We start from the raw sequence: 57,542 nt of genomic DNA, 5'->3' as shown, positions 1-57,542 counted from the left end.
GGTAGTCGACAGGGATGCCCTCGGTGAAGAGCAGGTTCGTCATCGACCCTCGATTCACGACATGACCTTGCGTGTTGGTGTCAGTAAGCGCACGCCGCAACCCATCGGTCAGGCGTTGCCCCTGAACGGCAAGCATTTCGAACATCTCTGGAACCATAAGAGACATTGCAGTGAAGCCTGCTGCCATGGACATCGGATTTCCCGTGAAGGTGCCCGAATGCTTGACCTTCGGCTCGCCTTCGTCGACCGAGAAGACCGACATCACGTCGCGCTTACCGCCGACCGCGCCGATGGGCAATCCACCACCAATCATCTTGCCCATCGTGGTGATGTCAGGTGTGATGCCGACCGCGCCTTGTGTACCTCGATATCCGCTGCGAAGGGACCACACTTCGTCAAAAATCAGAACCATGCCGAGCCTCTCGGTCGTCTCGCGCAGCGCCGCCAGGAATTCGCGGTCTGCATAAACGCCTGTTCCCAGTGATAGGCCGCTCGGGTCGATGATGACGGTGCCGACTTCGGAGGCGTTGCGCCTCAGGATTTCCCGCATGGTGGCGATGTCGTTCAATGGGAACAACACGAGCTCGTCGAGCAGCGACTTGGGCGTACCCGAATTATGTGCAAGGACAGCCGGGCAGTCGCGCGCGCCCCATCTATCGGCTGACGGCACATAGCTAGCCTCGAGCAGGTCGTACTGACCGTGATATCCGCCTTCCAGCTTTGCAACTTTGGACTTGCCGGAGAATGCACGCGCTGCCTTGATAGCGATGAGATTGGCTTCTGTGCCGGAATTCATGAACCGGACCTGCTCGACCGATGGAATCCGCTCGACCAGCAACTCCGCGAGGCGAACTTCCCACTCGGCGGGCATCGTGGCCGAAAGTAGGCGCGCAGCCTGTTGCGAGATTATTTCGACAACCTCGCGCTTGTTGTGCCCGTGAATCAGCGAAGCGAAGTTGTTGACCCAGTCAATGCGAGTCCAACCATCTGCATCGGTTATGTACGAGCCTTCAGCGCTTACGGCGTAGAACGGATGAGGCTTGGTTACCAACATGTTTCGGGTGTAACCCGAAGGCATCACGGCACGAGCACGCTCAAAAAGTTGAGCCGAACTGTCTCTGTCAATTGCGTTAGTCCTAACTTTCATTTTGTTCCGTTGAATTCTTTAATAGTTGCCGTCGCGGCAGTAGGGGTAAGCGTTGACCATTGTGGGCTCTCAGCTGTCAACACCTTGGACAACAAACATGCTCACATCAGCTGCGCCTTCTCGGGCCGCACGAGCCCTCGAATATTCGACTGAGCAGTGGAACTGCCTGGCTTTATCGAGGTCATCAAACTCCACGATAACCGTGCGCTCAGGAGCCAATCCTTCCATCACTTCGTTGCGCCCACCTCGCACGAGAACCCTGCCACGGTGAGCCCAGATTGCCTCGGTGGCCAAGGCTCGATAGTGGTCATAGCGGCGTGCATCGATGACCCGAATCAAAGCGATAACATAACCTTTTGGCAATTCTGTCCTCCTGTCGTTGTTCGGAACTCGAGAGGTTTCAAACGACGAAACTGGCGGAAACCCGCTCCAGTACCACTAGCGTAGGTGACTATGAACGTTGTTGACAAATCACTTTTGGCGTCGCTACATTACCTCTGAGTAATATAAAAGAGGCGAACAATGCTGACACCAATAGAGAGATTTTTCTCAAGTGGCTTGCGGCTGACGCATTTGCGGCTGCTCGTTGCACTGGCCGACCTAAAACAGGTTACGAAGGTGGCTGCCGCCTTTCATGTCACCCAGCCCGCAGTGTCGAAGCAGATAGGAGAGATTGAACAGGCATTGGGCACTGCTATTACAGAGCGGGTTGGGAAGGCGGTCTTACTGACGGACGTTGGTGCCGTCCTCGCGCGTCGCGGTCAGGAAATCCTCCGGCAGGTGGGACTGGCGCAGCGGGACGTCGCCTCACTCGTGACCGGCACCGCGGGCCATGTGAACCTCGGTTCGGTGACGGCAGTCCCACCTACGTTCATCTCGCAGTCCATGGTGAGTTTTCTCACTCGAGCGCCCGCAGCTTCGGTCCGATTTATCGAAGCGCCATTGGACAAGCTTCTCGAGATGCTGCGAACAGGGGAAGCGGACCTCGTACTAGCGCGCGCAAGGGCGAAGGACGACCCAGACCTGATGTCGGAGTCACTTTACAGTGAGCCGTTCGTCTTCGTTGCTGGGCCCTCGCATGCACTTTCTAAGGAGCGATGGGTCACCCTGAAAGACCTCAAGGACTTCACTTGGCTAGTACCTCAACAAGGAAGTCCATCCTACATCGCGCTTGCTCAGTTGATGGAAGAAGAAGGCCTGGATATTAAAGACGCGGCTGTGGAGTCCAGTTCCATCGCGTTGAATATTGAATTGATGGCACGCGCGCCGTTCGTGGCAATACTTCCCCTGTCTTACGCAACTGAGTATGTCGCAAGAGGTCGCATCTCCTTAATGAATACTCCCTCGCTGACACGACTTGGGGAGGTTGTGTTGTACCGACGAGCGGACCTGGATAGCCCAGCGCCACTTTTACTGGCTGAATGCATGCGCGAAGAAGCTGCTGAGGCTGCTTCTGACAATGCACCGCCGGATGGCATCAGCAAAAGATAAAAAGCGCATCGCTCGTCACGATGAGGTTGGCATTACCACCGCGTAATATCAGCGACCGAAAGAGTAAATTGTCATCGTCTTTTTGCCCCAATAGCCTTTGTTCGCCGCCTCTCGACTGTATCCCACGGGCGCGCTAACTGTTGCTGCAGCGATTGGCGTCGAGCCGACCTATAGAGTGTCGCGCTCCTCACAGCCGTGGCAACTCATTTTGTCGTCAATCGTAGGCGCTGCGCCAGAAAGAACGACGCATCAACTGGCTACAAGGATATTGGGAGCAGGAGACATGAACAGTCACTTCAAAACTGGACTTGCCGTAACGACGTTGTTCGGGTGCTGTATATCGTACGCAGCAGACGACCTTAGGGTCGTGAAGATTGGCAGCGCTGCACCCACCACCGGCGCAATTGCGAACCTGGGAAAGGAAAACGAGAATGGTGCTCGGTTGGCAGTGGAGGAGGTCAACCGGCAGGGGCTCGTAGTTGATGGACAGAAGGTGAAGCTGGAACTCGTCGCGATGGATGACCAGGCGGACCCTCGCCAGGGGACGCAGGTTGCACAACGGCTGGTCGATGACGGTGTGGTTGCCGTTGTCGGGCACCTGAATTCCGGTGTTTCAATCGCGGCATCGCGCATCTACCACGATGCTCAGATTTTGCAGATTTCCCCGGATTCAACCAATCCGACGTTCACGCAGCAGGGCTTCAACACGACTTACCGCCTGGTTGCCACCGATGCACAGCAATCGCCTGTGCTGGCGCACTACGCCTTGGATACCCTTAAAGTGAAGAAGGTCGCCGTTGTTGACGACAGCACTGCATATGGACAAGGGCTTGCCGACCAGTTCGTAGCTGCTGTCAAAGCCGGCGGCGCACAGGTCGTGGCGCGGGAAGCGACCAACGATAAGGCCATTGATTTCAAGGGGCTCATCACGAAAATCAAGGGCCAATCGCCTGACGTAATCTTCTATGGTGGCATGGACGCAACCGCGGGGCCATTCATCAGGCAGGCCGCGCAACTGGGACTGAAAGCCAAGGTGCTCGGCGGCGATGGAACATGCTCGGATGAAGTCGCGTCACTGGCGGGGCCTGCCGTTGACAACCTCGTTTGCAGCATCGCGGGGCTTCCTCTCTCCCGGATGAAATCTGGTCCGACTTTCCAGAAGAACTATGAAAAGCGATTCGGCACCTCTGTACAGATATACGCCCCGTACGCCTACGATGCCGTCATGGTCATAGTTGATGCAATGAAGCGCAGCGGCAGTACTGACCGCGCGGAGGTGCTGGCGGCTGCCCGCTCGACCGACTATGAAGGCCTGATCGGTGGTATCCGGTTCGACGATAAGGGCGATGTGAAAAGCCCCAAGCTCTCGCTTTACGGTTACAAGGACGGTAAGAAGACGCTACTCACGACGATGACACCTTGAGCGTCAGGCGTCCGGCTAACCATTCATCATCGACCATATCAACAGAAAGACCTCGCCGGTTCGAGGTTTTTCTCTGACACCAGGGCGAATGCTCAGTTCCCTGGCCAAGGCAGCTGTAGACGCCGGCCTTGAAGTCAATTCCAAGGCCAGCATAGCGGAACTATCCTCAATCAGTGGTTGTCCCTCGGAACACCGTGCGTTTCAGCGATACGTTGGTACTTGACGGCGAAATCGAGGCAAGCACCATCCTCCAGCTGTCCGATATATCGCCGCTGCAGTTCCTGCCAGGGAGTTTGATGGATGAGTTCTGGTGCTCTCCACTCCCGACGGCGCCTGGCGATTTCTTCTGCGGGAACAAGCATGTCGGCAGTACGGCGGCCGATGTCGAAGCGAACGCGGTCGCCTGTCTGTAGAATCGCCAGTCCGCCTCCGACCACCGACTCGGGCGATGCATTGAGAATCGAGGGGCTCGCGGACGTCCCGGATTGGCGTCCATCGCCAACGCACGGGAGCAGCGATACACCTCGTTTGATGAGTTCCGCGGGCGGAATCATGTTCACGACTTCAGCGGCGCCTGGATATCCAACGGGGCCAGTACCTCTGATGAAGAGGACGCATTGTGCATCGATTTCGAGTGACGGGTCGTCAATGCGTACGTGATAGTCTTCCGGCCCTTCAAACACAATAGCCCGGCCTTCAAAGGCGTTGGGGTCTTCGGGGTTCTGAAGGTACATACGATGAAAGTCCTCGGAGATCACGGAAGTCTTCATCACTGCGGAGTCGAAGAGGTTGCCGCCAAGTACCACGAAACCGGCCTGTTTCTTAAGTGGTGACTCATAAGGTCGGATAACGTCCGCATCAGTCGTCGAATTTTCACCGTAGCATTGTGAAAGAGTCTTGCCTGAGACGGTCATGACGTCCGGATGAAGCTTTCCAGCTTTGAGCAGTTCAAACACTACCGCTGCAACACCGCCGGCTCGATGGAACTCCTCTCCGAGGTATTTGCCTGCGGGTTGGCAGTTCACGAGAAGCGGAATTTCGTAGCCGAGTCGGTCCCATTCTCGCAGGTCGAGCTCAACACCGATGTGTCGGGCGATGGCGTTGATGTGTGGCGGGCAGTTGGTCGACGCGCCGATGGCGCTTGCCACCACGATAGCGTTTTCGAACGCTTCACGCGTCATCAAGGAAGAGGGGCGGACGTCATCGTGGACGAGTTGCACAATTTGCCGCCCTGTCTGATATGCAATCTGTCCGCGTTCGCGATACGGCGCGGGAATTGTCCCACACCCAGGCAAGGACATTCCCATGACCTCAGCAAGACTGTTCATTGACAACGCAGTACCCATCGAATTGCAGTGTCCAATTGAGGGCGCCGAGCTTGCAACGCAACTTAGAAACTCGTCGTAATCCATGCGACCGGCGGCAAGTTCGCTACGAGCGTGCCAGATGATTGTTCCCGAACCTGCCCGTTGTCCCTTGTACCAGGCATTAAGCATAGGCCCCCCAGAGAGGACGATTGCCGGAATGTCCACGGTCGCTGCACCCATTAGCATGGCAGGTGTAGTCTTGTCGCAACCGCTTGTTAGCACCACACCGTCGAAAGGGTAGCCATACAATGTCTCGACCAGTCCGAGGTACGTAAGATTCCGGTCCAGAGAGGCCGTCGGGCGTTTGACCGTCTCTTGAATAGGATGTACCGGAAACTCAATCGGAATTCCACCAGCGTCTCTGATGCCGTCTCGAACTCGTTGTGCAAGCTCGATGTGGTGACGATTGCAGGGCGACAGATCACTGCCTGTCTGCGCAATCCCGATAATCGGGCGCTCGCTCTTCATTTCGTCAAGCGTCAACCCATAGTTCATGAAGCGCTCGAGATACAGGGCAGTCATGGTCGGATTTTCGCTGTTGTTGAACCAGGCGCGTGAACGAAGGGGTGTTTTGTCTCGGCTGTTTTTCATCAGGAATCTCAAATCGGCGTGGGCTATGTTCATTGCCGCAAGCTGGTTCGACCGTCAGACAGGCACCACCACGTAACGCCTCAGGCGCGGCCGCCCAGCAAATCGACGAGGCCGGAGCAGGTTTCATCGGGCGTACCCTTAAGGCCTGGAGAGATTGCAAGTCTTGCCTATGGCGTATGGAAAATCCAATGCGATGTGACCGATGCGGCGTTCGAACCTGCGGCATCAGGAAAGGATAACGACGCAGGCTTGCGATTCGGAATGACTTTTCTCTCTCTCCGCATTACCCGAAACTCATAAATCTACCAATGCGTACCGCATGTTCGGTCCGAGCATACTCATAACCGCTGCGTAATGAACGTCTTCGAAAGATTGATTTGTGAAGATCTACGCAGTGGATTTAATCTTCTCAGTAACGAAATATGCGAGGTACTCGCCCGCTATTCGCTTCTGTAGGAGCCCTTTGCGGGAATGAATCGGGACTGTGGAAATGAAAGAAATGAATGAGCAGCGCGTAGGCTTATGTGGCTTGGGGAAGATGGGCTCGCCGATTGCGCGACGTCTTATCGGTGCGGGTAGGCGGATGGTTGTCTGGAATCGCTCAATTGAGAAAGCACGGGCATTGGAGCTGGGCTTCGCCGAGCATTGCGTTGCCTCCAGAACACCGGCTGAAGTCGCTGAAAGTGTAGACATTGTGCTGTTGTCCCTCGCCGACGGGCGAGCCGTCGAAGACGTAGTGTTCGGTCCGAATAGCCTTGCTGCAGGTGCGGGCTCAAGGCCTCTCACAGTCGTTGACCATTCCACCACTACGCCTACGCAAGCGCGCTCGCTTTCTGCGCGTTGGCGCGAATCCACGGGTGGTGCCTGGATTGACGCGCCGGTATCCGGGGGCACCACGGGAGCCGCGGCAGGCTCATTAGCCATTTTCGCCGGCGGTGACGTGTCGACTTTTAACGAAATATCGCCGGTGCTCGTGGCGTACGCTGCTAATGCCACGCTTATGGGGGAGTCCGGTGCCGGACAGGCCGCAAAGCTTGTGAATCAGACCATAGTCATGACTTCGGTCGCTGCGATTGCCGAGGCGACACTTCTTGCGCAGCACGCAGGCGTAGATGCCACCCGCATGCCCGCAGCGCTCGCAGGCGGATGGGCTGATTCGGTTCTTTTACAGACTCTTCAACCTCGCATGGTCGTCGCTCCCAGGCAGCCCACGGGTTCGATTCGAACGATGTTGAAGGACCTTGATGCCGTGGAGCAACTGGCGTGCGAAAGTGGCGTGAGACTGCCCATTGCAGGGCGCGTGCGTGACTGGCTTCGGCGTGCGGTCGAAGAGGGGCTTGGAGATAACGATATTTCGCAAGTTATAAGAGTGGCACTGACCTGAATATCACATCGAGCCGACTATCGTGCTTTTCCACGACTATCTTTCTGAGTTGCAATCGGGCCTGAAGAAACAGGAGTCTCCATCCATGAACCCGGTCTTCGGCAAGCCGATTATTCCTACGCTCGATGCGTCTTCTCTGGATGAATGGAACTTGGACACGCCTCTCTGGTTGGCCTATCGGGGCGCTTCAGCACCACCGCAAGACATCTAATGTCACATGCTGGTCGGGACTGTTGCGGTATCCACTTTAGGAATGTCCTCCGAGAGCATTGCGTGCCAGCAAACCATTCTGGCGTCTCAAGTCCACAAGCTATTGGGCTATGTGGGGCAACAGAGGTCAGCGTGCCGCCGGTTTGGGTCAACATAGCGGCCGTAAGAGGCAGAGCTAATTGGGGGGGCTATTGTTGTGCGTGCTTTGAAGTTTGCGAATCAACACGCCGCTCGCTTGGAGTCACGAAGTGACTTTCAAAAGAGGAACTTGAATTATTGGATGGCGAACTTGAAAGGTGAGCCTTCCATGACGATAGGTCAACTGATGCAAACTGCACGAACGAATACTCGTGTGCTTACGATATTTCAACGTAGAGCGATAGAACGTTGGCTATGTGAGCGTTGGGGTTGAACGCCTCCGCGAAACCTATTCGCGCTGCGTCGCAGCATGACTGCATGATGTATCCCGCGCTTAGACTCGACGCGCGCGTTGCCTGGCGGCATTGCTGCAGACTTTGTGTTTGTTAGGAAGGACGTTGCAACTGCTCGATAGGCTACTGCTGCAGACTGTGCTGCCTTGAAAATGCCTACTGGCTATCGGTTTTTCAGTGCCTTCGTGGATGTTTCGCTGCAGACCTAGTTGTTACCCCATATGTGCTTTCGTTTTGTGCTTTCCACCCGTAACCGGGTCCGCTTTATCGGGACCGACGGAGAGCCATAGCAAGTTTTCGTCGGATCGATTTCCGACGACTCACTGCGCGTTTGCGACTGGAAGGGAAGGCGGAGGGGGAAATATGCCGTGAAGCGGGGACGTGCTGGGGGCGAAACGGTCGATGCGCTCGCGTCAACCGCGCCGGTGACTACTCCACGGACATTCCCGAATCCCGGTTTTCGGACTGCGGCCGGATGGGGGCGCTCGGCTCATTTCGCCAGATATCGACCAGCGGTATCGTGGTCACCGTGACCGCGACATTTTCTGATTCGGGCAGAAGCCCGAAAAGTGCGGCAATCCCAGTCCCGCAAACGGCGATAAGGGCTAGCGCGGCGATGGCGACGATGGTCGTGGTGCGAATCGACCTCGGTTCGGCTGCATCCGGAAAATGGCTCATCATGTCCTGCTCCTGTTTGACATAGCCAACAAGTGCAATGACCGTGCCGACGGTGATGACTGCCGCGCTTCAATGAGCCCCGGCGGGGCTGCGGCCGGTTGTGCGTCTCGATCTGAGTGGACGGCGGGACGCTTCGATGTTGGATGCGGACGAACACTCCGCATGCGCTGGTGTTGGAGTGCCGCTTTCGATCCAACGTTGCGCATCCATGAAAGTACGCGGCGGCCGTCCAGCAGGACGGCCGCCGCGACTGCAGTTGAAAGAAGAATCAGCGATTCGCTCGACGGTTACATGACGGGCGAACGCTGGGCCGAAGCCAAAAGTGAAAGCCGGATCAAAGCCCCCGATCCCGCACCGCAACAGGATCCACGGACGTCGTCGTCCAGTACGGATCGCGGTTGTAATACTGGTGCATCTGCGTGCCCCAGGTTTCGTCGGCCATCGACGGCCAATGATCCTTGTCGAAGCCCGGTTCGTCCTTGATCCGCTGCGCGGTGATATCGACGCGGAACACCTTCTCGTCGGTATCGAGCGTCAGCGCGCCCCATGGGATTGCGTGCAGATTGCTGCCCATGCCGAGGAAACCGCCCTCCGAGAGCACCGCATAAGCGACGCGTCCGCTCCGCACGTCGAGCATGATGTCCGAAATCTTGCCGACGTGTTCGCCGTCCGACGAGACGACCTTGTTGCCATCGAGCGTTGCCGCAGCCATTACTTCAGGCCCCGGACCTTCGCCCACGCCACCGCCGACGATGCCTGCGCCCCCATGTACCGGGTTCATTTTCGGGTCAAGTATGGTCATCATTTCCTCCTTTGGAAGTCCACGGGATGCATAGCGCATCCGGCGTGCCTGTCCGTTCGGGCGGCGCGCGAGGGGGCGTGGCGTTCATGTGCATATGGGTCTGCGAGCGGGGCGCCGGACACGTGGCGTGGTTTTAGCTGTGCTGGGTGATCACCGTGCGTCGATTGACCCGGCGCGCGGCAATGCGAACCCCCGACGCGGGAATGAACATGGACGCCCTGAATATCAGCCAGCCCGAACTTGCACCACTTCAACAGCCAGCGCCGACGACGCGCAAGACAGTCGAATATCTGTACGCGACGATGGCGCTCGGCGGGCGTGTCGTGAGCGCCGACGCGGCCTTGCGCGATCCGTCGTTGCGCTGGTGCCTGCTCGAATACCGGATCGATGACGACGACGTGGGCCGCGAGCCGTCGCGGTACATCTCGCTGAGTGCGCCGAAGGCGATCGTCGCGGCGCGGCGCGCGCTCGCGGATGCGAAGGCCGTGCATCCAGGCGACCTCAGCACGCTCGAACCCGATGTCGACGATGCCGAACACCGTTGGACGAATGCGTGCAGGCAAAAAATTCAAGCACTACGCGTCAAGCTGACAGAGATGCGCGCGCACGCGGCGCCCGATGCGCACGAGTTCGTGCTGCCCGAGCGTCGCGTCGAAGGTGGCGCGCTGGATATCGTCGCCAGCACGCGGATACTCGCGCCGCACTATTTCATCTATCTCGCTCCCGGCGAGAGCATGGCGAGCGGTAGCGGGCATGTCGATGTTGCGAACGTTCCGCAGATGACGCCGTTGCCGCAGTTGCAGCTACGTGCGCGCAACTATATCGGCGGCTGGCTGCAGGAGGAAAACGTGGAAGTGGCGGCGGCAGACGTCGCATTGTGCGGATGGCCGTTACCCGCATTCCAGCACTGGATTCAGGGCGTCGTTGCATTGCGACGCAAGCCGCCCCGCGACGAGGGTGGGCGGTTCCCGTCGACTGCGTGCTCGCGGCAGGCCAGGGCTTCTGTCTCGTGCTGGATCTGCCGACGTTCGTCACGCGCAACCTGCCGCAGGACAGATAGACGCAGCATCAGAAGTCGCGATTTTGGCACAATCGGGAAAGCGTATGATGTCAGCTGCATCGGTCGATGCATCACAAGGCATCTTGTTGTCGCTCCCGATACGAGGCCCCATGAAACACGACGATCGCGCGCATGACGTCGCCGATTCCGGCGGCGAAGCGCAAGCGGAGTCGACGTTCGCCGCGCTCGCAGCGCCGCTCGTCGACGAAGCGCTTTCGCACAACGCATCCATTCACGCCGACGCTTCGCCGGAATCCCTGCATCAGCTGCGTGTTGCGCTGCGGCGCTTGCGCTCGTTGTGGTGGGCGTATGGTCCGCTGCTCGACAGGCAGGAAAACACGCGGCAGCGCGCGCTGTACCGCTTTCTCGCCGATGCCGCCGGTAAGACGCGCGACTGGGACATCCTGCTGGAACTGCTGGCGGGCGAGAAGAGCGAAACGAACGAGAATGGCGAAGAGGGCGCGACGTGCGCCGCGCCCGCCTGTCTGCGCGAAGCGCGCGAGCGCGCGCTGGCCGCGAGCCGCGAGACGCTCGTCAACGCGGACATACGCAACGTGCTGCATGGCGCGCTCGCAAGCACATCGAAGGAATTGAACACGGCGCCCGAAAGGCACGCATTGCAGAAGTTCGCGGCGAAGCGCGTGCGTGCCGCCGAAAAGTCGTTGCGAAAGCGGATGCGCACGGCGTCCCGCGCGAAACGCGCCGACTACGATCTGCTCCACGACGTGCGCAAGGCGGGCAAGAAGGTTCGTTATCTGATCGAGCTTTTCGGCCCCGTGCTCGATGACGTCGGTCAGGACCAATCGTTGAAGCGTCTCAAGAAACTGCAGCAGTGCTTCGGCGAACTCAACGACGTGACGGCAAGCATTGCGTTGTTGCGCGAAAACACCAGCCTGTTCGCCGACGAGACCGAGGCGCACGCGGCGCTGGTGTTTCTGAAAGAGCGTCGCAAGGCATGCCGGTGCGAGGCGGTGCGGCTGTTGCGCGAAGCGTAGCGGGCGCTGTCTTCTAAACATCACTTTATGGCGAGCAGCACTGTCCGATAAACCGTATATACTGTTTATACCGTTAACGAGGAAACACGATGAGCACGCCACGAACCAAGGAACCCACCAAGAAGGCCTTCCACTTCCCGAAGAGCGCGAAGGAACCGGCTACCGAAACGAAAAAGCCTGCAGCGAAGGCTTCGCAGACTTCGGAAGCGAAGAAAGCATCGACGGTCGAGCAGGCGCCCGTGAGCGCGCCGGAAGCAGCCAGCGCAAGCCCGAAGACCGCCAAAGCCACGAAGACCGCGAGCGCCGCGGGTACTGTGAAAGCGGCGAAGAGCGCAAAGACGGAAAAGGCAGTCAAGCCCGCCGGCAGCGCGAGCCCTGCCTCGAACGCGAAGCCTGCCGCGAACGCGAAGCCTGCGAAGGCGCCTAAGGAAGCCAAGGCCGTCAAGACCGCGAAGAACGCATCGGCACCCGCCACCGCCGCCGAGAAAAAGGCGCGCGTGAAGAAAGAGAAGGAAAAAGTCGTCCGTGACAGCTTCACGATGCCGAAATCCGACTACGCGAAGATCGCTGAACTCAAGCAGCGTTGCCTCGACGCGGGCCTTTCCGTGAAGAAGAGCGAACTGCTGCGCGCGGGTCTGAATCTGCTTGCCGTGTCGCCCGCCAAGCGGCTGATCGCGGCCGTGCAGGAACTCGAAGCGGTAAAGACGGGGCGTCCCGCGAAGTCGTAAGCTGGCGCGGCGGCCGCGCGTGCCGCCGCGTTGCCAGAGAGCCATCCGCGCTCAGCCGTTCAGCGCGGATAGCGCTCCACGAACGCCGTATGCATGCGCTTGAGCAGCGCGATATACGGAAGCCCTTGCGCCGTCATCATCGACGATGCGGCGAGGGTGTTTGTCTCATCCCACAGGCGCTCGAACTTGTCGTGCGCGACGTCGGGCGGAATGCCCGACATCAGCAGATCCAGAAAGTCCTTTTCGATTTCGTCGGCGCAGCGGGGTGGCCGCGCGGCCGCTTTGGTCTGTTCGTTATCGGACTGATCGGAGGACACGGTCATTTGCCCGCTAGTTCATCGATCTCAGGAACCGCCAGCGCTGGTCCATGCTGTGCAGCAACGCGATGTAGGTGAAGGCGGCGTCGCTGTCGTCGCATGACTGCGCGGCGTTGTTGACTTCGTTCCACAGGGTTTCGAAACGTGCGGCCGCTTCGGGCCGGCTGAGCGGCTGAGCGAGCAGCTCCGAAAACGCAAACGACAACTCCTCTGCGCTGCGCCGAAGCGGAAGCAACGAACGACGCGAAAGATATCTGTACTTCAAGAGGTCCCCGGCTGGCTTGCATGGGATGCGCGCGAAGCGGGCGCAACGCGCGCCGTCCGGCTCAAGCCCTTTTTTGGCGACGATGCGACGATGCGAGGCTCGTCGCGCGTTCGGCGGCGGTGCGCGCGTGATGGATCGTCACGATGCCCGCCACATATGACGTCGATGATACAGCTACGCGACGCGCACGCGGCAGCGTTCAGCGATGATCTTTTGATGAACGGCGGGTGTCAGTCATCATCGTGGCGATCGCGTCGCGCGGCGCGCGCGCCATTCAGCGCGTGCAGTTCAGCGCGAGACGATGGCGACCGTTGCGATGCCGAGCACGGTCATAATGACCGACGCCACCACGTGAATCGCAATCTCCCCTGCGGCCCAGTTGAGGCGGCCTTGCTGCAGATGCTGGACGATTTCGGCGGAGAACGTGGAGAACGTCGACAGGCCGCCCATCAGGCCTGTGATGATGAAGAGGCGCCATTCGGGCGCGATCTGCGGGTTGCGCCCGAAGTATGCGACGGCCACGCCGATGATGTAACCCGCGATCACATTCGACGCGAGCGTGCCGAGCGGCAGCGCCGGAAAGAGTGCGTTGAGGCGCAGACCGAGAAACCAGCGAAACAGCGAACCGAGTGCGCCACCGATACCGACGGCAAGAATGGACAGATACATGAGCAAGCCTGGAAAGCCGAACATCGACGAACCGGGCTGCGGCGAGGCGTGACGCTGCAACGTCCGCAGGTCCGGGCGAAGCAGGCATCATCAGCCACGAGGGCGGTTTAGGAGAATGCCATCTCCGGCGCGCGCAAGTCTAACATCGGCGCGCGCGTTTGTATGAAGGATCGGCGGCGCGCCCAACGGCATGTCCCGATCCTGGAAACGCGAGGTTACACCAGACGCGGCGGGCTTGCATTGGTGCGCCAGATGCCGTCAGCCGACCGTTTCGCGCTCTGGCGTCGACGTGATCTTGTGGATCGACAGGTCGGCGCCGTTGAACTCGTTTTCCTGGTCGATGCGCAGCCCAACCGTCATCCGGATCGCGCCGTAGACGATCGTGCCACCGAGCGTCGCGAACACGACGCCGCCGAGCGTGCCGATCACCTGCGCCGCGAACGAGACGCCGCCCAGCCCGCCCAGCGCGTGCAAGCCGAAAATCCCCGCCGCGATGCCGCCCCACGCGCCGCACAGGCCGTGCAGCGGCCACACGCCGAGCACGTCGTCGATGCGCCAGCGGTTCTGCACGATCGTGAACATATAGACGAACAGTACGCCCGCGACGGCGCCCGTCATCAGCGCGCCGAGCGGATGCATCACGTCCGAGCCGGCGCATACGGCCACCAGTCCCGCGAGCGGGCCGTTATACGTGAAGCCCGGGTCGTTGCGGCCCGCGAGCCACGCGGTCAGCGTGCCGCCGACCATCGCCATCAGCGAGTTGACGGCGACGAGGCCGCTTATCTTGTCGATCGTCTGCGCGCTCATCACGTTGAAGCCGAACCAGCCGACGGCCAGCACCCACGCGCCGAGCGCGAGAAACGGAATGTTCGACGGCGGATGCGCGGCGATGCGGCCGTCGCGCGTATAGCGGCCGTGGCGCGCGCCGAGCAGCATCACGGCGGGCAGCGCGACCCAGCCGCCGAACGCGTGCACGACCACGGAGCCCGCAAAATCATGGAAGGGCGCGCCGAGCGTCTGCGTGAGCCACGTCTGGATGCCGAAGTGGCCGTTCCAGACGATCCCCTCGAAGAACGGGTAGATGAAGCCGACCAGCACGAAGGTCGCGAACAGCTGCGGGTTGAACTTCGAGCGCTCGGCGATGCCGCCCGACACGATCGCGGGAATCGCGGCGGCGAACGTCAGCAGGAAGAAGAAGCGCACGAGTGCATAGCCGTTGTGCGCGGCGAGCGTTTCGGCGCTGCCGTAGAACTGGACGCCGTAAGCGATCGTGTAGCCGATGAAGAAATACGCGATCGTCGATACCGAAAAGTCGACCAGAATCTTCACCAGCGCGTTGACCTGATTTTTCTTGCGGACCGTGCCCAGCTCGAGGAACGCGAAGCCCGCGTGCATCGCGAGCACCATCGCCGCGCCGAGTAGAAGAAAGAGGGTATCGGTGCCGGTTTTCAGACTGTCCATCCGTTTAATTCCTGCGATGCGCAAAAAGCGGGCATCGAATGCAAGAAGTGGGCCAAATAGATGCGCGAACGCGTGTTGTCGGTGCGGAACTGCACTGGAATGGGCTGGCGTGGGCTGATGGTGTTTCGGTTCGTCAGTTCACGCAACGCGCGTCCGCCGAATTGGCACCGATAGTGTGCACTAGTGCGGAATTGGGGCATCCGCGTATCCCAAAAACGGGCATATTCCTGTGATTTGCTTAATATTTCCCTTCGATTTCATAACGCGATGATCGGCACACGAGCGCAACGGAAAGCGGCTCGGAAAAGCGCTGCGCCACGCGTCCGCGACTGGCTCCCGCCTGCACCAGATTGGCGACGCGCCCGCCGAGCCGCGCTTTGTCACGGACTGCAATCGCCGACATAATGTGCCGTCCCCGGCGCGACCCGCCGGCTTCCGACTCTCCCGGCGCGCGCATGAGACTGACGACCAAAGGCCTGCTTCTGATTGCGATCCCCGCCGTCTTCGAACTGGCATTGCTGTCGGGCCTCATGAAGGCGCAGTCGGATGCCGAACAGGCCGAGCACTGGAGCATGCACAGCGAAGATGTGCTGCGTCAGACAGCCAGCATTCTCGGGCCCGTGTTGCTGGAATCGGTGCGGTTGCGCGGCGCCGTCGTCAGCGGCACACGCGATACCTCTACGCCCGTGGCGTTCTGGATGGATGTCGACCGGCGCATCGACCGGCTCGCCGAGCTGGTCGCCGACAATCCCGTGCAAGTCGAGCGCGCCGCGCAGATCCGCCAGGCCGTGCAGATGTACCGGCAATGGTCGGACCGCGTGCAGGACCTGATCCGCTCGGGACGCCGGCGCGACGTGCTGCAGCGTTTTCGCGACCTCGCCGGAACCGATGTGCTCGACGGCTTTCGCGCGCAGATCGCGGCGTTCCAGGCGCAAGAGCGGCAGCTCGATTCGGTGCGCTCGGCCGAGGCCGCGGCGGCGCGGGAGCGGCAGCAGTCGCTGATCGTCGCGGCCGTGCTCGGCTCGCTGGTGTTCGTCGCGATTGCGTTCTGGGTGTTCGCGCGCGGCGTGCGCGGCCGGCTCGCGCTGTTGTCGGACAACGCCAGCCGGCTCGCCAGCAACGAGCCGCTGGCGCCGCTCACGCCCGGCAACGATGAAATCGCGCGGCTCGATCTGACGCTGCATATGACGAGCCGCAAGCTGCTCGAAGCGGAGCGCCAGCAGGCGCGCTTCCAGTCCGATCTGGGCCGCCACGCCGCCGAACTCGCGCAGACCAACGAAACGCTGCGCCAGCAAACCCAGGAAAACGAGACGTTCATCTATAGCGTGTCGCACGATCTGCGCGCGCCGCTCGTCAATCTGCAGGGTTTCTCGAAGGAGCTGAACCATGCGTGCGACGATCTGCGCGAAGCCCTGCGTCAGTCGTCGCTGTCGACGCACCAGCGTGAGCATGTCGAGCGGCTGATCGACGAGGACATCGGCGAGGCGCTGCATTTCCTGCAGACGGCCGTATTGCGCGCGTCGCACATCATCGACGCGCTGCTGCGGCTATCGCGCGTCGGACGCGTCGAATACCGGCGTCAGCAGGTCGAGGTGCGCGACATCGTGCAACGCGTGGTTGACGCGATGCAGGCCACGATTCGCGATCATCGCGCGCGCGTCATCGTGCAGGCGCTGCCGCCCGTGTGGGGCGATCCGACAGCGCTCGAGCAGATCTTCGCGAACCTGATCGGCAACGCGATCAACTATCTGAGCCCGGAGCGCTCGGGTGTCGTCGAGATCGGCACGGCGCCTGCGCCGCCCGGCGTGCAGACGCTGCGCATCTTCTATGTGAAGGACAACGGCCTGGGTATTCCGGAAATCGCGATGCCGCGCCTGTTCAGCGCGTTCCAACGGCTGCACGGCAACGTGGCGGCGGGCGAGGGGATCGGTCTGGCGCTGGTGCGGCGCATGGTCGAGCGGCACGGCGGACGCGTGTGGGCTGAATCGACGGAGGGTGTGGGAACGACGTTTTATGTGTCGCTGCCGGATGCCGCTGCGCCGTCGCGCGACGACGAGCACGAGGCGGTGACAGGGGGCGATGGACAGGCGTTGCGGGCGGATGCGCGATAGCGCGTCGCATGCCCGCGAAGCGCTCAGGAGGCGGAGAACAGGCGGCGCGGCTTAAGCATTCTGCGGCCGCGGACCGACCAGTAGCCGCTTGCGACGATCAGAAGCAGCGCGCCCGTCAGGATGACCGTGGGCGCGACGTGAATGGCGGGTGAACCCAGCGCGAACAGCCCGCGCGTGAGGATGAGAAGCGCGGTCCAGAACGACAGCACGGCCTGGGCCAGCAGACGCGTACCGGTGAAGCGCCGCGCGCGGTTTTCGATCGACCAGTGTGCCGGCGCGCGCGAGCAGAAGAAGGTTAGCGAGATCAGCGCGACAGCGAGAATAATCACCCAGTTTGTGAGATCCATGATGGTGCCTTCCAAAGTTAACCTGCAACTCTAGGTGGCGGTACCGGTCACGGAAATCGGAGAACTCTCAAACAGGATAGACAACGCGCATGCGCGCCTGATCGACAGGCCGGACGCATGCCCGGCCTTGACGCGGATCAAAGTTCGATACGCGTGCCGAGCACCACGAGGAACTGCCGCAGCCATTCGGGATGCGCGGGCCACGCGGGCGCCGTGACGAAGTTCCCGTCGGTGACGGCCGCGTCGACGGGAATGTCCGCGTAGTCGCCGCCCGCCAGCTTCACCTCGGGCGCGCACGCGGGATAAGCCGAAATGCGCTTGCCGCGGATCACATCGGCGGCGGCGAGCAGTTGCGCGGCGTGGCAGATCGCGGCGATCGGCTTATTGCTTTCGGCGAACTGGCGCACGACCTCGATCACTTTCGCGTTGAGCCGCAGATACTCCGGCGCACGGCCGCCGGCGATCGCGAGCGCGTCATACTGCGACGGATCGATCTCATCGAAGCTTGCGTTGAGCGTGAAGTAGTGGCCAGGCTTCTCGGTGTACGTCTGGTCGCCCTCGAAATCGTGAATCGCCGTTTTCACGCGCTCGCCCGCGCGCTTGCCGGGACAGACGGCATCGACGATATGGCCGACTGCCTGTAGCGCCTGGAACGGCACCATTGTTTCGTAATCCTCGGCGAAGTCGCCCGTCAGGAACAGAATCTTCTTTGCTGCCATCGCATGCCTCCAGTGGTTGAGGGAACACGTCGAACGTCGGCCAGTCTACTCCAGGGTCGTCGACAACATCGCAAACGCATGACCGATCCAATTCCTTTCGCCTTCCGCCTGTTCCGGGCCGCTGACGCTGCGGCTCTCGCTGCGCTCTTTCGCGACGCGGCGCTGGCCGCCGCGGGTTACGACCCGGCGGCGCGCGAGGCATGGGCGTCAGCCGCCGACGACCTCGCCGCTTTCGGCGCGCGGCTTGCGCGCGGCATTACGCTGGTCGCTTTGCGCGGTGGGGCGTATGCCGGGTTTGGGCAACTCCATCCGGCCGATCACATCGAGATGCTCTATGTCGCGCCGGCCTTTATGCGTCAAGGGCTCGCGGCAGAACTGCTCGCGCGGCTCGAAGCACGGGCGCGCGTTGCGGGCGCGCTTGCGTTGACGGCCGACGTCAGCGTCAGCGCGAGGCACGCATTCGAGCGGGCGGGCTTCGCGGTGGAGGCCGAAGAGTCCGTCACGCGCAACGGCGTATCATTGAGGCGTTTTCGCATGATGAAGCCGCTCGCCGCGGCTCGACCACAAGTATGAAACCACTCTCACGCCATCCGCTCGTCCGTACTACTGCCTTTGCTGTCATGCTGCTCGCGGGCCTTGCCGCTTGCCAGAAAAACGATGCATCGGCGGGGCAGACGTCGACGAAGCTCAACGATCTCTCGCAGCAGGCCGGTCAGAAGCTCGACCAGGCCGCGAGCTATGTCGGCCAGCAGGTCGACGCCGCGAAGGCCACGGCGCAACAGAATCTCGACACGGCCGCATCCGGCCCGTCGATCAACCTCGATCCGAACGCGCTCGCGTCGCAGGCGCGAGCCAATCTGGACAACGCCGCCAGTGCGACCAACGCCGCCGTCAACAAGGCGATGGGCTCGACGGGCGCAGGGCTTGAAACGGCGGGACGCAAGTTGCAGCAGTGGTCGAGCGAAGCATCGACGACCAGCGCTCAATCCGCGCCCACCGAGGCCAGCGACGCCCAAAAACAGATGGACAAATAAACCCGCGCTTGACCGGCGCGATAAGTGTAACTATGATGATTACACATCGTCGCCGGCTGGTGCGAGGTGATTTGCGCGTCTGATGCGCATCGGATGATCTAGCGTTGTGAATACGAGTAGCCGATTTGCCTTTGCGGTTCATGTGCTCGCCCTGCTGTCGTTGCAGGAAGGCGTGCCGCTGTCGTCGGACATGATCGCGGGAAGCGTGAACACGAATCCCGTGCTGATCCGGCGTCTGCTGGCGATGCTCGCGGAAGCCGGCCTCACCACGTCGCAACTGGGCGCGGGCGGCGGCGCGCTGCTGGCGCGCGAGCCCGAGGACATCACGCTGCTCGACATCTACCGCGCCGTCGACGATGCGCAGCTATTCGCCATGCATCGCGAGACGCCGAATCCGGCGTGCATGGTCGGACGCAACATCCAGACGGTGCTGACGGGCATCATCGGCGATGCGCAACAGGCGCTCGAAGCGTCGCTGGCGTCGCGCACGCTGGCCGACGCGACGGCCGACGTCGTGCGCGCGGAACGGGCGCGCGAACGCAAGCGCAAAGCCGCGGAGGGTTGAACGCAGTCGAAGCACGAAGTGCGGGGCATCGCCCCGATTTTTTTAAACAAATATGTAATCGACATAGTTACATTTAAGCGGAAGGAACATTGACATGAGCAAGACACTGAAGATCGCGCTGTTCGGCGCAACGGGCATGATCGGCTCGCGCATCGCGGCGGAAGCGGCGCGTCGCGGGCATCAGGTGACGGCTTTCTCGCGCAATCCCGAACGCGCGCCCGCCGATGTCGCGAACCTGAAAGCGGCGCAGGCCGACGTGACGGATGCGGCGAGCGTCGCAGCCGGGGCGCGCGGACACGATGTCGTCGCGAGCGCCTATGCGCCGCCGCAGGACAACCTCGCGCAGATCGACAAGGCGACCCGTGCGCTGGTCGAAGGCACGCGCGCGGCGGGTATCAAACGTCTCGTTGTGGTGGGCGGCGCGGGTTCGCTCGAAGTGGCGCCCGGCAAGCAACTGGTCGACACGGAAGGCTTTCCGGACGCCTACAAGGCGATCGCGCTCGCGCACCGCGACGTGCTGCCCATCCTGCGTGCCGCCAGCGATCTCGACTGGACGTTCTTCGCGCCCGCCGCGCTGATCGCGCCGGGCGAGCGCAGAGGCACGTTTCGCACGGGCGCCAACGCGCTGATCGTGGATGCGCAGGGCAACAGCAGCATTTCGGCGGAAGACTACGCAATCGCGTTCGTCGACGAGCTGGAGCAGGGCCGTTTCGTTCATCAGCTCGCGACCGTCGCGTACTGAGGGCTTCGAAACCGCGCCACGCGCCACGCATCCGCCGCGCGGCGCGCATGAGCGACTGTCGCGCCGCCGCGCAAGTGCACTAACATTCGGTTACGCATCGGGGAGCTTTCCCTCGACGACACCCGCTAAACTTGGCGTCTCCCGTTCCCATGCAGATTGTTTGCATAAAAGCCACGGATTGCCATGAAGTCATGCCTCGCGCGGCGTGAATCGCAGGCTGCGCCGTCATCCGGCGGGCTTCTGGCGATTGACGCCGTTTTTCGCGCTTTATCCCAATTCTTTTCGCACGCCGGAGCATTGCGCCGGGCGCGTGCGGGTGCGCTCGCGTCCGCCTTGTGCCTGTGTTTCGCGCTCGCTGGCGCCTGTTTCGGCATGCCGGGCACCGCGCAGGCTGCAGGCGCCACTCCCGGCGCGCCGATGATTCCCGCGCTGCAGAGCCTGATCAATAGCGCGACGGTTTCGACGGCGGCGCCCGCGTCGGGCGCGTCGGCGGCGGATGCGGCATCGGCACCGTCGCCCGCCAGCCAGGCCGAACTGGAGAAATCGCTCGACAGCGTGATCACGACGCTCGACAACGACCGCCAGCGCACCGCGCTCGTCACGCAGCTGAAAAAACTGCGCGACGCGACGAAGACGGTCGGGCCGCCCGTGTCCGCCAGCGCACCGTCGAGCGCCGGTCTGCTCGGCGCGATCGCCGCGGGCATTGCATCGTTTGAAACCGACGTGCAGCAGGGACGCTCGCCGCTCAACTACTGGTCGGGCCGCTTCAACGCGGCGGGCAACGAAATCTATACGATCGTCACGAGCCAGGGGCGCGAGCACTTTGGGCGCGTGTTGCTGAACATGATCGCCGTGCTCGCGGGATGGGGCGCGTGCGCGGCGGGTCTGATTTATCTGCAGCGCAGGATCTACGCGCGGTTTGGTATCGTCGTGCGGCTCGATCCCAATCCGACCACGCGCGAGCTGCTGATTTTCGCGCTGCGCCGCGTCGGACCGTGGATCGTCGCGTTCGTCGCCGCGCTGATGTTCGTGCGCTCGATGCCCGATTCGCTCGGCCGCACGATCGCGATGGTGATCGCGTATGCGATCGTCGCGGGCGCCGTGTTCTCGGCGATCTGCCTGATCATGTTCTCGCTGTTCGGCTCGGGCCATCGACGCACTGCCGTGCGCCTGCTGATCGAGCAGGCGCGCCGGCCGCTATTCGCGATCGGCATCTGCAGCGCGCTCGGCGATGCCGCCGTCAATTACGACGTCGCGCATGAGCTCGGGACGAATCTCGCGGCGCTGGTGTCGACCGTCTCGAACATGACGGCGGCCGTGTTGACCGCGTACTTCGCGCTCGCGTTTCGCCGTCCCGTCGCGCATCTGATCCGCAATCGCGCTTATGAACAGCGGCACGATCACAAGGCCGCGACCGACGGCTTCGAAGTGCTCGCGTCGCTCTGGCACGTGCCGATGCTCGTGCTAGCGACAGCTTCCGTGATCGCGACGATCGGCGGCATCGGCAGCGGTGAGAACGTGTTGCAGATTTCGGTCGTGACGGCGCTGCTGCTGGTGCTTGCGTTCTTCCTGTCGGCCATCGTGCTGCGCGTGACGCGGCCGCGCAATGTGCGCCGGAGGCGCCGCTCGCCTTATCTGACTCGCCTGTTGCGCTTCGCGGGCACGCTGATCACGCTGTTCGTCTGGCTCGCGTACTTCGAATTCGCGTCGCGGCTGTGGGACGTGTCGCTTGCGCAGATCATCGAAGAGAGCGTGACGGCGCGCGGCATCGCACACGCGCTGACGGCGATCCTGATCACGGTGTTCGTGTCGTGGCTCGTGTGGATACTGATCGACACGGCGATCCAGGAAGCCGTCAACCCGAGCGGCCCGCGCAACAAGTCGAAGAACCCGAGCATGCGCGCGCGCACGATGCTGCCGCTCGTGCGCAACGTGCTGTTCGTGACGATCCTGACGATCGCGGGCATCGTCACGGCGGCCAATCTCGGCATCAACGTGACACCGCTGCTGGCGGGCGCGGGCGTGATCGGTCTGGCGATCGGCTTCGGCGCGCAGTCACTGGTGAGCGATCTGATCACGGGCCTGTTCATCATCATCGAGGACACGATCTCGGTCGGCGACTGGATTGACATCGACGGCGGGCACGCGGGCACGGTCGAATATCTGTCGATCCGCACCGTTCGGCTGCGCGACGGCCAGGGCGCGATCCACGCCATTCCGTTCTCGCAGATCAAGATCGTGAAGAACCTGTCGCGCGATTTCGCGTATGCGGTGTTCGAAGTGCGCGTGCCGTTTTCCGCCGATGTCGACGAGGTGACGCAACTGATCCGTGCCGTCGGCGCGGACCTGATGGCCGATTTCCGTTACCGGCGCGAGATGCTCGGTCCCGTCGAAGTGTGGGGGCTCGACCGCTTCGATCCGAACTGGATGGTCGTCAAAGGACAGATCAAGACACGGCCGTTGCAGCAGTGGAGCGTGGCGCGCGCCTTCAATCTGCGTCTGAAGCGCAAGATGGACGAAGCGGGCATCGAGATTCCCGTGCCGCAGATGCGCATACATACGTCGCGCGGCGACGAAGTGGGCGAGGTGTTGAAGGACGAAGCGTTCGCGCAACACGAGGAACACGAGCGGGAACACGCGCGCGAAGCCGCGACGGGCACGACGACGCCGTTCAGGCCGAAGAAGGGCGGCGCCATGCCGCCGGCGCGCGACGTGTCGCACGAGCCGCGTCCGGCGCCGCCGTCGACGGGGCAAACGGCATCCGTGCCGCCGCAGATTCCAACGGCGGGCGACGGCGGGAAGACGTGAAAGAGGGCGAAGGTTCTTACGAAAAAGGCGTCACGCGGTTATGCGTGACGCCTTTCGTTTGATGCGCACAACGAGAGATGTTCAGGCCGCGATGGCTTGTGAACTGTCGGCGACGCGCATGATGTCGTTCACATGAGTCGTGATCTGTTCGCCGGGCACGCCGTAGATGTGAAGCGAGACAGCGGTGCTGCCGCTGCAATTGCCGAGCCGATGGATGCCGGTGCGGCCTGAGCGCGTGAACGACACGGCACCTGGTTCGCGCATCTGGTCGCGTGCAGGCGTCGCGCAGCCGGTGTCGGCGTTCAGGTCGTAAATGGTTTCCGTCAACGCGCCGTCGATGACGGCATAGCCGCACCACGTGTGATGCGCGTGAACCGGGCTTGCCTGGCCGGGCATCCAGACGAGCGCAGCGATTGCATAGCGGCCTTGTGGATCGGCGGCGAGCAGATGGCGGCGATAGCAGGTTGCGGCGCCTTCGCGTTGCGCTTCGGTGAGCAGCGATGCGTCGGCGGCGGCTTCGGCGAGCGCTGCGCGCACGCCGCGCGCGAAGGCCGCGTGCCGCGACGGATCATCGGAGCCGGCGCAGGCGTCGAAGGCGGCGTCGAGCGCCGCACAAAGTTGCGAGATCGCGCCCGCCGCGGGTATGGCGCAGGGCATGGAAAGGTTTTCGGCCAACGCGGGTTCGCGTGTGATCAGGCCGGCTGACGGGTTCATGGAAGGCTCCGCTGACGTTGTTTTTCGAGATCTGGACTGCCCTCATTTATACCGATTTGCGCAGAGAAAGAGTTTTCATATAATTCCCTCGTCTTGACGAGAAATAGAATAATTTTCTATCTGGGTGGAAAGATGGGAATGGACATCATTGATCGGCGGCTGCTCGAACTCCTGCAGGAAGACGCGACGATGCCGATCGCGGAACTCGCGGCGCGGGTGAACCTGTCGCAAACGCCATGCTGGAAGCGCGTGCAACGGCTCAAGGAAGCGGGGGTGATCCGCGCGCAGGTCGCGCTGTGCGATCCGCGCAAACTCGGCGTCGGCATGACGGTGTTCGTCGCCGTGCGCACGAACCAGCATACGGAAGCCTGGGCGCAGGACTTCACGCGCGCGGTGCAGGACATTCCCGAAGTGGTCGAGGTCTACCGGATGAGCGGCGAGACCGACTATCTGCTGCGCGTGGTCGTCTCGGATATCGACGATTACGACCGTGTCTACAAGCAACTGATCCGCGCCGTGCCGCTCTACGACGTGAGTTCCAGCTTCGCGATGGAGCAGATCAAGTATTCGACGGCGTTGCCGGTGCGGGCGTCCGTGGTCGCTGAAGGGCGCTAGCTTTGCCGGTCTGCTTCGGGTTGTCGCGAGGTTGCTCCATGAGCGCACCGGCATGCCCGTCTGCAAGCCTTGCGCAAGGTGCTTCGGCGTAGAATGCCCGCTTTGCCGCATCCACCTGCCAGCAGAGCCCGACACATGAACGATCCGCGCAAGAAGAAAAACCCGACGCTTGGCATCGCAGTGTTTATCGTCGTTGTCGTGTTGCTGGTGATCGCGACGATTCTCTACAACGCGATCTCCGAAAAGCGCGAATACGACCGCGATAATCCCACCGATTCGACGGCGTCAGCAGCATCCGCTGCTGCGACGGCCGTGAATGCGGCAAAGGGTGCGTCGCAGTAAGCGCGGCCCTCTCAGCTAGTTCTCGGGCAAGCGGATCACGCCCGCATCCTTGCGGATCTGAAACGACGCGGCAAGCATCTGCTTGCACTGATGCGCGAGCAGTTTCAGATCGTGCACGGCATCCGGCGTGTAGTCGGGCGAGCGTTCCGCTTCGATCACCATCGCATCGAGTTCACGCGTCAACTGCTTTGAAATGTCCGCTTGATCTGCGGGAGGCGGGTCGCCTTCCTCGGCTTTCGCAAGGTTGTCGCGTATCACCGTCAGTGCACGTTGCAGCGGCTGATGCGACGGCCCGCCCATCTGTTGGGACGACGTGCGCAGCAACGGCGCCACCGCCGTGATCTGCGACGCGAGCACGTGAGAGCGCACGAGCAGGTCGTTCAGTTCCGGTACGAACTTCTGGGCGGACTTGGGCTCGAGCATCATCCGTTGAAACGCCTGGCCGAGATTGGCGAACGCGACATGTACGTTCTTGCGCGCGAGCCGGTAGCGATAGTCGCGATCGAGCGCGCTCGCGGCGGCAGCGGCGGCGGGCGTAGGGGCGGATGTTTTGGCTGCAGCACCCGGCGAACCAGCAGATGCGGCGGCCGATCCCGACGCATTCGATCCCGAAGCAGCCGGGTTGCCGGACATTTCCATGATTCCGCTAGCGCCGCTCGCGGCAATTTCCGCGATGGCCACGGCGGGCGCCAGCGCAGCCGCTTCAGTTAGCGCGGAGGGCGTGATGACGGCAGCGACCGGCTTGTCTCCCCACCACCAGCTTGCTTCCAGATAGCTGCGCATCGCGGCGATCATGTCGTTGACGAGCTTGCCCATCAGCCGATATTCCCAGTACGGGAACAGATGGCTCGCGGCAATCGCGATCGCGCAGCCGACGACCGTGTCGATCGCGCGCTCGCCGATGATATGCAGGCTGCCGGGCGCGAGCAGATGGAACATCAGCAGCACATAAGACGACGTGAACACGACACTCGCCGTGTAATTGAACAGCAGCAGGCTGTAGCTCATCACCATGCACGCGAACATCACGATGATGAGGATATGCGGTTCCTTTACGCTCATGATGAGCGCGATGCTCGCCGCGCAGCCGATCAGCGTGCCGACGATACGTTGTCCATTGCGCTGCTTGGTCAGCGAATAACCGGGTTTCAGAATGATGACGGTCGTCATCACGATCCAGTAGGCATTGGTGAGCGGCAACAGGCGCCCGAGCCAGAAGCCGATCGCGACGGCGATCGTCATGCGCAACGCATGCCGGAAGCTGGGCGACGCCATCGTCAGGTTCGAGAAGATCGAGCCGAACGGCACGCGGCGGCTCGACACGAAGCGCGTGAGCGCCTGGTCGATGCGCAGATCGGTTTCCTTCGTGCTTTCTTCGTTCGCAAGGTTCTTGCGCATCCGGTCGATCAGGCGCGTCGCGCTCCAGACGCGTCTGAACGAAGCCGAGACGGTCGAGTAGGCTTCCGGATTCTTCTTCGGCAAGTCCTGCTTGCGCATCAGGTCGATTTCGAATTCGATCGCGCGCAACTCCGCCTTCACGTTGATCCGCGCGCGCGGCGGCTCGTTCTGCAGCACGGCGAGGCCGATGTCCTCGAGGTCCGCGGCCGCCTTGCGAATCAGGTCACGATAAAAGATCAGAAGGTCCGAACCGCCGAACGTATTGCGCACCAGCGGGTAGTCGGTATGTGCGCCGACGAACTGCTCGTGCAGATCGACGGTATGAATGAACAGGTTGAAGAGCGTCGCGCGGCGTGGCTGCAAGCGGCCGCTCTTCAGCTTGGGCAGATTGCGCAGCACGATGTCGCGCGCGGCGTCCTGCATCGCCACGGCCGCAATCTGCTTTGCGACGAGGTTGCGGTAGCACTCGTCGAGATCGTTGTCGAGGTCGAAGAAGTCCGCGCGCGCGAGCAGATAGTCGGCGAGCGCGAATACGCTTTCGGCGAGCGCCTGCTGCTCGATCCGGTACATCATCCAGCGGCTCACGAAGGTCGACCAGTACGTGAACCACAGTCCGCCCACGAGTATCCACGACGCGTTGATGAGCGCCTGCATCGGCGTGAAGTGCTCTTCGAGCGTGACGACCATCATGAAGAGCGTCGCGAAGCTGATCTGCGGCCAGCGGTTGCCGTAGACGACGATCAGCGACAGCACGAACGTGAGCGGCACGACGGTGCACCACAGCGCGACGGGATTGACGGTCGCAAGCCCGGTGGCGAGCGCGGCGAGAAAGCCGATCACGCTGCACGCGAGCATTTCGTTGTGCTTGTACTTGAGCGGACCGGGCATGTCGACGGCACACGCGCCGAGCGCGCCCGTGGCGATCGTGAAGCCTAGCTCGCGGTTGTGAAACACGATCAGGCAAAGGACGGCGGGCAGCGACACGCCCACTGCGATGCGCAAGCCGCCATAGAAGTACTGGCTATACAGAAACTTCTTGATTTCGACTGAATAGCGCATCGACCGCCTGGTGTCTCGTGTCTGTATGTTGATGATGCAGCCGGGGCCAACATTCTGGGCCTGTCGCCAGCTCGAACTGCCGTCGAGTCTAACTGATTTGGCCCCGCCCGGACCATCTGCCGGATGGCCAGGTTTCGTGTCTGCGAATGCGTTTGCTATGCTGTCGCATCGTTTCTTCACACGGCCCGTGCATCAGCGCGGCGCCGCCTGTTTCAAGCCAATCCATGCTCCAGCTTTTCTATTCGAACCGGTACGATGTGCTCGTCGGCGCGCTGCTCGACGGACTAGGTGCCACGCCTTCCAGTCCGTGGACGGCGCAACCTGTGATCGTGCCGAGCGCGGCCGTGCGGCGGCGGCTGGAACTCGATATCGCCGCGCGTCAAGGCGTGTGCGCCAACATTCAGTTCAGTTACCTTGCCCAATGGCTGTGGACGCAGATCGGCGGCGTCATCAAAGACGTGCCGAAGAGTTCGCCTTTCTCGCCGGACCGGCTCGTGTGGCGCTGCTACCGTCTGCTCGGCGATGCCGATGAAGCGCGGCCGTGGAACGCGTCGCCGCGTCTGCGCAGTTACCTCGATGCTGCCGATGCGCCGATGCGCTATGAGCTCGCGCGCCGTGTCGCAACGGTGCTCGACCACTATCTGACCTATCGTCCCGAATGGCTGTTGCAATGGCAGAAGGGCGGTTCGATCTTCGCAAGCGGCGCAGCGGACGACTCCGGCCCGCGCCTGACGGGCGCGAGCGCCGCGGCGCGAGAGGACGAGCGCTGGCAGGGCGCGTTGTGGCGCACGCTGCTCGGCGAGGTCGCAGGCGACGCGCATTCCGCGGACGCCGCCACGCCGCCTGCCTATCGCTTTCTCGACGAAGTGCGCTCGCTCGATCTCGACGCGATCGCGCGAGCCGAGTGGCCCGAGTCCGTCAGCGTGTTCGCGCTGCCGACCATGCCGCCTTTGCATATCGCGTTGCTGCGCGAGCTGTCGCGCTGGATCGATGTGCGTGTGTACGCGATGAACCCGTGCCGCGAGTTCTGGTTCGACATCGTCAGCGTGGGGCGCGTCGAAGCGCTCGATGCGGCGGGCCAGCTCGACTATCAGGAAGTCGGCCATCCGCTGCTCGCCGAATGGGCACGCCAGACGCAGGCGCAGCTTCACATGCTGCACGAGCTGACGGAAAGCGCGGCCTCGGCCGAGGCCTCGTACTTCGCCGAAAACGCCGCGCCGACATGGCTCGCCGCCGTGCAGAACGGCATGCTCGATCTGCGCGACGAGCGCGATCTCGACGCGCAGCCCGAAGAACGCGGCATCGAAGTGCATGTGTGCCATAGCCTCGCGCGCCAGCTCGAAGTGCTGCACGACCGCCTGCTGGGCTGGTTCGACGAGTTCGACGATCTGCAGCCTTCCGATGTGCTCGTCACGTTGCCTGATCTCGGCGCGGCCGGCCCGCTGATCGACGCCGTGTTCGGCACCGCGCCCTCGGGCGACACGCGCCGCATTCCGTATCGCATTACCGGTTTGCCGCCTTCGCAGGCGAATCCCGTGGCGCGCGTGCTGCTCGACTGGCTCGCGTTGCCCGAGCGCAATGTCGGCGCGCCGGAGTTGATCGAATGGCTGCGTGTCGACGCGATCGCCGCGCGCTACGGCATCGACGCGGCGGCGCTCGAAGACATTCAGGAATGGCTCGCGGCAGCCGGTGCGCGGCGCGGTCTCGCACCCGTGCCGCCCGCCGACAGCGCGATACCCGTCGCGCGCCACACCTTCGCCGATGCGCTCACGCGCCTCTTTCTCGGCTACGCGATGCCCGAAGGCGGTCAGCCGGTAGATGCATGGCTGCCCGTCGAAGGCGCTGACGGCTCGGATGCGGAACTGCTCGGGCGCCTCGCGAGCTTCGTCGACGATGTCGATGCGTTCGCGCGTCGTTGCTCTGACGACATGACGCCCGTCGAATGGACGCAATTGCTGCTCGAAGTGCTGGGCCGCTGTTTCGACGGAGGCGTCGACTTCGCGGACAGCCTGGCCACCGTGCGCGACGCCGTCGATGCCATGAGCGAAGCCATGCGCGCGGGCGCGGGCGACACTCCATTGCCAGCGGCCGTGGTGCGTACGTCGCTGTCCGAAGCGCTCGACGACCCGGCGCGCGGCGGCGTGCCGTGGGGCAGCGTCACGTTCTCGTCGCTGACGAGCCTGCGTGGCTTGCCGTTCAGAATCGTCTGCATGCTCGGCATGGACGACGGCGTGCTGCCGAGCCTCGCGCGCGCCGACGAGTTCGATCTGATGGCGGAGTTCGGCAAGGCGGGCGACCGCCAGCGGCGCGACGACGAGCGCAATCTGTTCCTCGATCTGCTGCTTGCCGCGCAAGACCGTCTGCTGATCGCGTACACGGGGCGCAGCATCCGCGACAACGCGCCGTTGCCGCCTGCCGCGCTTGTCGACGAACTGCTCGATCACCTCGCGCGTGTTTCATCCGCGGAGGATGCGTCGCCTGCCGAGCTGGACGTGGCACGGCGCGCATTCATCGTCGAGCATCCGTTGCAGCCGTTTGCTTCCGATTACTTCAACGCGAAGAGCGGCCTGTTCACGTACGACACCGACCGCGCGGAACTGGCCGCGTTGCTCGCCGCGCCGTCACGCGAGGCGCCCGCGCCATTCTTCGATGCGCCGCTGCCCGCTGTGCCGAACGAGCCTGTGCCCTTCGACGACTTCCAGCGCTTCTGGCGGCATCCCGCGCGTGCATTGCTGCGCGACCGGCTTGGCATCGTGCTTTCCGATGCACAGGGCGAGCTTCTCGATATGGAGCCGTTCGAACTCGACTTCGCGGGCCGCGATGCATTGGCCGAGCGTCTGCTGCCTGCGCTGCTCGATACGGGCTTCGACAGCGAAGCCTTCGAGCGCGTGCAGCGCGTCGCGGAAGCGAGCCCCGAGTTGCCGGGCGGCGCGACGGGCGCGGTATGGCGTACGCGCGAGCTATCGGCGTTGCGCGGCCTTGCCGACCGCGTGCGGCGCGAAGTGGCGTCGGGCGTCACGCGCCTGCCGTTTTCGCTCGACATCCACGCGCGCTGGCCCGACACCGGCGACATCGCGCTCTTTGGCCCTTACGAAACGGCGTTGCGCAAAACATCGGAAGGTCCATTGCAACTGCAAGGCACGCTCAATCTGCTGACGCCGACGGGGCAGGTCGTGTTCCGTTACGCGCGGCCCACGGCGCGCGATTATCTGTCCGCGTGGCTGTCGCATCTCGTCTATTGCGCGGCGCTGCCCGACGGTCCGCGTCGCACGGTATGGCATGCGAGCGGCGAGTCGTTCGAGCTTGGGCCTGTTGAAAAGCCTTTGGATCAACTGGCGCCGCTTGCCGCGTTGTTCAGCGCAGGGCGCGCGTTTCCGCTGCGCTTTTTCCCGAAGAGCGCATGGGCGAAGGTCAGTGACGGCGATTCCGCCGCGCAAGGCGCGTGGATCAGCGAGCGCGTGCGGGGCGAGTCCGATGACGCCGCGTTACGCATCGCGTTTCGCGGCGCGCCGCTAACGCTCGACGAACCGTTCGGCACACTGGCCGCGATCGTTTTCAAGCCGCTGGTCGCACATCTGAGGAGCGCATCATGAGCGGTACGGCATGGATGCATGCGCCCGCGGCGCAGGAACTCGATGTGTTCGCGTGCGATCTCGACGGCGTCAATCAGATCGAGGCCTCGGCGGGAACGGGCAAGACATGGAACATCTGCGCGCTCTATGTGCGGCTGTTGCTTGAGAAGAATCTGAGCGCCGATCAGATTCTCGTCGTGACATTTACGAAAGCCGCGACGGCGGAGCTGCATGAACGCATACGCGGGCGTCTCGCCGAAGTGCAGCGCGCGATCGAAACGGGCGACGATGGCGGCGATCCGTTCATCGTTCGGCTGTTCGAAACGACGCTTTCCGAAGAACGCGGCATCGACCTCGAAGCCGCCGCGAAAACGGTGCGCCGTGCGTTGCGGACGTTCGATCAGGCAGCCATCCACACGATCCACGCGTTCTGTCAGCGCGCGTTGCAGGAAGCGCCATTTGCCGCCGCGATGCCGTTCGCGTTCGAGATGGAAGCGGACGATGCCGCGTTGCGTTTCGAGCTGGCCGCGGACTTCTGGCGCGAGCAGGTCGAACCCGTTGCGGGGGCGCATCGGTCGTTCGCGGCGTGGCTGGTCGAGAAGGGCGCGGGTCCCGCGTCGCTCGATGAACAGCTTGCGCGGCGGCTGAAGAAGCCGCTTGCGCAGTTGCGCTGGGGCGATGTCGGCGGAGCCGAAGGTGCGCCGAACGATATGCAGGCGCGCTTCGACGAAGCCTGCGAGATGTGGCATGCCGAGCGCGACAATATCGTGCGCCTGCTCGAACAAGCGCAGGAGCGTCTGAGCAAGACCTCGCACAAAGCCGAAACGGTGAGCTCCGCGATCAGCGCGTGGAGCGACTATTTCGCACAGGACGACTGTCACGCGGCGCCGCCGAAAGTAGCGCTGAAACTGACGGCCACCGCGTTGACGAAAGGCACGAAGAAGAATTTCGAGCCGCCCGCGCATGCGTTCTTCATTGCGGCCGACGAACTCGCCGCCGCCTCGCTCGCGGCGGAAGCCGCGCAGCGCGCGCGCTGGCTAGGTCTGGTGCAGAAGTGGCTCGACTATGCGCCGCACGAACTGACGGCAAGAAAGCGCACGCGCCGCGTCGTGTCGTTCGACGATCTGCTTTCGAACCTGTATCGCGCGCTCGCCAGTCACGTGTGGCTCGCGGACGCGTTACGCAAGCGCTATCCCGCTGCGCTGATCGACGAGTTCCAGGATACCGACCCGCTGCAGTTCGCGATTTTCAATCGCGTCTTCGCGCCGAAGGGTCCGCTCTTTCTCGTCGGCGATCCGAAGCAGGCTATCTACAGTTTCCGCGCGGCTGATCTGCACACCTATCTCGCGGCGCGCGCGCAGGCGTCGGCGCGTTACACGCTCGCCGTCAATCAGCGTTCGACGGCACCCATCGTCGAGGCGTGCAACCGCATTTTCGAAGCGAACGCGCGGGCGTTCGTGCTCGAAGGGCTCGACTATCAACCTGTGCGGGCAGGCGAGCGGCAGCGGCCGCCGCTCATCGACCGCAACGGCGCGGCGGATGGCGACTTCCGCGTGTGGACATTGCCGCAAGGCGACGCGGTGCTGACCAAGCGAGACGCGCAGCGCGCGGCGAGCGAGGCGTGCGCGGCGGAGATCGTGCGTCTGTTGCGCGGCGCGCGCGACGGCAGCGTGATGATCGGCGACAAGCCGCTCGCGCCCGGCAATATCGCCGTGCTCGTGCAGACGCACAAGCAGGGCAGCCTGATCAAACGCGTGTTGTCCGCGTGGGGCGTGGGCAGCGTCGAGCTGGCGCAGGCATCCGTGTTCGAATCGCTCGATTCCGAGCAGATTGAGCGCGTGCTGGCCGCCGTCGATACGCCAGGCGATCTGCGTCGGTTGCGCGCGGCGCTCGCGACCGACTGGTTCGGTCTCGATGCCGCAACGCTGTGGCGGCTCGAACAGATCGACGACGCTTCGTCCATATCGGGCGACGCCGCGCACTCTGTCGATGCAATGAGCTGGGTCGAGCGCTTCTCGCGTTACCGGATGCTGTGGCACGAGCGCGGCTTCGCCGTCATGTGGCGCACGCTGATGCGCGAACTGCGCGTCGCGCAGCGGCTCGTAGAAGGCGCGGAAGGCGAGCGGCGCCTGACCAACGTCAACCATCTGGCCGAACTCGTGCAGGCGCGCGCCGCGACGCAGCCGGGCATCGCGCCGACTTTGCGCTGGCTCGCCGCGCAACGTGCGGAAAGCGGGCGGGGCGGCGAAGAAGCGCAGCTGCGGCTCGAGTCGGACCGCAACCTCGTGCAGATCGTCACCGTGCACAAGTCGAAGGGCCTCGAATACGCGGTGGTGTTCTGTCCGTTCCTCAATGACGGCCGCCTGCGCGAGCCGTATGCGACTGTCCTGCCTGACGCGCTCGAATATCACGATGACGATGGTGCGGCCGTGCTTCACTACGGCAGCGACGAAGAGCAGGCGGATCACGCAAACCGCCAGGCGATGCGCGAACAGGCGGCCGAGCGCGCGCGGCTGATCTACGTCGCGCTGACGCGCGCCGTGTATCGCTGTTACCTGGTGGCGGGCGCGTATCTGGCGTCGAGATCGACGAAGGAATCGGCGCGCAGCGTGTTGAACTGGCTCGTTGCGGGCAAAGCGCGCGATTTCGATGAATGGCTCGCAAAGCCGCTCGATGACGACTCGGTCTATCAGCATTGGGAGGCGCTGGCAGGCGACCCTGTGGCCATCGCGGATCTGCCGTCCGTTACGCGTCGGGTGCCGCTGGAAAGCCTGGCCGACAGCGGCGCTCGCATGCGCGCCCGCATGAACCAGCGCGCATTGCGCGACACGTGGCGCATGGCGAGCTTCAGTTCTCTGATCGCGGCGGGCTCGCGGACCGACGATGCGTCAGCGGTAAGCGAAGAAGCACGTCCGGATCACGACGAACTGGCGGACGTGGCCAGCGGCGAGTCGAGCGCGGCTCTTTTCGATGTGGTCACGGCGCCCGTCGAGCTCGCGCCCGACGACATCCTCACCTTTCCGCGCGGCCCGGCGGCGGGCGAGTGTCTGCACCGCATGTTCGAACTCGCGGATTTCGCCGACCGCAGTACGTGGCCGCACGCAATCGAACGCGCGCTGCACGAGCGGCCAGCGCCCGCCGAGCCTGAACTCGCGCAACGTCTGCCCGCGATGATGCACCGCCTGCTTGGCGATGTCGTCAGCACGGAACTCGTGCCTGGCATGACGCTCGCGGCGCTCGATCCGAAGCGCCGGCTCAACGAGATGGAGTTTCTGTTCTCGGCGGCATCGCTGGACTTTCCCGCGTTGCGCGCGCTGCTCGCCGCGCAGGGTTTTCCCGACGTCGCGCTGGAGCAGGGCGCGCTGCGCGGCTTCGTCAAAGGTTTCATCGACATGATCGTCGAGCACGACGGGCGCTTCTGGGTGATCGACTGGAAGTCGAATCATCTCGGCGACACACCCGACGACTACGCCGCCGCGCCGCTCGACGAAGCGATGGCGAGCCACGCGTATCACCTGCAGGCGCTGCTTTATGTCGTCGCGCTGCATCGCTATCTGCGGCTGAGACTCGCGGACTATGACTATGACAGGCACATTGGCGGCTATCTGTATCTGTTCGTGCGCGGCGTGCGGCCCGGCTGGCAACACGGCGAACATGCGGCGGGCGTGCATGCGCGGCGGCCGGACTACGCGCTCGTCGTGGCGCTCGATGTATTGATGGACGGAGGCGCGCAATGAGCACGTTCGATCAGCCGTTGCCCGATGTCGAGGTCAATGTCCCCGCGCCCGCGGATTTCAGCACGGCGCTCGCCGAAGGCTTCGCGCGGCGCGTGAGCGCGCTTGCGCAACGTGGCGGCGCATCCGCAGACGCCGTGCGCTGGGCCGCGCGCGGCGCGTTTGCGGCGAGCCGCGCGACATCGGAAGGACACGTGTGCGTGCCGCTCGACGAACTCGCGAAGCGCTACGACGCCGAGGTCGCGCAAGTGCGTGACGCATTACTCGCGAGCGGTGTCGCAAGCGACGGCGTGCAGCCGGCGCATGCGTTGCGCCCGCTCGTCGTCGATGGGCAAGGGCGGCTTTATCTCGCGCGTTACTACGATTATGAAAGACGGCTTGCGCAGTCGCTCGTCGGACACGCACGAGGCGCGGATCAAGATGCCGTGTCGGCGGAGATGTCATCTCAAGGTTTGCGCGACAGGCTGCTGCGTTATTTCGGCGAACCGCAGGACGATCAGATCGACTGGCAGCGCGTGGCTGCCGTGATGGCGCTGTCCGGGCGGCTGACGATCGTCAGCGGCGGTCCGGGCACGGGCAAGACGACGACCGTCGTTGGCGTGCTCGCCTGTCTGCTGGATGCGCGCGCGGACTTGCGCATCGCGCTCGCCGCGCCAACGGGCAAGGCCGCGCAACGGATGCAGGAGGCGCTGCTCGCGCGCGCCAGTTCGTTGCCGCAGGAACTCGCGGCGCGTTTGCCGCAAACCTCGTTCACGTTGCATCGGTTGTTGGGCACCGGGCCGAACGGGCGCTTCCGTCATCATCGGGACAACCCGCTGCCGTATGACGTGATCGTGATCGACGAGGCGTCGATGATCGACGTCGCGATGGCGACGCATCTGTTCGATGCGCTCGCACCTGACACGCATCTCGTGATGCTCGGCGACAAGGATCAACTCGCGGCCGTCGAAGCGGGCGCCGTGTTCGCCGAGTTGAGCGCGCAACCTGCGTTCACGGCCAAGGGCGTCGGCTCGATCGCGACGGCACTGGGAATCGATGAACGCCGTTTGCGTGACGCGTTGCCCACGGGCCGTGACGATGCGCCGTCGGAAGAAACCCGGCCGTTTTTCGACGACCTGTTCGGCATGCCGTCCGAGGTGTTGTCTTCATCGGATGAGACGCAGCCGGCGCCGCTCGCCGACTGCGTCGTATGGCTCGAACGTAACTATCGCTTCGGGCTGGAGTCGGCGATCGGCCGGCTGTCGCTCGCGATCCGGCGCGGCGCCGCGCAGGAAGCGCTCGACGTACTGCATATCGATCCCGCCAAACCCTGCGCCGCGGCGTTTCACGAAGACACCGATGCCGCGCCCGCCGAACGCACGATCCAGCGGCTCGCGGCCGGTTTCGCGCCCTACGCGGACGCGCTCGCGGCGGCGCTCTCCGACGGTGCAGCAGGCGCGGCCTCGCACGCGTTGGCGCTGTTCGACGCGCTCAATCGCTTCCGCATCCTGTGCGCGACGCGACTCGGCTCGCGCGGCGTCGAGCAGATGAATACAGCGATGGCCGCGCAGGTTCGCCGCATCGCGCGCGTGCCGCTGGCCGTCGGCGCGCAATGGTTCGCGGGCCGACCAATCATGGTCACGCGCAACGACTATGCGCTGGGTCTGTTCAATGGCGATATCGGTATCGCACTGCCGGGCGCGGACGGCGCGCTGCGCGTGTTCTTCCGTAGCGCGGACGGCAGCCTGCGCGCGGTGTCGCCCGCGGCGCTGCCGCCGCACGACACGGCCTTCGCGCTCACGGTGCACAAGTCGCAAGGCTCGGAGTTCGAACACGCGGTGCTGATGCTGCCGTCGACGTTCAGCCGGGTGCTGTCGCGCGAACTCGTCTATACGGCCGTCACGCGGGCGCGCGAGCGGGTCGAGGTGGTCGGCTCGCGGGCCGTGCTGATGCGCGCGATCGCAACGCCGACGCAGCGCGACTCCGGGCTTGCCGCGCGAATCGTCGAAGCGATGCGGGATGACGTGTGAGAGGACGTGCGGGGTGACGTGAATTAGTTGGCGGCCGTGCTAGGCGGCGGTTCCGTTTCGGATTCCGCCTCGCTTTGCGCGAGGTCGCGCAGCGTGCGCCGATACCACAGCGTCCAGATCATCAGCGCGCCGAAGATGCCGTAGCCGACGAACGGCGACACCACCAGCACGCGCTCGATCGGCCAGTGCCACGCCATCCAGCCGCGCAGCGCGGTTTCGCCCGTGAGGCCGAGGCCCCACGTAGCCGTCAGCACCCGGATTCCCCGGGCGAACGCCGGGCGCTCGCGCCACAGCATGTCGATATGGGCGGCGCCGTTGGTCATCTCGCGGGCGACGAACGCGCGCGTCAGGTAGAACACGGCGGGCCGGCCCACCAGCAGCGAAAGCAGGAACGCCACACCAATCGCGCCCGACACCAGCGACTCGCGGAACAGCAGCATGCGCGGGTCGCCGCCCAGCGCCATCGCGCCGATCGACAGCACGATGCCGAGCAGCACCGTCAGGCTGAGCGCGTCGGCGCGTCTGAAGCGCACGAGTTCGACGATGCTCCACGCGACGGGCGGCACGGCCGACGCAATCAATCCGCCCGTGTCGCCCCAGTACGGCTGCGCGAGGCGGTACGCGACCCACGGCAACACGAGATTGACGACGAGTTCGAGCACCTGCGCGGGGCGCATTTTCATCACGATAATTGGCCCTCGGGCTGAAAGTCTCAGTATCGGCGAGATCGTCGATGGACGGCAAATGCGTGGCGCGTTGAGTCAGCAATGCGGGAGGCAATGCAAACGCTACGCTTTGTGCACGCAATTCGCATACCGCTTATGCGTTGGCAAATAGCCGGTTACACTTTCCCGTTCCATGTACGACCTTTTGACATGACTTCACGCTATCCGATCCCGCCGAACGAAATCGAACTGACGGCCGTGCGCGCGCAGGGCGCGGGCGGGCAGAACGTCAACAAGGTATCGAGCGCGATTCACCTGCGCTTCGACGTGCGCGCCTCGTCGCTGCCCGAGGTGTTGAAGATGCGCCTGCTCGCGATGAGCGACTATCGGATCACGCGCGACGGCATCGTCATCATCAAGGCGCAGGAATACCGAACCCAGGAAATGAACCGCGTGGCGGCGCTGGCGCGGCTCGACGCGCTGATCGACAGCGTCAGCGTGACCCGCAAGGCGCGCGTCGCGACGCGGCCGACGCGCGCGTCGAAGGAACGCCGGCTCGAAGGCAAGGCGAAGCGCAGTGACGTGAAATCGGGACGGCAACGCGTCTCGCACGACTAGGGCGCGTCAGACGTGGCAGCAGCGCCGCGCAAGCGTGCTTTGCCTCAAACGGGGCTCGCGTTAAGCACTTCCGGCAGGAAATCGACGCAAAACACATGCGTCGTGCCGTCGCGCTGGACGGTGACAGCCGCCGTGTAGCAGTCCTGGCCATCCATCAGCGAACAGTGCGGTCCCATCATCGCGACGCGTCCCGGCGCGGCGAGCGCATGCTTGAAATACGCGCGCCGCGACCAGTTGTTGCGCGTGTCGGGAAAGAGTGGCGCGAGCCGCGCGGGCGGCGATGGCGTGCCGCTCGCGGTGATCGATGGCGCCAGTTGCTCGCCGCGTTCGCTCAGCACGAACACGCGGCGCGCGTCGGGCAGCAGGAAGACGGGCTTCGCGGCCTCGTCCAGGTCGCCCGTCTGCATGTAGAGCGCGGCGCCCGCGAGCACGGCTTCCGTAAACCCCTCGAAGCCCGGCCGCTGATAGCGCGAATGCGAGCGCTCGTAGCTTTCGAAGCGTTGCCACATCTGCTCGATCAGCTCGGGCACGCGCGCGGTCGCCGCCTGTATCGATGCTTTCGGCTGGCCGAACCAGTAGCCCTGGATGAAATCGACGTCGGCCTGCATCAGCGTCATCAGTTCGTCTTCCGTCTCGACGCCTTCGGCGAGCACCAGCGTGCCCGACTGATGCAGCATGTTGATCAGATGGCCGATCAGCGAGTTGTCGTTGTCCTGGCGGCCGGCGCGCGCCACCAGCGACCGGTCGAGCTTCACGATGTCTGGCCGGAAGCGCCACACGCGATCGAAGTTCGAAAAGCCGGTGCCGAAGTCGTCGATGGCAATCAGGAATTCGCGCGGCTGCGACGCGGCGAGCATGCTGGCGACGGCGGATTCGTCGTCGGCGGGCTGCTCGAGCACTTCGATCACGATGCGTTCCTGCGGCAGTCCGAAATGCTCTGACAGTTCATCGATGAACGGGCGCTGCGGCCAGCCCGTTTCGAATACCTGCGGGCGCGTGTTCAGGAACAGCCATCCCGTGTCGATGCCTTGCGCCATGAAGTTCGCCACGTGCAGGCAGCGGGCGAGACGGTCGAGCGCGCGCGCGTCGGCCGTCGAGCGGGTGCCTGAGAAGAGCACGGCAGGGGAGATCGGATGACCGACGGGATCGAACGCGCGCAGCAGCGCTTCGTACCCGACCACGCGCTGATGCGTCACGGATACGACCGGCTGGAAGACGCTGCGCAACGTAATGGTTCGCCACGGCGCGGCCCATCCGGCCTCGTCCTGCACCATATGCTGCAGAAGGCCAGTGAGCGTCGTATCGTCGACGTTTGGCATGACGGCAGATTGTCCTATGCAGCGTGCGGCGCTCGCCCGTGTGCAGCGACATGCCGGCGGCAGGCATGCGCAACATCGGCGCAATGGAGGTCGTGCTTAAAGGCGATCGGATCGATGCCGTTCACGCGCGACTCCGCTCAGTTGTGCAGTTCAGTTTTGTGCAGTTCAGTTCGTCGAAATCAGTCTAGCAGTTCGTATGCGGTTCGAATGTTCGGGTTATCACAGACAGCTACAAGTGTCTGCGCAGTTATGACTCGAAGTTGGCGCAGATTGCCGGCGCGTTTGTGGCAGCGGCGCTATGCTGCTGGTTTTCCAGAACTGGAGTGCAGCATGTCGGAAATCGCGGTGGTGGCGATCTCGGTGGCGAAGCCGGGACATGAAGAGCAGTTGCGTGCGGCGCTCGAGGGTATTGTCGGGCCGACGCGCAAGGAGCGCGGTGCGTTGCAGTACGATTTGCATCGCGATTTGCGCGAGCCGCGCCGCTTTGTGTTCTTCGAGCGTTGGGAAAGCGAGGAGGCGCTGGCCGCGCATGCGAAGTCGGCGCATATCGACGCGTATAAAAAGGCTTCCGCGCAATGGATCGAATCGGCGGAACTGCGCATCGTGTCGAAGATCGCGTAACAGTTAGCAGGCGCAGCGGGCGAGGCTGGAAACAGCAAGGCCCGGCAGCGTGGCTGTCGGGCTCGGATTGAAGCGCAATGAAGCGCGATCAAGCAATCAAGCGCGCGGTATGCTCAGTGCGGCTCAGTGCGTCGCTTGCGGCACGTCCAGGATCAGGATGATGGTCCAGTCCGCGTCGCCTTCATGATGATACTGGCGCTCCGCGACGATGAACGGCTGCTGCTTGCCGGCCGGTCCGAGAAACAGCACGTCGCCTTCCATCGGCAGACATTCGACGGGCGGCAGCGCAAGGAACGCATCCTGATTGCCACGCGGCATGAGTTTTTCGATCTTGCGGGATGCTGCTTCAGTCCATTCGATGTCAAGCTGGATGTTGCTCATTCTGTCCTCCGCACCAGGGGCGCACGCGGGTTGGGTGAAGTGGGTTGATTCTTCGGTGCGCGACTTTAGCATAACGTCGATGCGCGCCTCGCGACATGCGATCGGCGCGTGATTTGCCCGCTGGCCGTCATCGACCCCCGCCGGCGCAAAAATAAAAAAGCCGAGGCCGTGTTGAACGGCTTCGGCTTTTTTGCATTGCGCAGTGATTCGGCCGCGAAGCGCGCCTGCATGTTTCCTATGCGCGTCGGCCGATGCGCAACGCAGTGCGCTTACTGGGCCGGCGCGGCCGGCTTCTTGTGATGCATGCCCTTGTTATGTTTCGACTGCGCCGGCGGCGCGCTTTCCATCGCCTGCTGCTTTGCCTGTAGATCTTGCGCGCGCTGCTCGACCTCGGCGGCCTTTGCCGGATCGGTACTCATCCGCACGCCTTGATCTTGCGCGTAAGCCGCGCCCGTCAGTGCCGAAAGGGAAACCAGGATTGCCAGGGACACTTTCTTCATCGTTGCCTCCGTAGAGAGTGGTTGTGGACCCGAGTATGGCCTGTCTGTTGGAACGACAGTGCATTCTAGCCAGCAATGTTCAGTCCAGCGTGTTTTCTGTAACAGAATTCACATACAGTTACGTCTGGTTACATTCATGAGCGGCGGCCGCGAAGGCGCTCCGCAGAAGCCATCGCGCATTGGCCGTATTGTGATGCGCTTCGCCGCGCGTGTCGCGACAAGTCAGATTTTCCCGCTCGTGCATGACGCGCAGTTGTCGGCTGGGCCCTTCGAATCCATCGGATAGCTAAGCAAGCTGCCACGCGCGCGGCGCGGATCAGAACCAGCCGATCTGCCGATAGACATGAAACTGAGCGATGCCGATCAGTTCGTGCAGCGCGATCTCGGCGTTGAAGAAGTTCGCCCGGCGGGGTAGCAGGCCGCGCGTTGCGCGACGGGTGTTCGACACGACGGGCAGCGGATTCATCTCGAAGCGGTGGAAGTCGAGCAAGGCCCGCGGCATCTGAAACGCGGATGTGACGAGCATCAACGAACCGTAATATCTGTCCGGCAGAATGGCAGCGACGTTGCGGGCGTTTTCGTACGTCGTCATGCTGGTATTTTCGAGGATGATGTCGCCGCGCGGCACCCCCTCGCGCAGCAGGTAGGGCAGGTAGGTGTCGGCTTCCGTCGCTTCGTGCTGCTGCGGATTGCCGCCGCTGACGATCACGTGGCACACGGGACTGACCCGCTTGCAGCGCGCGTAGAGATCGGCGCTCTTAACGATGCGGGCGAGCCCGTCCGTGGGCGGAACGAGCTTGCCGTCGCGTTGAACCGTACCCGTGCCGAGCATCACGATGGCGGTGTGAGCGGCGTAGGTTGCGGGAGCAACCGTCTGTCCACCGGACGGTGCACCGCGCTGGGCGAGATCGAGCAAGGGCTGGGCCAGCCACCCCGCGCCGAGCGCCCAGAAAACCACGATGGTCGTCACGCCGATCAGCGTGCGGGCGTTGCGCAGCAGCATAAAAGCTGCAAAAAAAAGCAGCAATAAAGTTAAAAGAATCAATTTTATTGGGGTAACGTATGGTATTCGGACATTCCACGAGCGGACTATCGCGGCTTCATGGGTCGCATCGCCGCCAGTTGGAAGCAGAACGCTAGCACGGCGTTCACACGGGGGCCGAAATAAACGGCGGCCAATGGCCGCATTGGCGGTAAAGGCGTGAAATCTTCGCCCTCCGTCGTGCGCACGTCAGCAGACGTGCCATTGTGTCGCGAACAAATAAGTCATGGCTGCACTTTAAGAAAGAAGTGAGATGACCGCTTATTCCAACGAAGTCGTACTCGAGGCGCTGCGACGGGCGCAATACCGTCAGGTGCCGTGGGCTAAGCGCCCGGGCGTTTTTCAATATCTCCGTTCGCTTGGCATGATGGACACCGTTCGTCAACGGACAGTCGCTCCTGCGCCGGGTTTCCATGCTCCTGTGGACATTGCGGTGCTGACCGAACTCGGCCGCGCCGAATTTGCGCGGCTCGCGCGCGATGAGCGCTCTCTCGATTGGGACGCGCGCCGTGTGCGCAACTATGTTTTCGCCGGCGCGGTCGCCGGAGAGAGGGCTACTGCCGTCTAGGCGACGGTGTTTCGCAGGGCGCGCGCACGTGAGAACAACGGAGCGCGCGGACAACGCGCCGCATGAGGCGCGTCGAGGGCATGTCGCCGCCATTTCCCCGTTTTTACACTTCTTTATGACGCCCGATTTGCGCCGGGCGGCGCGCCGTGCTGCGGGGACCTGACCGGCCGTCGACACAAAAAAAGCCCGTATCGCGAGGATACGGGCATACCGGAATTACTTCTGCCACGCTGTGCTTAATGGCATTGATGAGACTGGTGACACAGCAGGTGGTTCCCGATATCGCACATCTTCCACGTATGTCTTTGAGAGACGCCCGGGCTCGTCATGCGCTTCGACGCGCTTAATGTGCGGGCGCATGCCGCCGCTGCGACGCCTCGTCTCGCTGCCCGTCGGGCCGTGCCCGAACGTTGCTCGCGATATCGCCGCGCAGATCGCCACGTGGCGCCGGCGGTGTGAAATTCTGATTGCGCGCTTCCGCCTGCTGCCACGCCTGAAGCGTGGCAGGCTGCTCCGGCCGCCAGTTCCAGCCTTGCGGTCGTTGTTGCGCGAATGCAGTCGTGGCGAGCAGCGACATGAGCAGGCCGCAGACATGCAGTGACATTGGCCTCATGATCGGTTCCCGACAAGCCGGCCGGGACGGGCTTGTTTGCATACTCATACGGTATGCCGGGCTGCGAAAGCATGCTGTAAATAAAAGTAAATGGATGTTTCGTCCCGTCACCGTCGATATGCCAATCGGATGACTGCGGACGCAGGCGGGCGGGAGGGCGTCGGCGCTCGCGTGCGGCGATGCGCGAAGACGGACGCGCCGGCGTTGTAACCAGCGGAAAAATCGACGGACGGATCAGGCCGTCGTCAAGGAAGCGGAGACGTTGAGCGAGCGTCCGCGCGTATGCGATCGAACCCGCGCACGGGACTGACGCCTCTTCAGATCATGGGGAATCGGGCCGAACGGGCGCCGGCCTCAGAAACGCGCCGGGCGCCCAAGGGCGCCCGGTTGCGTGAATAGCTGGATCAGGCCATCTTGACAGGCGCGCGCCACGATTCCGGATTGGTCCAGAATGCGCCGCGCAGACGGTCGCGGCTCGGCGGTGCGGGCGGCTTCGCAGCCGTCGCGCCAATACGCCCGCGCAGCGAAATCTCGCGGCCGCTCGTGCCGAGACGCTTCACAATTTCCGCGAGTGTGCCGTCCGCCTGCCATTCGTCGAAACGACGACGGCACGTCGGCGGCGACGGGTAACGGCCCGGCAACTTGGACCAGCCTTCGCCCGTCGACAAAACCCACAACACGGCGTTGACTACCGCGCGAGCTTCGACGCGTGGTCGACCACGGCGTTCGCTCCGTGCCGGCTCCGCACAGAACAACGCCTCAACCAGCGCCCACTCGTTGTCTCTCAAATCGTCGAACACCATCATGTTTCACCTCAGCGAAGCTAACTCCGGTGCGCTGCCCCGCGCTGCGCACTCTTCATGCGCCCGATCGGTATCGGGCGCCGGCGGAGAGCCGGCCTATGCCTAGCGAACGGTTGTTTCACCAGTCCGAATCGGCGCCGACTCTTGTGCAAGGGGAAATGCATGAAGCGTGCCACCTTACACTTAACCGCCCCGAAGCCCCGCCACATCAAGCCGTTCCGGGCGTTAGCCTGGCCCGTATGAGAATCCAAAAAACTCATCACGCAAATCGGGACAATCACCAATCTTGTGCAATCAGGCCCGTCCGGCGTGCGTTTGCGCCTTCTTGCTGCATTGCAGCGAACACCACGAAACTGTGCGCGAACGTGCTTCAGAGCATAAGATTCGCATCAAACGACGTCATTCATGAGGAGAGGGGATGAGTGTGACGCTGCGCCAACTGCGCGTGTTCATCGAAGTGGCGCGGCTGCAGAGTTTCAGCCGCGCGGGGAGCGAAATCGGGCTGACGCAGTCTGCCGTCAGCCGGTGCGTGCGCGAACTGGAGGCCGAGATCGGCCTGAAGCTGATCGACCGGACGACGCGCGAAGTCCAGTTGACGGACGTCGGCGGCAATCTGGTCGCGAGCGTGTCGCGTCTCTTGACCGATCTCGACGACGCGCTGCGCGAGATTCGTGAAATCGGCGAACAGCGGCGCGGCCGGGTGATGGTGGCGGCCAGCCCGACCATTGCGTGCCGGCTGATGCCGAATATCGTCGCGGCTTGCGGGGCGCAGTTTCCGTACATCACGCTCGGGCTGCGCGACGACGTGCAAAGCGACGTCGTGCGCAAGGTCAAGTCGGGTGAGGTGGACTTCGGCGTGGTGATCGGCCCGCTGTCCGCCGACGACCTGTTCACCGAGCCGCTGATGACCGACTCGTTCTGCCTCGTGTCGCGCGAAGACCATCCACTCGCGTCGCGCGCTCAGGTCGCGTGGCGCGAACTGGACGGCGAGCGCCTCGTGATGCTCGATCACGCGTCGGGCAGCCGGCCGATCATCGACGCCGCACTGGAAGCGCACCACGTGAGCGCCAATATCGTGCAGGAACTTGGCCATCCGTCGACGGTGTTCGGACTGGTGCAGGCGGGTATCGGCGTGAGCGTGCTGCCGTGGCTCGCAATGCCGCTGCCTGCGGGGTCGTCGCTGGTCGCCCGGCCGCTCGTGCCGCGCGCCGAACGGACCGTCGAACTGGTACGGCGGCGTGACCGCTCGCTGTCGCCCGCCGCCGACGCCGTGTGGAACCTGATTCATCAGGTGCCCGGCCGGACCGAGGATTTGCGCTGAGACCTTGATCGCGCGCGCTTGCCGGATTCGCGCCGTCCACATTTTGCGACACGTTACACTCGCATCTTTCGACAGACCCGCCGGGACCCTCGATGCACCAAACGGACTTGCCCCAGTCTCAGATGCCTGAATCGATGCCAGCCGCGTCGATGCCAACCGCGCGACCCGACGCCCGCGACGCCGTGCGCGCGCTGCGTCCGTCGCAGATCCGCGAAGTGGCGAACGCCGGCTTTGGTTTGCCGGACGTGTTGCCGTTCTGGTTCGGCGAGTCCGACCGCGTGACGCCGCCGTTCATTCGCGATGCCGCGAGCGCGGCGCTCGCATCGGGCGCGACGTTCTACACGCATAACCTCGGCATCGCGCCGTTGCGCGAGACGCTCGCGCGCTATGTGAGCGCGCTGCACGGGCCGACGTCGGTCGAACATGTGGCCGTGACCAGCGCGGGCGTCAACGCGTTGATGCTGGCGGCGCAACTGGTCGTGGGCGCGGGCGACCGCGTGGTTGCCGTGACGCCGCTGTGGCCGAACCTCGTCGAGATTCCGAAGATTCTCGGCGCACAGGTCGACACCGTGTCGCTCGTTTATGGTGCGGAGGGCTGGCGGCTCGATCTGGAGCGGCTGCTCGCCGCGCTGACGCCGGACACGAAGCTGCTGATGCTGAACTCGCCGAACAATCCGACCGGCTGGGTGATGAGCCGCGACGAGCAGCGCGTCGTGCTCGAGCATTGCCTGCGCCACGGCATCTGGATCGTCGCCGATGAGGTTTACGAGCGTCTCTACTACGCAGGCGAACCGGGCGAAAGTGCGCCCTCGTTTCTCGACCTCGCCGCGCGCGACGAGCGCGTGATCTGCGTCAATTCGTTCTCGAAAGCGTGGCTGATGACGGGCTGGCGGCTCGGCTGGATCGTCGCGCCGGCCTCGCTGATGGACGATCTCGGCAAGCTCGTCGAGTACAACACGTCCTGTTCGCCGGCGTTCGTGCAGCAGGCGGGCATCGCGGCGATCGAGCAGGGCGCGGCGTTCACGCGCGAACTGGTCGCCGATTTGCGCGCCTCGCGCGATCACCTGGTGCGGGCGCTGTCGACCGTGCCGGGCGTCGACGCAAAGGCGCCGCCGGGTGCCATGTACGTGTTCTTCTCTTTGCCCGGCGCGTCGCGCAGTCTCGATCTGTGCAAGGCGCTGGTACGCGATGCGAGGCTCGGGCTCGCGCCCGGCAGCGCGTTCGGGCCCGAAGGCGAGGGCTTCGTGCGATGGTGCTACGCGTGCGACACGGAGCGGCTAGACGCGGGCGTCGAGCGGCTCAAAGACTATCTCGAACGGCACGGCGCCGCGCGCTGAATGTGCTGAACGTGCTCTGACCATGTGAAAAGGCGTCGCGTGCCGAAGTCACGCGGCGCGCCGACGCGTTATGCATGGCCGTGTATGTCGATTACGGTGCAGTTTGGATTTCGTCTTTACGCACCGATTGTTTTTGCGTAATATGGCAGCCAGTCACGCGATTCCCTCGCGGAATTTCGCTGCTCCGTCGTCCGGCTGGGTTTGGCTCGATGCCTTTTTCGCCTCCCCCCGGTGCGTGCTCCCATCAATATGACCGATCAGAATCGGGCGAGCGCGTCTTCAGTTCCACATCGTCCGTTTGATCCGGTTTCTTTGACCACAGGGTCTGACCTAGCTGCATGAATACCCAAGAGGCGAAGATCGTCCTCGAGACTGCCTTGATCTGCGCGCAGGAGCCGTTAAAGCTCGGTGATTTGCGTAAGCTGTTTGCCGACGGCGTGTCGGCGGATACGGTCCGCACGTTGCTTGAAGACCTGAAGCACGACTGGTCCGGACGCGGTGTCGAACTCGTCGGACTGGCGTCCGGCTGGCGTTTCCAGAGCAAGCCCGCGATGCGCACGTATCTCGACCGCCTGCATCCCGAGAAGCCGCCGAAGTATTCGCGCGCGGTGCTCGAGACGCTTGCGATCATCGCGTACCGGCAGCCCGTCACGCGCGGCGATATCGAGGAAATTCGCGGCGTGACCGTGAATACGCAGGTCGTGAAGCAGCTCGAAGACCGCAGCTGGATCGAAGTGATCGGCCATCGTGATGTGCCGGGACGCCCGGCGCTTTACGCGACGACGCGCTCGTTTCTCGACGACCTCGGCCTGAAGTCGCTCGAAGAACTGCCGCCGCTCGACGATCCGTCGGCCCAGTCGAACATCGATCTGCTCGCGCAGCACGCAATCGAGTTTACGGACGGCGAAGCGGTTGATGTCGAGAGCGTCGCGGTGGAAGTGGGCGACGACGCTGTCGATGGCATGGCTCATGCTGCACTGGAAGGCGTCGAAGCTCCGGATGCCGCCGTCGAAGCCGAACGCGCCAGCGAAGAAACGCAGTCACAGCCAGACGCGGACGAAGCGGCAACGTTTGAAGAAGACATGCACGCGGCGTCGCAAGCATCCGTTGACCATGCCGGACCCGGCGTCGAACGCATGGATGCGTTGGCGCACACCGAACACCGCATCGCCGATGAGGCGACGCACGAAACAGAACTGGCTCATGAAGCCGGTTCCGACGCGCAGTCGGAAGAGCAACACGAAGATACGCGCGAATTGCATAACGAGACTGGGGACGCGGCTCGCGCCAACCCGGCCGGACCAGACCAGAGTCAAGCGGTGCATGACGATCATCATGATCGCCGCGACACCGCACCCGACGCGGGCGAACTCGCCGACGACGAAACCGAGTCGCGCAGCGCCTGACGTAACCGTACTTTTTGCCGCGCCCGCAATGGGCGCGCGACCTGACATTTTGAGGTTGTTTTGACAGACATCCACGACACCGATTCGTCCGAATCCGAGCGCGCCTTCGCTGCTGCGCGCCCCGACGAAACGCGCACGGCGCAAACGTCGGCGGGCGACAGCGAGCGCGGCGCGCACGCGCCGGACGCCGAAGGCGACGAGCGTCCGCGCCGCGGCCTGCGACGCGGTCCGCGCAGCCTGATCGCGCGTCGCCGCGCGGGGACGAAGGCGAAGGCGGCCGACGCTGCCGCGCAGCCGGCGCCCGCCGTGACGGAAGCGCCGCCCGACGGCGAAGTCGTCGCGCAAGTGCGGATGCCGCGCAAGGACGCGGCCGCCAAGGGGCAAGGCCAGGGCGGCCGCCGCGCGGGCGGCAAGCAGGGCGGACAGCAAGGCCCGCGGCAAGGTAATCAAGCCAATCAGCGCAAGAGCCGTGGCGGCGATGCAGGTGACGTGGCGCCCGCGGCAGCTGCCGAAGGCGACAAGCAGGACGATCTGTTCTCCTGGGTGACGTCGCCGGCCTTCGATGCCGACAACTCCGGAACGGGCGGCGTGCGTGCGCCGATGCTGCGCCGTGGCCGGCCTGCCGCACCCAAGCGCGTGCTGTCGCCGGACGACGACGCGCCCAAGCTGCACAAGGTCCTCGCCGAGGCGGGCATGGGCTCGCGCCGCGAGATGGAAGAGCTGATCGTCGCTGGCCGCGTGTCGGTCAACGGCGAGCCGGCGCACATCGGCCAGCGCATCATGCCGACCGATCTGGTGCGCATCAACGGCAAGCCCGTCAAGCGCAAGCTGCAGAACAAGCCGCCGCGCGTGCTGCTGTATCACAAGCCGACGGGCGAAATCGTCAGCCACGCTGACCCGGAAGGCCGTCCGTCGGTATTCGACAAGCTGCCGCCGATGAAGACCGCGAAGTGGCTGGCTGTCGGCCGCCTCGACTTCAATACGGAAGGCCTGCTGATGCTGACCACGTCGGGCGATCTGGCGAACCGCTTCATGCATCCGCGTTACAGCGTCGAGCGTGAATACGCGGTGCGCGTGGTCGGAGAACTGGCAGAAGGCAACCGGCAAAAGCTGTTGCACGGCGTCGAGCTGGAAGACGGTCCGGCGAACTTCCTGCGTATTCGCGACGGCGGCGGCGAGGGTACGAATCACTGGTATCACGTCGCGCTCGCCGAAGGGCGCAACCGCGAAGTGCGCCGGATGTTCGAAGCCGTCGGCCTGATGGTGAGCCGGCTGATCCGCACGCGTCACGGCCCGATCACGCTGCCGCGTGGCTTGAAGCGCGGCCGTTGGGAAGAACTCGAGGACAATCAGGTGCGCAGCCTGCTGGCGTCGGTTGGCCTGAAGGCGCCGGCCGAAGAGAAGGGCGGACGCCGCGCCGAGCCGGAACGTCGTCAGCCTGATCCGATGCAGACGTCGATGGGCTTCATCAACCGCGAGCCGGTGCTGATGTCGCATGGACGTTTCGACCAGCAGCAGCCACGCGGCGGCGGTCAGAACCGGCGCGGCGGAAAGGGCCCGGGCGCATTCGGCGCGTTGAATTCGGGCGCGGGCGGCGGCTTCGGCAATGCGAACCCCAATCGCGGCGAAGGACGTGGCCGTCCTGCCCGCGGCGAAGTCGACGGCAATCGCGCGCCTTCGGGCAACCGCGCGGCCGCGGGCGCCAATCCGAAGCGCGGCGGCAGCAGCGGCGGGGGCCGCACGCCGAACGGCGCGCCAGGTGGCAACCGTTCGAGCAACGGCGGCAATCGCACAGGCGGCAGTCCGAACGCCGGCGGCGGCAATCGTAGCGGCGGCGCGCCGCGCAACCGTTCGCGCGGACGCTGATCGCGTCATCGCTGCGGGCAGTCTTGATGTGCCCGTCGCGTTGCATGATTGAATTACCGGGGCGTTCGCGCCCCGGTTTGCGTTGGGCCAGCCCTGCTTGCGCCGCTTCGATGGTTTGGGGCGCGCGGGGCCATCCGCACGAAATGCCGTAAAACACCCTGTTTCGCGCCTTGATTACGGCGGAATCAGCCGCAAATGGACGTCAGTGGCCGGTCGGCGGTTTGCGTTCATCGTGAAAAATGGCTACAATCACGAAGTCACTGGGCGTGCGGTTTCATTTTCATGTGCGGCTCAGGTGCGACCACCGGCAATAAGATGATGGGCGTTTCGCCCATTTTTTTTTTGCCGCTTAGTTTATGTGGATCGGCATCTCGGGTAGCACGAACGTGCGCCGGCTTGGCGCGCAGCTCGCGGGTGTATCGCGAAGGCTTGCAGCGCGAACATCTTAGAGGGCACTGTGCAACTGACGGAACTGATTGAAACCACGGTCGTGGGCCTCGGCTACGAGCTCGTTGATCTCGAGCGCACCGGGCGCGGCATGCTGTGCGTGTATATCGACCAGCCCGCCGGCATCGGGATCGAAGACTGCGAAAAAGTTACCCGTCAGCTGCAGCACGTACTGACGGTCGAAAACATCGATTACGAGCGTCTTGAAGTATCGTCGCCGGGTCTCGACCGTCCGCTGAAAAAACTGGCGGACTTCGAACGCTTCGCGGGCAGCGAAGTGGTCATCACATTGAAAAAGCCATTGGACGGACGGAAATCGTACCGGGGCATCCTGCATGCGCCCGAAGGCGAAACGATCGGTCTGGAATTTGAAGGGAAGGAAGGCGCCGCGATGCTGGATTTCACGCTCGCGGATATCGACAAGGCACGCCTCGTTCCGAAAGTTGACTTTAGGAGCCGCAAACAATGAGTCGCGAAGTGTTGATGCTGGTGGATGCGCTGGCACGCGAAAAAAATGTCGACAAGGACGTGGTGTTTGCCGCGCTCGAGGCAGCGCTCGCGTCTGCATCCAAGAAACTCTTCGACGAAGACGCGGACATCCGCGTTCATATCGACCGTGAAAGCGGCGAGCACGAGACGTTCCGTCGCTGGAAAGTTGTGCCCGACGAAGCAGGGCTGCAGGAACCGGATCAGGAAATCCTGCTGTTCGAAGCGCGCGAGCAGAAGGCCGATGCGGAGATCGACGACTTCCTGGAAGAACCCGTTCCGTCCATCGAATTCGGCCGTATTGGTGCGCAGGCTGCCAAGCAGGTGATTCTGCAAAAGGTGCGCGACGCGGAACGCGAGCAGATCCTGAACGACTTCCTTGAGCGCGGCGAAAGCATCATGACGGGCACCGTCAAGCGTCTCGACAAGGGCAACTTCATCGTCGAATCGGGCCGTGTCGAAGCGCTGCTGCGCCGCGACCAGCTGATTCCGAAGGAAAACCTGCGCGTCGGCGACCGCGTGCGTGCATACATCGGCAAGGTCGATCGCACCGCGCGCGGTCCGCAGATCGAACTGTCGCGTACGGCGCCCGAGTTCCTGATGAAGCTCTTCGAAATGGAAGTGCCGGAAATCGAGCAGGGCCTGCTGGAAATCAAGGCGGCCGCGCGCGATCCGGGCGTGCGTGCCAAGATCGGCGTGGTCGCGTACGACAAGCGCATCGATCCCATCGGCACTTGCGTCGGCATTCGCGGCTCGCGCGTGCAGGCCGTGCGCAACGAGCTCGGTGGCGAAAATGTCGACATCGTGCTATGGTCGGAGGATCCCGCCCAGTTTGTGATCGGCGCGCTCGCGCCGGCAGCCGTCCAGTCGATCGTCGTCGATGAAGAAAAGCATTCGATGGACGTCGTCGTCGACGAAAACGAACTGGCCGTCGCTATCGGCCGCAGCGGCCAGAACGTGCGTCTTGCCAGCGAACTGACCGGCTGGCAGATCAACATCATGACGCCGGACGAGTCTGCGCAAAAGCAGAACCAGGAACGCAGCGTACTGCGCGACCTGTTCATGGCGCGTCTCGATGTCGACGAGGAAGTTGCCGACATCCTGATCGACGAAGGTTTCACGAGTCTCGAAGAGATCGCTTACGTGCCGCTCAACGAGATGCTCGAAATCGAAGCGTTCGACGAAGACACGGTTCACGAGCTGCGTAACCGCGCGCGTGACGCACTGTTGACGATGGCGATTGCGAACGAGGAGAAGGTCGAAGGCGTTGCGCTCGACCTGAAGAGCCTCGACGGAATGGATGCCGAGCTGCTCGCGAAGCTGGCTGAACATCAGATCCAGACGCGCGACGAGCTGGCTGAACTGGCTGTCGACGAGCTGGTCGAGATGACCGGCATGAATGAAGACGCCGCCAAGGCGTTGATTATGAAGGCCCGTGAACACTGGTTTCAATGAGATCCAAGACCATGAACCACTGACCTGATCGCGGCCGTAAGGCTGCATGACCCGATGCTAACCGCAAGGAACTGATCCTTGCATTAAGAGGAATGAATGGCGAGTAACAACGTAGCCCAATTTGCCGCGGAACTGAAGATGCCTGCAGGCGTGCTGCTCGAGCAGCTGCACGCGGCAGGTGTTCAGAAAGCGAGTGAGGACGATGCCTTGTCCGAAACGGACAAGGCGCGTCTGCTTGACCACTTGCGCAAGTCACACGGCTCGAACGATGCCGACAAGCGCAAGATCACGCTGACCAAGCGGCATACGTCGGAGATCAAGCAGTCCGACGCGACGGGTAAAGCTCGTACCATTCAGGTCGAGGTGCGCAAGAAGCGCACTTTCGTCCGCCGTGACGAAGCCGTCGAGCAAGGCGCGGAAGCATCGAACAATGTGGTCGAAGCGGAAGATCTGGAACTGCAGCGTCGCGAGGAAGAAGCGCGTCACGAGGCGGAACTGCTCGAGAAGCAGGCTCAGGAACTGAAGGAGCGCCAGGACCGTCTCGCGGCTGAAGAATCGGAGCGTCAGGCACGCGAACAGGCGGCCGAGGCGGAGCGTCGCCGCGCCGAAGAGGAAGCGGCGAAGAAGCGCGCAGCGGCGGTGGCCGAAGCTGCGGCTCGCGAGCAGGCCGAGCAGGAACGTGCGTCGTCGCAGGACGAAGAGCGCGCGGCGGCCGAGCGCGCAGCGCAGCGTGAAGCGGCGAAGAAGGCTGAAGACGCGGCACGCGAACAGGCCGAGAAGACGCGCCTCGAACAGGAAGAAATCGCGAAGCGCCGCGCCAAGGCGGAAGCCGAAGCACGTGCGATCCGTGAAATGATGAACACGCCGCGCAAGGCGCAGGTCAAGGCGCCGGAACCGGCACCGAAGCCCGTCGAGCCGGCCAAGCCCGCCGAAGCGAAGGGCACGCTGCACAAGCCGGCGCGTCCGGCTGGCGAAACGTCGGCGCGTCCGGCTGCGAAGAAGCCCACGACTACCACGGCGCAACCGGCAGCGACTACGCAGCCGGCAGGTCCCGGCGGCGACAAGAAGAAGGCGGGCGGCAAGGGCGGCTGGCAGGACGACGCAGCGAAGCGCCGTGGCATCAAGACGCGCGGCGACTCGAGCGGCGGCGTCGATCGCGGCTGGCGTGGCGGTCCGAAGGGCCGTGGCAAGCATCAGGAAGCCACGACCTTCCAGGCGCCGACCGAGCCGATCGTGCGTGAAGTGCACGTCCCGGAAACCGTTACGGTGGCCGATCTTGCGCACAAGATGTCGGTGAAGGCTTCGGAAGTCATCAAGGTGATGATGAAGCTTGGCCAGATGGTCACGATCAACCAGATGCTGGACCAGGAAACGGCGATGATCGTCGTCGAAGAACTGGGCCACCATGCCGTCGCGGCGAAGCTGGACGATCCGGAAGCGATGCTGGTCGAAGGCGAAGTCTCCGACGCGCCGCTGCTGCCGCGTCCTCCCGTCGTCACGGTCATGGGTCACGTCGACCACGGCAAGACGTCGCTGCTCGACTACATCCGTCGCGCGAAGGTTGCGGCGGGCGAAGCGGGCGGCATTACGCAGCACATCGGCGCGTATCACGTCGAAACGCCGCGCGGCGTCATCACGTTCCTCGATACGCCGGGTCACGAAGCGTTCACGGCAATGCGTGCGCGTGGTGCGAAGGCAACCGACATCGTGATTCTGGTCGTCGCAGCGGATGACGGCGTGATGCCGCAGACGAAGGAAGCGATCTCGCACGCGAAGGCAGGCGGCGTACCGCTCGTCGTCGCGATCAACAAGATCGACAAACCGGACGCGAATCCGGACCGCGTGAAGCAGGAACTCGTCGCGGAAGGCGTGGTGCCGGAAGAATACGGCGGCGATTCGCCGTTCGTGTCGGTATCGGCCAAGACGGGCGCGGGCATCGACGATCTGCTCGAAAACGTGCTGCTGCAGGCGGAAGTGCTGGAATTGAAGGCACCTGTCGAAGCACCGGCCAAGGGCCTCGTGATCGAAGCGAAGCTCGACAAGGGTAAGGGTCCGGTTGCAACGATCCTCGTCCAGTCGGGTACGCTGAACCGCGGTGACGTCGTGCTGGCAGGCAGCGCCTACGGCCGCGTGCGTGCAATGCTCGACGAAACCGGCAAGCCGACCAAGGCGGCAGGTCCGTCGATCCCGGTCGAAATTCAGGGTCTATCGGAAGTGCCGGCGGCGGGCGAAGAAGTCATCGTCATGCCGGACGACCGCAAGGCGCGCGAAGTCGCACTGTTCCGTCAGGGCAAGTTCCGCGACGTGAAGCTGGCGAAGCAGCAGGCCGCGAAGCTGGAAAACATGCTCGAGCAGATGGGCGAAGGCGAAGTGCAATACCTGCCGCTTATCGTCAAGGCGGACGTGCAAGGCTCGCAGGAAGCACTGGTGCAGTCGCTGCTCAAGCTGTCGAACGACGAAGTGCGCGTGCAGATCGTCCACAGCGCGGTCGGCGGCATCAGCGAGTCGGACGTCAACCTGGCGACGGCGTCGAAGGCGGTCATCATCGGCTTCAACACGCGTGCGGATGCGCAGGCGCGCAAGCTGGCGGAAACCAACGGTATCGACATCCGTTACTACAACATCATCTATGACGCAGTGGATGAGGTGAAGGCGGCGATGTCGGGCATGCTGGCGCCGGAGAAGCGCGAAGTCGTCACGGGCATGGTCGAAGTCCGTCAGGTCTTCAAGGTGCCAAAGGTTGGCACGGTGGCGGGCTGTATGGTCACGGATGGCGTGGTCAAGCGTTCGTCGTCGGTGCGCGTGTTGCGCAACAACGTCGTCATCCACACGGGCGAACTCGATTCGCTCAAGCGCTTCAAGGACGATGTCAAGGAAGTGCGCCAGGGCTTCGAATGCGGTATGTCGGTGAAGAACTTCAACGACGTCCAGGAAGGCGATCAGTTCGAAGTCTTCGAAGTCACGGAAGTCGCGCGTACGCTGTAATTCAGGCGTCAAGCGCATGAGGGGCGGGGCGGGGCGCTGAAGCCCGGTCCCGCCCCTTTGTTTTTGTATCGACTTTTTTGTCGTGTTTGCCGCGTTTGCGTTCGACTTGTCTGTGGCTCGCTGCCGCCGAATGCGCGACGAACATCTTGCCATCCGGCAGCACGGATCACGGATTCACCATGCCTAAGAAACGTACTTCTCCCAATCGCAATGTGCAGATCGCCGATCAGATTCAACGCGACCTGTCCGATCTGATCCGCGAGGTCAAAGACCCGCGGATCGGTATGGTCACGTTTCAGAGCGTCGAACTGACGCCTGACTATGCCCACGCGAAGGTCTATTTCACGACGCTGACGGGCGATCCTCATCAGACGCAGGACGCGCTCAATCACGCCGCGGGCCATTTGCACAATCTGCTGTTCAAGCGCCTGCATATTCACACGGTGCCGACGCTGCATTTCCACTACGACAAGACGATCGAGCGCGCGGTTGAGATGTCACGCCTGATCGACGAGGCGAATGCTTCGCGCGCGAAAGACGACTGATCGCAGGTCGAGGCAAGCGCACATATGACTCAGAATCAACGTCCCAAGGTGCCGCGCCGCGCGCTGGATGGCGTGCTGCTGCTCGACAAGCCGGTGGGTCTGTCTAGCAACGACGCGCTGATTCGCGCAAAGCGTCTGTATCTCGCGAAGAAGGCGGGCCACACGGGCACGCTCGATCCGCTCGCGTCAGGTCTTCTGCCGCTCTGTTTTGGTGAAGCGACGAAGTTTTCGCAAGATTTGCTGGAAGCGGACAAGACGTACGAAGCCACGATGCGGCTCGGAATTCGCACGACGACGGGCGATGCCGAAGGCGAGGCTATCGAAACGCGCGACGTCATGTGCACCGAGGCCGCCGTCGAGCAGGCGCTAGCGCGATTTCGCGGCGACATCGTTCAGGTGCCGCCGATGTATTCGGCGCTCAAGCGCGACGGCAAGCCGCTGTACGAGTACGCACGCGCGGGGCAGACTGTCGAGCGCGAAGGGCGTCAGGTGAGGATTCATGCGCTCGAACTTCTCGCGTGTGCATTGCCGGATGTGACGTTTCGCGTGACGTGTAGTAAGGGGACGTATGTCCGTACGCTGGCCGAGGATATCGGCGAGGCGCTTGGGTGTGGTGCGCATCTCGTGATGCTGCGGCGCACGGGTGTCGGCGCGTTGACGCTTGCTGATTCGGTGACGCTGGATGCGTTGTCGGATGCGCTGCCTGACCAGCGCGACGCGTGGATTCAGCCTGTTGATGCGTTGCTGTCGACGTTTCCTTCTGTTCAGCTCGATGCTGAAGCGACTCGTCGTTTTTTGCATGGTCAGCGGTTACGGCTTGCTGATCTTGCTGTTGATGAGAGTGTTCTTCACGCCGCTCGTGCGCGGGTTTATGCAAGTGAGGGGAAGCTGCTTGGGGTCGCGAGAGTGGGTGAGGGCGTGTTGGCGCCTGAGCGGTTAATCGTGAGTTAGGTTTTCGCTTACGCGGTTTGGTTTTGGTTTGCCATTCGTTGGCATCCGCGATTTGTCTTCGTGCTTCAAGCGTCAACTCTGTGCGTTTGACTTTTGGCTCGCATCCGCGGTTGAGCCTTCGCGGCGCGGGCGTTACCGGGCGGTGTGTTTGCCTTTTCGCTGGCATCCGCGCTATGCCTTCGTGCTTCATGCGTCGCCCCTGTGCGGGGCGGCACCTACTTTTCTTTGCCGCCGCAAAGAAAAGTAGGCAAAAGAAAGCGGCTCACACCGCCAACATTTCTTCTTGCCTGAGGGCCCCCAAACGGTCCTACGCTTCACACGGCAACGTACTTGTTCGCGTGCGTTGCCAACACGCTGAACGAGCGCCTCACCCACTTCAGACACCCACACAAGAACTAGCGGCAGTGAATGGTTTCTGCCGCCCAGGCGGCAAACTGTGTGTAGGTTGTCGCGTCGTATAGCTTGGCGCTCTTACATGGTGGAACACGTCTGCTATCGGTCCGGAGTGAGGCGTGCGGGTCACTACGACCTACACACAGTTTGCCACCTGGGCGGCGGCGGAATATCTGGCACGGCACGCTGTAACGCGGGTGCGTGAAGTGGGTGATGCGTATGGAGAGAACGTTGGCAACACACGCAAACAGGTGCGTTGCCGTGTGAAGTGTGGGACCGGTTGGGGGCCCTCAGGCAGGTACAAGAATTAGCGGTGTGAGCCGCTTTCTTTTGCCTACTTTTCTTTGCGGCGGTGTATGGACCGGGGACATGGGTAACGGGTGTGCGGGGACATGGGTAACACCTTATCCGTTCATTCTGGCTCATCCAGGT

General features: G+C 63.3%; 49 protein-coding genes, 1 pseudogene and 1 riboswitch (1 of these 51 running past the window's edge). Of the genes and pseudogenes, 30 read left to right on the top strand and 20 right to left on the bottom strand.

Translation table 11 applies throughout. The features are described from left to right. Both SB822_RS44330 and SB822_RS44325 read right to left on the bottom strand, forming a co-directional pair. Positions 1-1,054, bottom strand: partial view of an aspartate aminotransferase family protein gene (locus SB822_RS44330; RefSeq protein WP_244144637.1) — the 5' portion only. Its footprint begins 191 nt before the window's first position; the window shows 1,054 of its 1,245 coding nt (coding positions 1-1,054); its start codon is at positions 1,052-1,054; the stop codon falls past the left edge of the window. A gap of 162 nt (positions 1,055-1,216) precedes the next feature. Beyond that, positions 1,217-1,510 carry a DUF1330 domain-containing protein gene (locus SB822_RS44325; protein ID WP_007740571.1) on the bottom strand — a complete coding sequence of 98 codons (294 nt, stop codon included), beginning with the start codon at positions 1,508-1,510 and terminating at the stop codon, positions 1,217-1,219. Between the two features lie 159 nt (positions 1,511-1,669). On the opposite strand from SB822_RS44325, the gene SB822_RS44320 reads away from it, so the two are divergent. Together SB822_RS44320 and SB822_RS44315 are read left to right on the top strand one after the other, a co-directional pair. Beyond that, on the top strand, positions 1,670-2,638 hold the full coding sequence (locus SB822_RS44320) for a LysR family transcriptional regulator (protein WP_090838171.1): 969 nt from the start codon (positions 1,670-1,672) through the stop codon (positions 2,636-2,638). Positions 2,639-2,921: 283 nt separating this feature from the next. Further along, a complete protein-coding gene (locus SB822_RS44315) occupies positions 2,922-4,061 on the top strand; it encodes a branched-chain amino acid ABC transporter substrate-binding protein (protein ID WP_090838173.1) in 1,140 nt (379 codons plus the stop codon). Positions 4,062-4,231: 170 nt separating this feature from the next. Here SB822_RS44315 and SB822_RS44310 read toward each other — a convergent pair whose 3' ends face one another. Further along, on the bottom strand, positions 4,232-6,052 hold the full coding sequence (locus tag SB822_RS44310) for an IlvD/Edd family dehydratase (protein WP_410857597.1): 1,821 nt from the start codon (positions 6,050-6,052) through the stop codon (positions 4,232-4,234). 457 nt (positions 6,053-6,509) lie between these two features. Here SB822_RS44310 and SB822_RS44305 point away from each other — a divergent pair, with 457 nt between their 5' ends. Both SB822_RS44305 and SB822_RS44300 read left to right on the top strand, forming a co-directional pair. Then, on the top strand, positions 6,510-7,403 hold the full coding sequence (locus SB822_RS44305; RefSeq protein ID WP_090838175.1) for an NAD(P)-dependent oxidoreductase: 894 nt from the start codon (positions 6,510-6,512) through the stop codon (positions 7,401-7,403). A 22-nt stretch (positions 7,404-7,425) separates the two neighbouring features. Then, positions 7,426-7,614: a hypothetical protein gene (locus tag SB822_RS44300; protein WP_143055802.1), complete on the top strand. Its 189-nt coding sequence runs from the start codon at positions 7,426-7,428 to the stop codon at positions 7,612-7,614. Between the two features lie 859 nt (positions 7,615-8,473). Here SB822_RS44300 and SB822_RS44295 read toward each other — a convergent pair. Together SB822_RS44295 and SB822_RS44290 are read right to left on the bottom strand one after the other, a co-directional pair. Next, positions 8,474-8,725 carry a hypothetical protein gene (locus tag SB822_RS44295; RefSeq protein WP_007588448.1) on the bottom strand — a complete coding sequence of 84 codons (252 nt, stop codon included), beginning with the start codon at positions 8,723-8,725 and terminating at the stop codon, positions 8,474-8,476. A 331-nt stretch (positions 8,726-9,056) separates the two neighbouring features. Then, the gene (locus SB822_RS44290) at positions 9,057-9,524 is read right to left on the bottom strand and encodes a PRC-barrel domain-containing protein (RefSeq protein ID WP_007740563.1); all 468 of its coding nucleotides are present in this window, start codon (positions 9,522-9,524) and stop codon (positions 9,057-9,059) included. 209 nt (positions 9,525-9,733) lie between these two features. Here SB822_RS44290 and SB822_RS44285 point away from each other — a divergent pair, with 209 nt between their 5' ends. The 3 genes from SB822_RS44285 (at position 9,734) to SB822_RS44275 (ending at position 12,307) form a co-directional block, all read left to right on the top strand. Beyond that, complete coding sequence (locus SB822_RS44285) at positions 9,734-10,720, top strand: hypothetical protein (RefSeq protein ID WP_410857596.1); 987 nt, start codon at positions 9,734-9,736, stop codon at positions 10,718-10,720. After that, on the top strand, positions 10,695-11,579 hold the full coding sequence (locus tag SB822_RS44280) for a CHAD domain-containing protein (protein ID WP_090838177.1): 885 nt from the start codon (positions 10,695-10,697) through the stop codon (positions 11,577-11,579). Before SB822_RS44285 ends, SB822_RS44280 begins: the two co-directional genes overlap by 26 nt. 89 nt (positions 11,580-11,668) lie before the next feature. Then, positions 11,669-12,307: a hypothetical protein gene (locus SB822_RS44275; protein WP_090838179.1), complete on the top strand. Its 639-nt coding sequence runs from the start codon at positions 11,669-11,671 to the stop codon at positions 12,305-12,307. A 59-nt stretch (positions 12,308-12,366) separates the two neighbouring features. On the opposite strand, the gene SB822_RS44270 is transcribed toward SB822_RS44275, so the two are convergent. From SB822_RS44270 to SB822_RS44255, 4 genes are all read right to left on the bottom strand, one after another. Then, positions 12,367-12,630, bottom strand: coding sequence for a hypothetical protein (locus SB822_RS44270; protein WP_090838181.1), 264 nt, complete (start codon positions 12,628-12,630; stop codon positions 12,367-12,369). Positions 12,631-12,637: 7 nt separating this feature from the next. Next, positions 12,638-12,889, bottom strand: a complete 252-nt coding sequence (locus tag SB822_RS44265) for a hypothetical protein (protein ID WP_007588459.1) — start codon at positions 12,887-12,889, stop codon at positions 12,638-12,640. Positions 12,890-13,177: 288 nt separating this feature from the next. Next, entirely contained in the window at positions 13,178-13,558 is a 381-nt protein-coding gene (gene crcB, locus SB822_RS44260) for a fluoride efflux transporter CrcB (RefSeq protein ID WP_007588460.1), read from the bottom strand. A 74-nt stretch (positions 13,559-13,632) separates the two neighbouring features. Continuing rightward, positions 13,633-13,693: riboswitch (Fluoride riboswitch) on the bottom strand. A 123-nt stretch (positions 13,694-13,816) separates the two neighbouring features. After that, positions 13,817-15,019: an ammonium transporter gene (locus SB822_RS44255; RefSeq protein WP_042308462.1), complete on the bottom strand. Its 1,203-nt coding sequence runs from the start codon at positions 15,017-15,019 to the stop codon at positions 13,817-13,819. A 455-nt stretch (positions 15,020-15,474) separates the two neighbouring features. Here SB822_RS44255 and SB822_RS44250 point away from each other — a divergent pair, with 455 nt between their 5' ends. Then, on the top strand, positions 15,475-17,130 hold the full coding sequence (locus SB822_RS44250) for a sensor histidine kinase (protein ID WP_090838183.1): 1,656 nt from the start codon (positions 15,475-15,477) through the stop codon (positions 17,128-17,130). 23 nt (positions 17,131-17,153) lie between these two features. Here the strand turns inward: SB822_RS44250 and SB822_RS44245 are convergent, their stop codons facing one another. Both SB822_RS44245 and SB822_RS44240 read right to left on the bottom strand, forming a co-directional pair. Further along, a complete protein-coding gene (locus SB822_RS44245; protein ID WP_007588464.1) occupies positions 17,154-17,477 on the bottom strand; it encodes a hypothetical protein in 324 nt (107 codons plus the stop codon). A 137-nt stretch (positions 17,478-17,614) separates the two neighbouring features. Beyond that, positions 17,615-18,196 (bottom strand): DJ-1/PfpI family protein, encoded by a 582-nt coding sequence (locus SB822_RS44240; RefSeq protein WP_007740550.1) that lies wholly within the window; start codon positions 18,194-18,196, stop codon positions 17,615-17,617. A 78-nt stretch (positions 18,197-18,274) separates the two neighbouring features. Between SB822_RS44240 and SB822_RS44235 the strand changes: the two genes are divergently transcribed. From SB822_RS44235 to SB822_RS44215, 5 genes are all read left to right on the top strand, one after another. Continuing rightward, the gene (locus SB822_RS44235; RefSeq protein WP_090838185.1) at positions 18,275-18,769 is read left to right on the top strand and encodes a GNAT family N-acetyltransferase; all 495 of its coding nucleotides are present in this window, start codon (positions 18,275-18,277) and stop codon (positions 18,767-18,769) included. Between the two features lie 47 nt (positions 18,770-18,816). Further along, a complete protein-coding gene (locus SB822_RS44230) occupies positions 18,817-19,230 on the top strand; it encodes a hypothetical protein (RefSeq protein ID WP_007740535.1) in 414 nt (137 codons plus the stop codon). Between the two features lie 106 nt (positions 19,231-19,336). Then, positions 19,337-19,795 carry an Rrf2 family transcriptional regulator gene (locus SB822_RS44225; protein WP_035539431.1) on the top strand — a complete coding sequence of 153 codons (459 nt, stop codon included), beginning with the start codon at positions 19,337-19,339 and terminating at the stop codon, positions 19,793-19,795. Positions 19,796-19,889: 94 nt separating this feature from the next. Continuing rightward, positions 19,890-20,537 (top strand): NAD(P)-dependent oxidoreductase, encoded by a 648-nt coding sequence (locus SB822_RS44220; RefSeq protein ID WP_090838187.1) that lies wholly within the window; start codon positions 19,890-19,892, stop codon positions 20,535-20,537. A 183-nt stretch (positions 20,538-20,720) separates the two neighbouring features. Then, a complete protein-coding gene (locus tag SB822_RS44215) occupies positions 20,721-23,345 on the top strand; it encodes a mechanosensitive ion channel family protein (protein WP_079486111.1) in 2,625 nt (874 codons plus the stop codon). An 81-nt stretch (positions 23,346-23,426) separates the two neighbouring features. Here SB822_RS44215 and SB822_RS44210 read toward each other — a convergent pair whose 3' ends face one another. Then, positions 23,427-24,059 carry a cysteine dioxygenase family protein gene (locus SB822_RS44210; RefSeq protein WP_090838189.1) on the bottom strand — a complete coding sequence of 211 codons (633 nt, stop codon included), beginning with the start codon at positions 24,057-24,059 and terminating at the stop codon, positions 23,427-23,429. 132 nt (positions 24,060-24,191) lie between these two features. Here SB822_RS44210 and SB822_RS44205 point away from each other — a divergent pair, with 132 nt between their 5' ends. Both SB822_RS44205 and SB822_RS44200 read left to right on the top strand, forming a co-directional pair. After that, a complete protein-coding gene (locus SB822_RS44205; protein ID WP_410857595.1) occupies positions 24,192-24,674 on the top strand; it encodes an Lrp/AsnC family transcriptional regulator in 483 nt (160 codons plus the stop codon). Positions 24,675-24,809: 135 nt separating this feature from the next. After that, positions 24,810-25,016: a hypothetical protein gene (locus SB822_RS44200; RefSeq protein ID WP_090838191.1), complete on the top strand. Its 207-nt coding sequence runs from the start codon at positions 24,810-24,812 to the stop codon at positions 25,014-25,016. 15 nt (positions 25,017-25,031) lie between these two features. Here the strand turns inward: SB822_RS44200 and SB822_RS44195 are convergent, their stop codons facing one another. After that, positions 25,032-27,473, bottom strand: coding sequence for an FUSC family protein (locus tag SB822_RS44195; protein WP_090838195.1), 2,442 nt, complete (start codon positions 27,471-27,473; stop codon positions 25,032-25,034). Between the two features lie 224 nt (positions 27,474-27,697). On the opposite strand from SB822_RS44195, the gene recC reads away from it, so the two are divergent. Genes recC through recD form a run of 3 tightly spaced genes read left to right on the top strand, consistent with a single transcriptional unit; the run spans position 27,698 to position 36,788 of the window. Next, the gene (gene recC / locus SB822_RS44190; protein WP_090838196.1) at positions 27,698-31,066 is read left to right on the top strand and encodes an exodeoxyribonuclease V subunit gamma; all 3,369 of its coding nucleotides are present in this window, start codon (positions 27,698-27,700) and stop codon (positions 31,064-31,066) included. After that, positions 31,063-34,782, top strand: coding sequence for an exodeoxyribonuclease V subunit beta (gene recB / locus SB822_RS44185; protein WP_090838198.1), 3,720 nt, complete (start codon positions 31,063-31,065; stop codon positions 34,780-34,782). The genes recC and recB overlap by 4 nt, the downstream gene beginning before the upstream one ends. Next, positions 34,779-36,788, top strand: a complete 2,010-nt coding sequence (recD, locus tag SB822_RS44180; protein WP_090838200.1) for an exodeoxyribonuclease V subunit alpha — start codon at positions 34,779-34,781, stop codon at positions 36,786-36,788. Before recB ends, recD begins: the two co-directional genes overlap by 4 nt. Before the next feature lie 23 nt (positions 36,789-36,811). On the opposite strand, the gene SB822_RS44175 is transcribed toward recD, so the two are convergent. Further along, positions 36,812-37,471 carry a VC0807 family protein gene (locus tag SB822_RS44175; protein WP_090838201.1) on the bottom strand — a complete coding sequence of 220 codons (660 nt, stop codon included), beginning with the start codon at positions 37,469-37,471 and terminating at the stop codon, positions 36,812-36,814. 192 nt (positions 37,472-37,663) lie between these two features. On the opposite strand from SB822_RS44175, the gene arfB reads away from it, so the two are divergent. Continuing rightward, complete coding sequence (arfB, locus tag SB822_RS44170; RefSeq protein WP_007588492.1) at positions 37,664-38,071, top strand: alternative ribosome rescue aminoacyl-tRNA hydrolase ArfB; 408 nt, start codon at positions 37,664-37,666, stop codon at positions 38,069-38,071. Positions 38,072-38,115: 44 nt separating this feature from the next. Here the strand turns inward: arfB and SB822_RS44165 are convergent, their stop codons facing one another. Then, positions 38,116-39,390, bottom strand: coding sequence for an EAL domain-containing protein (locus SB822_RS44165; protein WP_007588493.1), 1,275 nt, complete (start codon positions 39,388-39,390; stop codon positions 38,116-38,118). A gap of 330 nt (positions 39,391-39,720) precedes the next feature. On the opposite strand from SB822_RS44165, the gene SB822_RS44160 reads away from it, so the two are divergent. Beyond that, complete coding sequence (locus tag SB822_RS44160; protein WP_007588494.1) at positions 39,721-40,011, top strand: putative quinol monooxygenase; 291 nt, start codon at positions 39,721-39,723, stop codon at positions 40,009-40,011. Between the two features lie 123 nt (positions 40,012-40,134). Here SB822_RS44160 and SB822_RS44155 read toward each other — a convergent pair whose 3' ends face one another. The 3 genes from SB822_RS44155 to SB822_RS44145 all read right to left on the bottom strand — a co-directional run bounded on the left by SB822_RS44155 (position 40,135) and on the right by SB822_RS44145 (position 41,895). Beyond that, a complete protein-coding gene (locus tag SB822_RS44155; RefSeq protein WP_007588495.1) occupies positions 40,135-40,392 on the bottom strand; it encodes a hypothetical protein in 258 nt (85 codons plus the stop codon). Between the two features lie 269 nt (positions 40,393-40,661). Further along, complete coding sequence (locus SB822_RS44150) at positions 40,662-40,892, bottom strand: hypothetical protein (RefSeq protein ID WP_007588496.1); 231 nt, start codon at positions 40,890-40,892, stop codon at positions 40,662-40,664. Between the two features lie 316 nt (positions 40,893-41,208). Further along, positions 41,209-41,895 carry a YdcF family protein gene (locus SB822_RS44145; protein ID WP_090838203.1) on the bottom strand — a complete coding sequence of 229 codons (687 nt, stop codon included), beginning with the start codon at positions 41,893-41,895 and terminating at the stop codon, positions 41,209-41,211. Between the two features lie 292 nt (positions 41,896-42,187). Here SB822_RS44145 and SB822_RS44140 point away from each other — a divergent pair, with 292 nt between their 5' ends. Continuing rightward, complete coding sequence (locus tag SB822_RS44140) at positions 42,188-42,502, top strand: hypothetical protein (protein WP_007588507.1); 315 nt, start codon at positions 42,188-42,190, stop codon at positions 42,500-42,502. A 343-nt stretch (positions 42,503-42,845) separates the two neighbouring features. Here the strand turns inward: SB822_RS44140 and SB822_RS44135 are convergent, their stop codons facing one another. Together SB822_RS44135 and SB822_RS44130 are read right to left on the bottom strand one after the other, a co-directional pair. Then, positions 42,846-43,115: a hypothetical protein gene (locus SB822_RS44135; protein WP_090838205.1), complete on the bottom strand. Its 270-nt coding sequence runs from the start codon at positions 43,113-43,115 to the stop codon at positions 42,846-42,848. Positions 43,116-43,522: 407 nt separating this feature from the next. Further along, a pseudogene (locus SB822_RS44130) lies at positions 43,523-43,918 on the bottom strand (transposase); the annotation flags it as partial. Between the two features lie 418 nt (positions 43,919-44,336). On the opposite strand from SB822_RS44130, the gene SB822_RS44125 reads away from it, so the two are divergent. The 9 genes from SB822_RS44125 (at position 44,337) to truB (ending at position 56,717) form a co-directional block, all read left to right on the top strand. Then, a complete protein-coding gene (locus tag SB822_RS44125) occupies positions 44,337-45,239 on the top strand; it encodes a LysR substrate-binding domain-containing protein (RefSeq protein WP_410857594.1) in 903 nt (300 codons plus the stop codon). Positions 45,240-45,361: 122 nt separating this feature from the next. Beyond that, complete coding sequence (locus SB822_RS44120; protein WP_090838220.1) at positions 45,362-46,576, top strand: pyridoxal phosphate-dependent aminotransferase; 1,215 nt, start codon at positions 45,362-45,364, stop codon at positions 46,574-46,576. A gap of 338 nt (positions 46,577-46,914) precedes the next feature. Further along, on the top strand, positions 46,915-47,982 hold the full coding sequence (scpB, locus tag SB822_RS44115; RefSeq protein WP_090838207.1) for an SMC-Scp complex subunit ScpB: 1,068 nt from the start codon (positions 46,915-46,917) through the stop codon (positions 47,980-47,982). Positions 47,983-48,042: 60 nt separating this feature from the next. After that, positions 48,043-49,848, top strand: coding sequence for a 23S rRNA pseudouridine(2605) synthase RluB (gene rluB / locus SB822_RS44110; RefSeq protein ID WP_090838211.1), 1,806 nt, complete (start codon positions 48,043-48,045; stop codon positions 49,846-49,848). Between the two features lie 457 nt (positions 49,849-50,305). Next, a complete protein-coding gene (gene rimP, locus SB822_RS44105) occupies positions 50,306-50,764 on the top strand; it encodes a ribosome maturation factor RimP (RefSeq protein WP_007588523.1) in 459 nt (152 codons plus the stop codon). Next, complete coding sequence (nusA, locus tag SB822_RS44100; RefSeq protein WP_007588524.1) at positions 50,761-52,236, top strand: transcription termination factor NusA; 1,476 nt, start codon at positions 50,761-50,763, stop codon at positions 52,234-52,236. The genes rimP and nusA overlap by 4 nt, the downstream gene beginning before the upstream one ends. 96 nt (positions 52,237-52,332) lie before the next feature. Then, the gene (gene infB, locus SB822_RS44095) at positions 52,333-55,221 is read left to right on the top strand and encodes a translation initiation factor IF-2 (RefSeq protein ID WP_090838214.1); all 2,889 of its coding nucleotides are present in this window, start codon (positions 52,333-52,335) and stop codon (positions 55,219-55,221) included. A 179-nt stretch (positions 55,222-55,400) separates the two neighbouring features. Further along, entirely contained in the window at positions 55,401-55,766 is a 366-nt protein-coding gene (gene rbfA, locus SB822_RS44090; protein ID WP_007588526.1) for a 30S ribosome-binding factor RbfA, read from the top strand. A gap of 24 nt (positions 55,767-55,790) precedes the next feature. Beyond that, positions 55,791-56,717 (top strand): tRNA pseudouridine(55) synthase TruB, encoded by a 927-nt coding sequence (truB, locus tag SB822_RS44085; protein WP_090838216.1) that lies wholly within the window; start codon positions 55,791-55,793, stop codon positions 56,715-56,717. The last annotated feature ends 825 nt before the right edge of the window (positions 56,718-57,542 follow it).

Source organism: Paraburkholderia sp. SIMBA_054 (assembly GCF_046534875.1).
GTDB lineage: Bacteria > Pseudomonadota > Gammaproteobacteria > Burkholderiales > Burkholderiaceae > Paraburkholderia > Paraburkholderia hospita.
This window is presented reverse-complemented; position numbering and strand designations above follow the sequence as displayed.

Excerpts from the sequence above, each read along its gene's own strand:
- SB822_RS44320 (WP_090838171.1), top strand. The coding sequence starts at position 1,670 with ATGCTGACACCAATAGAGAGATTTTTCTCAAGTGGCTTGCGGCTGACG.
- SB822_RS44315 (WP_090838173.1), top strand. The coding sequence starts at position 2,922 with ATGAACAGTCACTTCAAAACTGGACTTGCCGTAACGACGTTGTTCGGG.
- SB822_RS44310 (WP_410857597.1), bottom strand. The coding sequence starts at position 6,052 with ATGAACATAGCCCACGCCGATTTGAGATTCCTGATGAAAAACAGCCGA.
- SB822_RS44305 (WP_090838175.1), top strand. The coding sequence starts at position 6,510 with ATGAAAGAAATGAATGAGCAGCGCGTAGGCTTATGTGGCTTGGGGAAG.
- SB822_RS44295 (WP_007588448.1), bottom strand. The coding sequence starts at position 8,725 with ATGATGAGCCATTTTCCGGATGCAGCCGAACCGAGGTCGATTCGCACC.
- SB822_RS44290 (WP_007740563.1), bottom strand. The coding sequence starts at position 9,524 with ATGACCATACTTGACCCGAAAATGAACCCGGTACATGGGGGCGCAGGC.
- SB822_RS44285 (WP_410857596.1), top strand. The coding sequence starts at position 9,734 with ATGGACGCCCTGAATATCAGCCAGCCCGAACTTGCACCACTTCAACAG.
- SB822_RS44280 (WP_090838177.1), top strand. The coding sequence starts at position 10,695 with ATGAAACACGACGATCGCGCGCATGACGTCGCCGATTCCGGCGGCGAA.
- SB822_RS44275 (WP_090838179.1), top strand. The coding sequence starts at position 11,669 with ATGAGCACGCCACGAACCAAGGAACCCACCAAGAAGGCCTTCCACTTC.
- SB822_RS44270 (WP_090838181.1), bottom strand. The coding sequence starts at position 12,630 with ATGACCGTGTCCTCCGATCAGTCCGATAACGAACAGACCAAAGCGGCC.
- crcB (WP_007588460.1), bottom strand. The coding sequence starts at position 13,558 with ATGTATCTGTCCATTCTTGCCGTCGGTATCGGTGGCGCACTCGGTTCG.
- SB822_RS44255 (WP_042308462.1), bottom strand. The coding sequence starts at position 15,019 with ATGGACAGTCTGAAAACCGGCACCGATACCCTCTTTCTTCTACTCGGC.
- SB822_RS44250 (WP_090838183.1), top strand. The coding sequence starts at position 15,475 with ATGAGACTGACGACCAAAGGCCTGCTTCTGATTGCGATCCCCGCCGTC.
- SB822_RS44245 (WP_007588464.1), bottom strand. The coding sequence starts at position 17,477 with ATGGATCTCACAAACTGGGTGATTATTCTCGCTGTCGCGCTGATCTCG.
- SB822_RS44240 (WP_007740550.1), bottom strand. The coding sequence starts at position 18,196 with ATGGCAGCAAAGAAGATTCTGTTCCTGACGGGCGACTTCGCCGAGGAT.
- SB822_RS44235 (WP_090838185.1), top strand. The coding sequence starts at position 18,275 with ATGACCGATCCAATTCCTTTCGCCTTCCGCCTGTTCCGGGCCGCTGAC.
- SB822_RS44230 (WP_007740535.1), top strand. The coding sequence starts at position 18,817 with ATGCTGCTCGCGGGCCTTGCCGCTTGCCAGAAAAACGATGCATCGGCG.
- SB822_RS44220 (WP_090838187.1), top strand. The coding sequence starts at position 19,890 with ATGAGCAAGACACTGAAGATCGCGCTGTTCGGCGCAACGGGCATGATC.
- SB822_RS44215 (WP_079486111.1), top strand. The coding sequence starts at position 20,721 with ATGAAGTCATGCCTCGCGCGGCGTGAATCGCAGGCTGCGCCGTCATCC.
- SB822_RS44210 (WP_090838189.1), bottom strand. The coding sequence starts at position 24,059 with ATGAACCCGTCAGCCGGCCTGATCACACGCGAACCCGCGTTGGCCGAA.
- SB822_RS44205 (WP_410857595.1), top strand. The coding sequence starts at position 24,192 with ATGGGAATGGACATCATTGATCGGCGGCTGCTCGAACTCCTGCAGGAA.
- SB822_RS44200 (WP_090838191.1), top strand. The coding sequence starts at position 24,810 with ATGAACGATCCGCGCAAGAAGAAAAACCCGACGCTTGGCATCGCAGTG.
- SB822_RS44195 (WP_090838195.1), bottom strand. The coding sequence starts at position 27,473 with ATGCGCTATTCAGTCGAAATCAAGAAGTTTCTGTATAGCCAGTACTTC.
- recC (WP_090838196.1), top strand. The coding sequence starts at position 27,698 with ATGCTCCAGCTTTTCTATTCGAACCGGTACGATGTGCTCGTCGGCGCG.
- recB (WP_090838198.1), top strand. The coding sequence starts at position 31,063 with ATGAGCGGTACGGCATGGATGCATGCGCCCGCGGCGCAGGAACTCGAT.
- recD (WP_090838200.1), top strand. The coding sequence starts at position 34,779 with ATGAGCACGTTCGATCAGCCGTTGCCCGATGTCGAGGTCAATGTCCCC.
- SB822_RS44175 (WP_090838201.1), bottom strand. The coding sequence starts at position 37,471 with ATGAAAATGCGCCCCGCGCAGGTGCTCGAACTCGTCGTCAATCTCGTG.
- arfB (WP_007588492.1), top strand. The coding sequence starts at position 37,664 with ATGACTTCACGCTATCCGATCCCGCCGAACGAAATCGAACTGACGGCC.
- SB822_RS44165 (WP_007588493.1), bottom strand. The coding sequence starts at position 39,390 with ATGCCAAACGTCGACGATACGACGCTCACTGGCCTTCTGCAGCATATG.
- SB822_RS44160 (WP_007588494.1), top strand. The coding sequence starts at position 39,721 with ATGTCGGAAATCGCGGTGGTGGCGATCTCGGTGGCGAAGCCGGGACAT.
- SB822_RS44155 (WP_007588495.1), bottom strand. The coding sequence starts at position 40,392 with ATGAGCAACATCCAGCTTGACATCGAATGGACTGAAGCAGCATCCCGC.
- SB822_RS44150 (WP_007588496.1), bottom strand. The coding sequence starts at position 40,892 with ATGAAGAAAGTGTCCCTGGCAATCCTGGTTTCCCTTTCGGCACTGACG.
- SB822_RS44145 (WP_090838203.1), bottom strand. The coding sequence starts at position 41,895 with ATGCTGCTGCGCAACGCCCGCACGCTGATCGGCGTGACGACCATCGTG.
- SB822_RS44140 (WP_007588507.1), top strand. The coding sequence starts at position 42,188 with ATGACCGCTTATTCCAACGAAGTCGTACTCGAGGCGCTGCGACGGGCG.
- SB822_RS44135 (WP_090838205.1), bottom strand. The coding sequence starts at position 43,115 with ATGAGGCCAATGTCACTGCATGTCTGCGGCCTGCTCATGTCGCTGCTC.
- SB822_RS44125 (WP_410857594.1), top strand. The coding sequence starts at position 44,337 with ATGAGTGTGACGCTGCGCCAACTGCGCGTGTTCATCGAAGTGGCGCGG.
- SB822_RS44120 (WP_090838220.1), top strand. The coding sequence starts at position 45,362 with ATGCCTGAATCGATGCCAGCCGCGTCGATGCCAACCGCGCGACCCGAC.
- scpB (WP_090838207.1), top strand. The coding sequence starts at position 46,915 with ATGAATACCCAAGAGGCGAAGATCGTCCTCGAGACTGCCTTGATCTGC.
- nusA (WP_007588524.1), top strand. The coding sequence starts at position 50,761 with ATGAGTCGCGAAGTGTTGATGCTGGTGGATGCGCTGGCACGCGAAAAA.
- infB (WP_090838214.1), top strand. The coding sequence starts at position 52,333 with ATGGCGAGTAACAACGTAGCCCAATTTGCCGCGGAACTGAAGATGCCT.
- rbfA (WP_007588526.1), top strand. The coding sequence starts at position 55,401 with ATGCCTAAGAAACGTACTTCTCCCAATCGCAATGTGCAGATCGCCGAT.
- truB (WP_090838216.1), top strand. The coding sequence starts at position 55,791 with ATGACTCAGAATCAACGTCCCAAGGTGCCGCGCCGCGCGCTGGATGGC.